General features: G+C 64.3%; 40 protein-coding genes and 5 pseudogenes (1 of these 45 running past the window's edge). 21 read left to right on the forward strand and 24 right to left on the reverse strand.

Features of this window, described 5'->3' with window-relative positions; genetic code table 11:
* Positions 1-98: 98 nt before the first annotated feature.
* The 5 genes and pseudogenes from MAAFP003_RS00010 to MAAFP003_RS00025 all read right to left on the reverse strand — a co-directional run bounded on the left by MAAFP003_RS00010 (position 99) and on the right by MAAFP003_RS00025 (position 6,738).
* The gene (locus MAAFP003_RS00010) at positions 99-995 is read right to left on the reverse strand and encodes a Wadjet anti-phage system protein JetD domain-containing protein (protein ID WP_279304288.1); all 897 of its coding nucleotides are present in this window, start codon (positions 993-995) and stop codon (positions 99-101) included.
* A 9-nt stretch (positions 996-1,004) separates the two neighbouring features.
* Complete coding sequence (locus MAAFP003_RS29000) at positions 1,005-1,169, reverse strand: hypothetical protein (protein WP_165796259.1); 165 nt, start codon at positions 1,167-1,169, stop codon at positions 1,005-1,007.
* A 19-nt stretch (positions 1,170-1,188) separates the two neighbouring features.
* Positions 1,189-4,567: pseudogene (locus tag MAAFP003_RS00015) on the reverse strand (ATP-binding protein).
* Positions 4,557-5,294 (reverse strand): annotated as a pseudogene (locus MAAFP003_RS29995) (DUF4194 domain-containing protein). Before MAAFP003_RS29995 ends, MAAFP003_RS00015 begins: the two co-directional pseudogenes overlap by 11 nt.
* Positions 5,291-6,738, reverse strand: a pseudogene (locus MAAFP003_RS00025) (DUF3375 family protein). The pseudogenes MAAFP003_RS29995 and MAAFP003_RS00025 overlap by 4 nt, the downstream one beginning before the upstream one ends.
* Before the next feature lie 805 nt (positions 6,739-7,543).
* On the opposite strand from MAAFP003_RS00025, the gene MAAFP003_RS00030 reads away from it, so the two are divergent.
* Both MAAFP003_RS00030 and MAAFP003_RS30060 read left to right on the forward strand, forming a co-directional pair.
* A complete protein-coding gene (locus tag MAAFP003_RS00030; RefSeq protein WP_232232262.1) occupies positions 7,544-8,098 on the forward strand; it encodes a Fic family protein in 555 nt (184 codons plus the stop codon).
* A gap of 287 nt (positions 8,099-8,385) precedes the next feature.
* Positions 8,386-8,517: pseudogene (locus tag MAAFP003_RS30060) on the forward strand (DUF3732 domain-containing protein); the annotation flags it as partial.
* A 249-nt stretch (positions 8,518-8,766) separates the two neighbouring features.
* On the opposite strand, the gene MAAFP003_RS00040 reads toward MAAFP003_RS30060, so the two are convergent.
* The 8 genes from MAAFP003_RS00040 to MAAFP003_RS00075 form a co-directional block, all read right to left on the reverse strand.
* Positions 8,767-9,768: a DUF4917 family protein gene (locus MAAFP003_RS00040; protein ID WP_036473937.1), complete on the reverse strand. Its 1,002-nt coding sequence runs from the start codon at positions 9,766-9,768 to the stop codon at positions 8,767-8,769.
* 48 nt (positions 9,769-9,816) lie between these two features.
* Entirely contained in the window at positions 9,817-10,275 is a 459-nt protein-coding gene (locus MAAFP003_RS00045; RefSeq protein ID WP_198049007.1) for a type II CBASS E2 protein, read from the reverse strand.
* On the reverse strand, positions 10,247-11,401 hold the full coding sequence (locus MAAFP003_RS00050) for a nucleotidyltransferase domain-containing protein (protein WP_036473938.1): 1,155 nt from the start codon (positions 11,399-11,401) through the stop codon (positions 10,247-10,249). The genes MAAFP003_RS00045 and MAAFP003_RS00050 overlap by 29 nt, the downstream gene beginning before the upstream one ends.
* Positions 11,402-11,409: 8 nt before the next feature.
* A complete protein-coding gene (locus tag MAAFP003_RS00055) occupies positions 11,410-12,843 on the reverse strand; it encodes an SAVED domain-containing protein (RefSeq protein ID WP_096283329.1) in 1,434 nt (477 codons plus the stop codon).
* 95 nt (positions 12,844-12,938) lie between these two features.
* A complete protein-coding gene (locus tag MAAFP003_RS00060) occupies positions 12,939-13,973 on the reverse strand; it encodes an ImmA/IrrE family metallo-endopeptidase (RefSeq protein ID WP_036473950.1) in 1,035 nt (344 codons plus the stop codon).
* On the reverse strand, positions 13,973-14,764 hold the full coding sequence (locus MAAFP003_RS00065) for a hypothetical protein (protein WP_036473952.1): 792 nt from the start codon (positions 14,762-14,764) through the stop codon (positions 13,973-13,975). Before MAAFP003_RS00065 ends, MAAFP003_RS00060 begins: the two co-directional genes overlap by 1 nt.
* A 241-nt stretch (positions 14,765-15,005) precedes the next feature.
* Positions 15,006-15,926: a hypothetical protein gene (locus MAAFP003_RS00070; protein ID WP_036473954.1), complete on the reverse strand. Its 921-nt coding sequence runs from the start codon at positions 15,924-15,926 to the stop codon at positions 15,006-15,008.
* Between the two features lie 128 nt (positions 15,927-16,054).
* The gene (locus MAAFP003_RS00075; RefSeq protein ID WP_036473957.1) at positions 16,055-16,801 is read right to left on the reverse strand and encodes a hypothetical protein; all 747 of its coding nucleotides are present in this window, start codon (positions 16,799-16,801) and stop codon (positions 16,055-16,057) included.
* A gap of 470 nt (positions 16,802-17,271) precedes the next feature.
* Between MAAFP003_RS00075 and MAAFP003_RS00080 the strand changes: the two are divergent.
* Both MAAFP003_RS00080 and MAAFP003_RS00085 read left to right on the forward strand, forming a co-directional pair.
* Positions 17,272-17,679 (forward strand): annotated as a pseudogene (locus tag MAAFP003_RS00080) (arsenate reductase ArsC); the annotation flags it as partial.
* Between the two features lie 160 nt (positions 17,680-17,839).
* Positions 17,840-19,108 carry a glycosyltransferase gene (locus MAAFP003_RS00085; protein ID WP_096283333.1) on the forward strand — a complete coding sequence of 423 codons (1,269 nt, stop codon included), beginning with the start codon at positions 17,840-17,842 and terminating at the stop codon, positions 19,106-19,108.
* 23 nt (positions 19,109-19,131) lie between these two features.
* On the opposite strand, the gene MAAFP003_RS00090 is transcribed toward MAAFP003_RS00085, so the two are convergent.
* Complete coding sequence (locus MAAFP003_RS00090; protein ID WP_243393717.1) at positions 19,132-19,878, reverse strand: fatty acid desaturase; 747 nt, start codon at positions 19,876-19,878, stop codon at positions 19,132-19,134.
* Positions 19,879-20,414: 536 nt separating this feature from the next.
* Positions 20,415-21,185, reverse strand: coding sequence for a 1-aminocyclopropane-1-carboxylate synthase (locus MAAFP003_RS29350; RefSeq protein ID WP_207768428.1), 771 nt, complete (start codon positions 21,183-21,185; stop codon positions 20,415-20,417).
* A gap of 516 nt (positions 21,186-21,701) precedes the next feature.
* Here MAAFP003_RS29350 and MAAFP003_RS00100 point away from each other — a divergent pair.
* Positions 21,702-31,961, forward strand: coding sequence for a non-ribosomal peptide synthetase (locus tag MAAFP003_RS00100; protein WP_096283337.1), 10,260 nt, complete (start codon positions 21,702-21,704; stop codon positions 31,959-31,961).
* Between the two features lie 49 nt (positions 31,962-32,010).
* Positions 32,011-32,865 (forward strand): acyl-CoA thioesterase, encoded by an 855-nt coding sequence (locus tag MAAFP003_RS00105; protein ID WP_096283339.1) that lies wholly within the window; start codon positions 32,011-32,013, stop codon positions 32,863-32,865.
* A gap of 8 nt (positions 32,866-32,873) precedes the next feature.
* Here the strand turns inward: MAAFP003_RS00105 and MAAFP003_RS00110 are convergent, their stop codons facing one another.
* The 4 genes from MAAFP003_RS00110 to MAAFP003_RS00125 all read right to left on the reverse strand — a co-directional run bounded on the left by MAAFP003_RS00110 (position 32,874) and on the right by MAAFP003_RS00125 (position 37,889).
* Positions 32,874-34,145, reverse strand: a complete 1,272-nt coding sequence (locus MAAFP003_RS00110) for a ComEC/Rec2 family competence protein (protein WP_096283341.1) — start codon at positions 34,143-34,145, stop codon at positions 32,874-32,876.
* A gap of 11 nt (positions 34,146-34,156) precedes the next feature.
* On the reverse strand, positions 34,157-36,088 hold the full coding sequence (locus MAAFP003_RS00115; RefSeq protein ID WP_096283343.1) for a S8 family peptidase: 1,932 nt from the start codon (positions 36,086-36,088) through the stop codon (positions 34,157-34,159).
* The gene (locus tag MAAFP003_RS00120) at positions 36,085-37,248 is read right to left on the reverse strand and encodes a patatin-like phospholipase family protein (RefSeq protein ID WP_096283345.1); all 1,164 of its coding nucleotides are present in this window, start codon (positions 37,246-37,248) and stop codon (positions 36,085-36,087) included. The genes MAAFP003_RS00115 and MAAFP003_RS00120 overlap by 4 nt, the downstream gene beginning before the upstream one ends.
* A gap of 254 nt (positions 37,249-37,502) precedes the next feature.
* On the reverse strand, positions 37,503-37,889 hold the full coding sequence (locus tag MAAFP003_RS00125; protein ID WP_096283347.1) for a hypothetical protein: 387 nt from the start codon (positions 37,887-37,889) through the stop codon (positions 37,503-37,505).
* Positions 37,890-38,054: 165 nt separating this feature from the next.
* Between MAAFP003_RS00125 and MAAFP003_RS00130 the strand changes: the two genes are divergently transcribed.
* The 5 genes from MAAFP003_RS00130 (at position 38,055) to gyrB (ending at position 44,336) form a co-directional block, all read left to right on the forward strand.
* A complete protein-coding gene (locus MAAFP003_RS00130; protein WP_423790844.1) occupies positions 38,055-39,047 on the forward strand; it encodes a glycoside hydrolase family 6 protein in 993 nt (330 codons plus the stop codon).
* Positions 39,048-39,151: 104 nt separating this feature from the next.
* Positions 39,152-40,030, forward strand: coding sequence for a formylglycine-generating enzyme family protein (locus MAAFP003_RS00135; protein WP_096283351.1), 879 nt, complete (start codon positions 39,152-39,154; stop codon positions 40,028-40,030).
* Between the two features lie 233 nt (positions 40,031-40,263).
* The gene (locus MAAFP003_RS00140; protein WP_096283353.1) at positions 40,264-40,968 is read left to right on the forward strand and encodes a GntR family transcriptional regulator; all 705 of its coding nucleotides are present in this window, start codon (positions 40,264-40,266) and stop codon (positions 40,966-40,968) included.
* Between the two features lie 56 nt (positions 40,969-41,024).
* Positions 41,025-42,377: an arylsulfatase gene (locus tag MAAFP003_RS00145; protein ID WP_096283355.1), complete on the forward strand. Its 1,353-nt coding sequence runs from the start codon at positions 41,025-41,027 to the stop codon at positions 42,375-42,377.
* A gap of 12 nt (positions 42,378-42,389) precedes the next feature.
* A complete protein-coding gene (gyrB, locus tag MAAFP003_RS00150; protein WP_096283357.1) occupies positions 42,390-44,336 on the forward strand; it encodes a DNA topoisomerase (ATP-hydrolyzing) subunit B in 1,947 nt (648 codons plus the stop codon).
* Positions 44,337-44,348: 12 nt separating this feature from the next.
* Here the strand turns inward: gyrB and MAAFP003_RS00155 are convergent, their stop codons facing one another.
* Positions 44,349-44,693: a DUF202 domain-containing protein gene (locus MAAFP003_RS00155; protein ID WP_096283359.1), complete on the reverse strand. Its 345-nt coding sequence runs from the start codon at positions 44,691-44,693 to the stop codon at positions 44,349-44,351.
* The gene (locus tag MAAFP003_RS00160) at positions 44,690-45,091 is read right to left on the reverse strand and encodes a YidH family protein (RefSeq protein WP_423790839.1); all 402 of its coding nucleotides are present in this window, start codon (positions 45,089-45,091) and stop codon (positions 44,690-44,692) included. The genes MAAFP003_RS00155 and MAAFP003_RS00160 overlap by 4 nt, the downstream gene beginning before the upstream one ends.
* 236 nt (positions 45,092-45,327) lie before the next feature.
* Here MAAFP003_RS00160 and MAAFP003_RS00165 point away from each other — a divergent pair, with 236 nt between their 5' ends.
* Genes MAAFP003_RS00165 through MAAFP003_RS00180 form a run of 5 tightly spaced genes read left to right on the forward strand, consistent with a single transcriptional unit; the run spans position 45,328 to position 50,396 of the window.
* Positions 45,328-46,803: an ABC transporter substrate-binding protein gene (locus MAAFP003_RS00165; RefSeq protein ID WP_341477044.1), complete on the forward strand. Its 1,476-nt coding sequence runs from the start codon at positions 45,328-45,330 to the stop codon at positions 46,801-46,803.
* A gap of 32 nt (positions 46,804-46,835) precedes the next feature.
* Entirely contained in the window at positions 46,836-47,726 is an 891-nt protein-coding gene (locus MAAFP003_RS00170; protein ID WP_096283363.1) for an ABC transporter permease, read from the forward strand.
* A complete protein-coding gene (locus tag MAAFP003_RS00175) occupies positions 47,723-48,526 on the forward strand; it encodes an ABC transporter ATP-binding protein (protein WP_096283365.1) in 804 nt (267 codons plus the stop codon). Before MAAFP003_RS00170 ends, MAAFP003_RS00175 begins: the two co-directional genes overlap by 4 nt.
* Complete coding sequence (locus tag MAAFP003_RS28880) at positions 48,523-48,882, forward strand: hypothetical protein (protein ID WP_133160805.1); 360 nt, start codon at positions 48,523-48,525, stop codon at positions 48,880-48,882. Before MAAFP003_RS00175 ends, MAAFP003_RS28880 begins: the two co-directional genes overlap by 4 nt.
* Entirely contained in the window at positions 48,879-50,396 is a 1,518-nt protein-coding gene (locus tag MAAFP003_RS00180; protein ID WP_096283367.1) for a SulP family inorganic anion transporter, read from the forward strand. Before MAAFP003_RS28880 ends, MAAFP003_RS00180 begins: the two co-directional genes overlap by 4 nt.
* Positions 50,397-50,478: 82 nt before the next feature.
* On the opposite strand, the gene MAAFP003_RS00185 is transcribed toward MAAFP003_RS00180, so the two are convergent.
* Positions 50,479-51,507 (reverse strand): zinc-binding alcohol dehydrogenase family protein, encoded by a 1,029-nt coding sequence (locus tag MAAFP003_RS00185; protein WP_207768429.1) that lies wholly within the window; start codon positions 51,505-51,507, stop codon positions 50,479-50,481.
* Between the two features lie 82 nt (positions 51,508-51,589).
* Between MAAFP003_RS00185 and MAAFP003_RS00190 the strand changes: the two genes are divergently transcribed.
* The 5 genes from MAAFP003_RS00190 (at position 51,590) to MAAFP003_RS00210 (ending at position 56,471) form a co-directional block, all read left to right on the forward strand.
* Complete coding sequence (locus MAAFP003_RS00190) at positions 51,590-52,261, forward strand: TetR/AcrR family transcriptional regulator (protein ID WP_096283369.1); 672 nt, start codon at positions 51,590-51,592, stop codon at positions 52,259-52,261.
* Positions 52,262-52,308: 47 nt separating this feature from the next.
* Positions 52,309-53,928 (forward strand): CocE/NonD family hydrolase, encoded by a 1,620-nt coding sequence (locus MAAFP003_RS00195; RefSeq protein WP_423790845.1) that lies wholly within the window; start codon positions 52,309-52,311, stop codon positions 53,926-53,928.
* 121 nt (positions 53,929-54,049) lie between these two features.
* On the forward strand, positions 54,050-54,904 hold the full coding sequence (locus MAAFP003_RS00200; RefSeq protein ID WP_096283373.1) for a transglutaminase-like domain-containing protein: 855 nt from the start codon (positions 54,050-54,052) through the stop codon (positions 54,902-54,904).
* 104 nt (positions 54,905-55,008) lie between these two features.
* Positions 55,009-56,088, forward strand: coding sequence for a calcium/proton exchanger (cax, locus tag MAAFP003_RS00205; protein WP_096283375.1), 1,080 nt, complete (start codon positions 55,009-55,011; stop codon positions 56,086-56,088).
* A 62-nt stretch (positions 56,089-56,150) separates the two neighbouring features.
* Positions 56,151-56,471 carry a DUF1330 domain-containing protein gene (locus tag MAAFP003_RS00210; protein ID WP_096283377.1) on the forward strand — a complete coding sequence of 107 codons (321 nt, stop codon included), beginning with the start codon at positions 56,151-56,153 and terminating at the stop codon, positions 56,469-56,471.
* Here the strand turns inward: MAAFP003_RS00210 and MAAFP003_RS00215 are convergent.
* Together MAAFP003_RS00215 and MAAFP003_RS00220 are read right to left on the reverse strand one after the other, a co-directional pair.
* Positions 56,449-56,850 (reverse strand): protease inhibitor I42 family protein, encoded by a 402-nt coding sequence (locus MAAFP003_RS00215; protein WP_133160806.1) that lies wholly within the window; start codon positions 56,848-56,850, stop codon positions 56,449-56,451. The genes MAAFP003_RS00210 and MAAFP003_RS00215 overlap by 23 nt on opposite strands.
* A 26-nt stretch (positions 56,851-56,876) precedes the next feature.
* Positions 56,877-57,671, reverse strand: the 3' portion of a protein-coding gene (locus MAAFP003_RS00220) for a mycofactocin-coupled SDR family oxidoreductase (protein WP_096283381.1). The gene runs 33 nt beyond the window's last position; the window shows 795 of its 828 coding nt (coding positions 34-828); its start codon lies off the right edge, out of view; its stop codon occupies positions 56,877-56,879.

Below are 57,671 nucleotides of genomic sequence, written 5' to 3' on the forward strand. Positions count from 1 at the left end.
ACAGCAACACCCACCGCGAGCCAACGTCGGTGACACCGTTACAGATAACAGTGTCCCCTACGAGAAAACCCCATCTAAAACCCACGTGGGTGACAGTCCTACACACCCCACAACCCGTTACAGATAAGCTGGGTGGCGGTAGTGTGCCAGGCACTGCGATGGGCGTCGAGGACCGTCTCGTCCATCAGGATGCTGGACACCGGCAGCCCGGCCCGGCGCACCGACGCGAGTATCGAGATCCCAGCGCGGTCTATGTCGCCCCAATACACAAGTCGCTCGGCAGTGTGAATCCAGTTTAGCTGGGCCAAGATTGGTGCGGCCTTACCGAGACCGCCGATCACCGCAACCCCGCCGAGATCGAGGTCGAGGGTCTGACCGGGAGCTTCGTTTTCTACAATGGCGATGATCGCCGGCGCCAACACGGTGTCGTTGAGGATGGGGATGGTCGCGTGAAAGCGCCGCAACCCCGCGGCTTGGGCGCGTAGCTTCGGGCAGGCCAACGTCACTTGCAGGCGTGTCTGCTTGGCGTCAAGCCCCAGGCGGGCGATGAGTCGCGTCAGTGGATCAGCCCCCTCGGAGTCGGTATCGGTGCCGAGCATCGCGCACAGCAGGGTCGCGTTCTGCTCGATCCATTTGCTGTGCACGCCGGGTATGCGGATCTGGCGAAGCACGGTCGCATCGCCGGGCCCGACCGCAACGAGGTGGGTGACCACGGTGAGCGCGGTCGCCCACTCGGCGTCATCGAGGCCAGCGATGGTCTTGCCAGACTTAAAAGGGATGTCGCTCAGCATATTCCACGCGATTTCCGGAGTGGCCAGGGCCTGCGCGAATCGGCCGGCCGCCAGCTCATACGAGGCAACGATCTCAGGGTCGGCGATCGCGAGCGCGGAGTCAAGGTCATCGATCACCCATGTGATGGGAAGCTCGTGGGTGCCCAGCCGGCGAGCGCGGCGCGCGGCAGTGATGAGCCGGCCGGGTATGCGATGCTCATCGATGGCTGAGCGCTAGGTGCCGGCCCAGGCAGTGGCGGCGATGACGTGGTCGTCGAACGACGTGCCCTGGGGGGCCTTCAGGGTCAGCTTGAGCGGCCACGGCCCGTCTTGCCCGAGTGCCCAGTGCAGCCATAAGTCGGCGCAACGCCGGCGCAGTTCACGGATCGCGGTCTCCACCGACAACATCATCTCGGCATCACCGCACCGTGGCGGCTGCCGGTGCGCCGGCCAGCTCGTGGCTGATCTCGGCGAATTCCCGCACGGTCACGGTGCGGGTGGAGGCGATCGGTTCGATGCCGGGGGTGTCGCGCTTGGACACCATGACCACGCTGTCGATGTAGGGCTGGATGGTGGTGGTGTTTTCCACGGTCGCCACGATCAACAATTGGAACCCAGACTTACGGAACGCCGAGAGCGCCTGATCGGCGAACACCGGGTCTGATTTCGAGAACGCCTCGTCGAGCATCAGCTGTGAAAACACCGGCCTGTTGTCGCTCGTGGAAGGATCGGCCAGGTTGAAACTCAACGCCCCAGCCAGGCAAAACGCCATCAGCTTTTCCTGCTCACCACCGGAATTGGCGCCGGCATTGCTGTAGGTGCGGATCAGTTCACCTGTCGTGGAGTCAGTTTCAGCGCAGTACAGGGTGAAGCGGTTCCGTACATCGAGGGCGTCGCGCGTCCACTGACGGGCCTCAGCGCTGTCGGAGGCCAGCAGGTTCCGCAGATCCAGAATGTCGCGGTACTGATCGTGGGTGGCCTTCTCATCGCGCATCGACACCGCCAGCGAGCGCCCCGAGATCCGCCGGGCCCGTTCGTGCAGATCTGTAACGGCAGTCAGCTTCTTGGGGTCGGCGTGCAGCGACAGCCGTGTGCCGCGGTTGAATTCCACCGATCCCAAACCACGGTTCACCCGGGCGATCTGCTCCTCGATGTGTTGGGCTTCTTCCTCGGCTTTCTGGTAGAGGTGCAGCGCAGCCATGGGCGCTTGTTCGGTTATCAGCCGCAGCATCCGATCATGGGCCTGGGGCAGTTCGCGGTCATCGATGCGCCGGCACAAAGCCACGTAGTCGTGGATCTTCTCGTTGAGGTCGTCGCTGTTGTTGGGGATTGCATCTTCGAACTGTGCATCGAAGTTGCTAATGATCCGCTTGAGCTCGGCGGTCAATCGGTTGACCGAATCTTGCAGCGTGCCTTGGTCTTTTTCGATGGTCCGGACGAGCTCGGCCTTGTAGGGGGCGGGTGCCAGGATCTCCAGGGGGATCGACAGTTGCGCCCGATAGGTCTCGAGCGCGGCCCGCGCGCTCGCGCCGACGACACCGGGTTTGAGTATCTCCTGCAGATCCAGCAGCTTGGTGCGTCGATCGTCGCTCACTGTTTCCCGCTCGGTGAGGATGCTGATCCGCCCGGTCAGCGCGCTGCTCTGCGTGAGCAGCTCTTCGGCCTGGTCTTCCAGCTTGGCCAGATCGGGGTTCGCGGCCTCGAGGGCCTCGAGCTGCTCTCGAAGCCGGCGAACCTCGGCGTCGGCGCCCCCGGCGTCGATGTCGCTGAACATAGTGAAGCTCACGTGCAGCTTGTTCCACCGGTCTCTGCTGACCGACAGCGACTCAATCGTGTCGTGCAGCTCGGTCATTGCAGCGTCGCTGGCCTCGAAGTCCGCGGTGGCTTCCTCGAGTTCGATTCGGAGTGCGGCGATCTTGGCGGCGATGTCTCCCTGGTAGATGTACTGGGAGGCTGACAGTGTGGCGCGGTCGTCTTTGACCGAGCGGGTCTCGTTCTCCTTATAGAGTCCCTCTTGGGTGACCGCACGGCGATGGTGGGCGAATTCATCAGTCCCGCTCACGCGGACAAAGTCGCCGACCTTGGCAACCAATCGCATTGCTGTACCGGCGCTTTCATGCCCCGGGTCGGTCAGCCCGAGGCATTCAGCCAACGTGCCCGCCTGCGGCGCGACAGAGGCGACGCCGCCAGCGGGGACATGCTCGAGGCGAACTAGGCCCCGCATGTGGTGGTCGTTGACGTAGCGCAGCACCTCACCGGTGGTAGCGGTCGGGCACCAGCAACACCAGCCCTGTGGAACGCAGAACTTTTTCAACCGCCGCGCGCCACGGCGCGTATTCGGTCTTGAGGTCGAGCAGCTCGCACACATACCGCAGCTGCTTGGCCGGGGCGCCGAGCGCCGCCGCGATCTCTCCGCGGATGCGGTCTTCGTTGGCCGGTACCGATGTTCCGAGCCGCTCAACGCGGGCGAGTTCCTCGCGGGCGGCCGTCATCTGGTCGCGCGCCGCCACACGTCGCGGGCCCTCGTCGTTGGCCAACCGTTCCCGCAGTGCCTTGAGCTCCTCGGCGATCCGCACGATTTCGGTCTGTGCCATGGCGCGCATGGTGTCGAAGTCGTCGGCGGACTGCACTTGGGGCGCGGTCCAACCCAGGTCGAAGATCTGGGTGTCGTAATCGTGGCGGCGCCGCGAGGTCGTGTCGGCGCGGTCTTCGGCTACTGCGAGTTCGTGGCGTAGCGTTGACAATCCAGACCCGGCCGCAGCGATGCGGGCAGTGAGTTCGTCACGGGTGCGGATCAGCACACGGTGTTTAGAATTCAACTCATCGCGCTCAGCGCCGATCCGCTCGATGTCGGCGTCGAGCACGCTGACCTCGGGTCCGATCGCGGCCAGGCGCAGTTCGTCGACCCAGTCGTGCACCATCTGCTTGTCGACGATGCCGATGCTGGCCAGCTGCGCGGACTCGGTCACATAGCGGTCGTGGATGAGCTCGATGTCGCCAAGGACCCGACGCTTGGATTGCGCCACCCCCAACGCTTTACGGGCATCGACCAGGGGGGTGATCGCCTCGACCGCATCACGGATGCCGGTGACGCTTTCCGGGGTGTCGAGCATGTAGTCGCGGACGAACTGCTCTAGCCCCCCAACGCTTTTCAGCGATTTCGCCTTACCGAGTAGCTGTAGGGCGGCCGTCGAGCCGTGGATGCCGATCTTGGAGTACAGCTGGTCAAGATACCAGCGTTCGTTATCGCGCTTGCCGCGCCACCCGGCTGATTCGAACACGCTGCGGGCGTAGTTCTTGTCGCGCCAGGTGTTACACAGTTCGAGGATGTCGGCGTCGGCGTTGATCAGGTGATAGGAGCTCGAGGCGTCGGTGTCGGCGCCGGCGGCCAACCATTTCAGGACCAGCCCGGTGATGACGGTGTCGTCGCTGCCCGTGTAGGTGATCGCCACCGCTGACCAGGCCGGACCGCTGCCACGCAGATACATCGGCTTGGCGCGTTCGCCGGCCTCCTGGCGCTCACCCCACAGTCCACGAATGTATTTGTCGACGGTGCGCTTACCGAGGTTGGATCCAGCCGCGGTGCTGTCGCTTGAGGCGTTGAAGTTCCGCCGCGACGCCGACAGGAATGCCAGCGAGACCGCGTCCAGCAGTGAGGATTTCCCGCTTCCCGAGGCGCCGGTGATCAACGTGCCGTTGCGGCTGAGGTGCACGTCGTGATAGCCGTCGAATACACCCCAGTTGATGACCTGCAGCCGAGACAGCCACACCTGCCGCGCCGGCGAGCTAATCGTCATTATCGCGGTCCTCGTCGTCGATCAGCGTGTCCTCATCGTCGGCTGCGGTCTCGGCGCCGTCGGGATCGGCCGCGGGTAAGTAGCTGCTCGAATTCCTTGCTGAGTTCGTCGACCATCTGTCCGGTCATGATCGCCAGGATCACCGGGCTGATGGCGTAGGTGTCGTCGTCGGGGGTGCGCAGCAGGATCTGCGTTTTGACCAGCTTGGTGATGGCCTCGTCGATGCGGTTGCGCAGCATGGCTTCGTCGCGGTCGACCCTATGCCTGACATTACCGAAATGGTCGTGGATGTCAGCCTTGCTGATCAGCACATGCTCGTCGTGTGAGGTGCGCATGATCTTGGCCAGATGCAAGGCCACGATCGAGGCGTAGGTGCCATCGGTTCGCGGCGTAACACCCTGCGGCTGTGCTGATTTGGGCTGTCCAGCATGGCCGGTTCGGCGTAGGCGACTTCGAGGTCGTCGTGGATCCGTAGCCGCAGGTCAAGCTCGCATAACCGCGAGGCCAGCACTTTGCGGTGCTCCATCAGCCACGCCCACCGCTCAGGGGACTCCTGCTTGGTCATGTAGCGGCGGGTCAGCAGGTTTTGCAACGCCCAGCATGCCTGGTTGGACAATTCGCTGACGTCGCCGTCGAAGCGCGGCATCCGCACGGCATCGGCAACCGAGGCATCGACGTCGACGTCGGGCAGGTCGTCGAAGTTGAAATTGTCCAGGTGTGTGCTCACAGCCCTCCTGCGCTGGGTACTCGGTCACGAAACATCAACGCCGGCACCTCAATTTCCCGGTCGACGCCGTCGCGGGAACGGAACCGCACCCGCGACGCTGCCGCCGAGGCCGCGGCATCGGGGTCTTGGCGCACTGCCAACGCCCACAGCACCACCACATCACCGAGGTATGGGGCATCGACCATGCCGATCATCTCCGGCAACGACACCGGTCCCGCCTGCACGGCGGTGTTTACCAGTTCTGTCAGTTGCGGAATGTCGACCTGGCTGGCCAGACCGGTGAACCCGCTCAGGTCAGCCGTGGACTCGGCTTGCAGCGCGGGTCGCGGCGGTGAGGGATCCTGAATGTCGAAAGCGATCGCACCCACACTGGTCAACGCCGACCGCCCAATCGGCAACTCAGCCCGCGTAGGGGAGTCGACCACCGACTGTCGCAGCAACGCATGCCCAACACCGATGGCGTCGTTGATCTGGCGGGCCAGGCCGCGTGCCTGCTCGGCGGTGCCGGCCGCGAAGAACCGTTTGATCCGCCGCGCGCAGCGTTGCTCGATCCGGAGTACCTCACCGATCTGCTCGGCGACCCGTGGGAAGAACTGCACCATGACCTCGCGCAGGCTGCGTCGAGGTCGGGTAGGGATTCAACGACGGTGGTGATGTCTGAGCGAAGTCGGGCCCGCCGGTCTGGGTCTTGCACCATCCGGGTGAAGGCGGTGTAGGAAGCCCGCTCCCGAGAGTCGAGCAGTGCCTCGTAGTCGGTGAACAGTCGCCGCGACCGGTCCCGAAACGCGGTGTCGGAATCCTCGGGACCTTCGATCAGCGCCGTGGTGATCTCGTTTTGCATCCCGCCGTAACGCAGGATATCGGTAATGACCTGCTCCATCTGATAGGCAATCGCCCGTCCTTCATCGGCGAGGTCGACCAGATTTGGCTCGGGTCGGCGCCCCTCGGCGAGATCCTCGAGCTGGCGGTAGAGCGCCTCGATCTGCTCCTCGAGGTCGATGCGGATCCGTTCGGGATCGCCGTCGAGCTGCGAGGCGATCCGCTTGAGACCACTGGCGATACTGACCATCGACCCACCGGTTGCCACGTTGTCCGCGCGCCGCAGCCGCCGTAGAAACGCCAGCACGCTTCGGGCATCCTCAGTCAGGGAGCACACGTTCTGCGAGGCCTGACCAGTGCCATCGGAGAGTCGGTTCAACCACCCCGAACTGGCCCACCCTTTGATCAGCCCCAAGCCAGTCTGATCCGGCAGTCCCACCTCATTTAAATCCTGCTCGATACGCGAGACAAGTTCTGCCTCAGTGATTTTCGCGCTCCCATCCAGGTGCCGTTCCATCAACGTCACGTAGGCAGCCAAATTCTTGGCGGCGAACAGCCGTACCGCCGGCGCATCCTGCAGCGACTCATTCGACGCGAACAGCTCACCGACCTCGAGGCCACTCATTGGGCGCCTCCCCGTCTCGGTCCGTGTGCGTCCTTCATTATCCCGGTCCGGCCGACAGCCAGTATCGAAATGCGGATCGCGCGGCAGGATGAACCCGTAACAGCACACGAGTTCCGTAACGACGACAGCGGCTAGGCGACATCGCTGTCGACCCATCGCGCTGGGTACCTGCTCAACGTTGCAGCCAGCCCACAGTCCGCCGAGGCCAAGGTGCACCACTTCCGCTGCTCGCACATCGCCCCTTGTGACGGTAAGTCCGCGACCGGCCCGTATAGGAAGGTCCGTGCCGTCGAGTTGGCCGAGCTCGAGCGGTGGGCGGCCGAACACGTGCATCCCTTGCCGTCGGCATGCCGGTCCTGCCACCGCGTTCGGCCCGACACACCATGCAGGTTCGGGATCAACCACACTGCCGCTGGGTTACACGCGACGTTGCGCGCGCAGCAACGCTATTCAATGCCGGGTGTTGTCGGCGACCGCCAAATCGGGGACGCGGGTCGCAAACGGCCTGGTTAGAGGCCACGGTTGGCCGGTAGGATGAGCCAAGGCTTAGAGGAGGTGCAGTCGTGGAACGCCGGACACCAAAGAAGGTGGTGGTGTCGAAGGCTGCGGTCAAGAAGTCAGGGGTGCGCGCCACGAAGGCCTCCGCCAAATTGGAGGGCCGTGTGGTTCCCGCTGGCTACAGACGGTCGGCCACCGTAAGGGCCTACATCGCGAAACAGCAGCCGCCTAAGCGCTGATGCCGCTGACGCCGGGCTACGGTGAGACCCCACTTCCACATGACGAACTGACTGCGCTACTCCCTGAGGTGGTCGACCTGCTGGGCACGCCCATCACCCGCGCTGCCGTGTATGACCTCGAACAAGGGCTTCAGGATCGGGTGTTCGATGAACTAATGCCGGGTGCACTCGACGGCTCGTTGCCGCTCGACGAGCTCCTCAGTGACTACTTTGTCCGCGACCTCCACGCGCGGATGTACGGTCCGGTGTGGAACTGGGCCGGACGGTGGCGGCGATTGGAGCTGAACATCGGCGTACCGCCGGAGCAGATTGCCGTTGAACTACGAAGCGCGCTTGACACCATCGCTTACCGATGGGAGTACACCGACGACTGGACGCCTCGGCAACTGGGTATCGTGGTGCACGCCGAGACTGTGCGCATCCATCCATTTACGGATGGAAATGGGCGTACCACAAGGTTTCTCGCTGACTTGGTGTTCGCGACAGCTCAAGATCCCACCGAACTGCAATACGACTGGGAGCTTGACAAGACGCGGTACATCCAGCTGCTTCGGGCTTACGACGGACACCGAGACGTGGCCGATCTTGCGGCTTTCGTTGGTGTGGAGCCGATCGAGCCCTAAACCCCTGCGAGATTCACGGATCAGAGTTTGCCTGCGACCGGCGCGCCCGCGATCCACGTAGCGACCAGGGAATAAATTCAAGACGCCCCGAGAACCCGGCAACGTCGATCGCGTGCCTCGTAGGAAATGAAGCGCTTCGTGAGACAAACCGCACGCAGCCGCAGTGAGACAGAAACGAAAACCTCAGGTCAGACAAGTCGGCAGATGCGGCCGAACGCGAGAACCTACAACCAACGCAGGCCTCTTATCCATCGGATGCCGATAAGAACGAAGGGACTGTCGACGACGCGGACCGCGCCGCCGTACTGGCGATGTTCACTGTCATGCGCGACGTGGTCGAGACGTTTGCGCCGCGGTTGCAGATTATCGTGACCGATCACGCTGACCTCGTTGACAAGGGTGGTTCCAGAACGCGGTAGAACATCGGTGGCCAGCGCCCCTTCATCGACCTGACGGGAGTTAAAGGATGAGCTGGCATTTGCAGCGAAGATTGACACGCACGCACTGATTATCGAACAACAACGTCAGCTCGGCTAAACATCTGATCGCAGTCGTGGGTCAGGCGTGCCTACACGACGACGGGTTGTCGAACTCGCCGGTAAGGATCTCGGAGGGCTGACGCATTCGGGAGTTATCGGTAAAAAAACTGCTGCGACAGATGCTTCGAATTAATTGCCGGGAACTCGCATTCCGGCGTCTCCGAGTGGGTGGGTCGTTGAGTCGAAGAAGAAGAGATCTTGGTCCGGCAAGTTTGCGCGGTAGGTAGCCTTTGTTGCCACCACTGACGCGGGGTCGGCGACGGGGTAGACCGAGACGGCGACCGCGCGTCGACCTCCGTTGCGCACAGCTTGCACGATGTGGCCGTCCTGAGGACCGAAGCTTGCGCCGAATATGATCACGGGATCGTCGTTCTGGGTCAGTTGCTGATATCCGAAGGACAGATAGTCGGATCGGCGTATCGCACGTTGCTTCTGCTCGGACCGTCCTTCGCTGACGATTAATGGAAGCCGATTCGGGCTGGAGGACAAAGCATTTCCAAGTCGTGAGAGGAGTCCACCTTGTCGCTGGTTGGTCCATTTCCCAGTTTCTCCGGTCCGCGTGTCTTGCCACAGGTGGATACCGCCGTGGAGGAACACCAGACCAGTCGCAGAAGTCGACCTGAGCTCCGTGTCTGCGGGGTCGAACGGGTTATTCCAGAAAAAGTCGACAATCTCAGCCGCCGATAGATCGTTCATTAGAGCCCAGTAGGTGAGGAGATCGTAGTTGAGTGTGAAAACCCAGCGATGCTGATCGAGTACCGAGGCAATCCGCCGGATTTGGTCTGTTGGCAGTCTGCGCCACGGAATGTGGACCCGCTGAATGGCATTGACGAGTTCAGCGCGTACGTGAGAGTAGAGCTCATGTATGTGGCCGCTGTCTTGGCTGAGCGCTTCCGAGACGCGCTCAGCGTGCCAGAGGCTCTCCATGACTTCCTCGAAGTTCACCGTTTGGAGGTCTGAAAAGAGCTGTGTAGCAGACGTGTTGAGGCCCGCATGGTTGAGCAGCTCCGAATAGGCGAACCTGCCCCATATATTGATGCTCAGCCCGTTGCCGATGAGGAGAGTGGGCCAAGTGGCTCCCGCGAGCGCAGACCAATCGTGAAGTTGATCGTCATCGGAATTCGGCGTCATGACTGCCGCATGCCTTTCAGCTCGAAGCGGGGCGCTAGCGAGTGTTGGCTAGCGAGTACTCAAGTGATCTGGGCTGTGCCGACGCCGATTCGGCTCGCCGTGCCCTCCGCCTTCCCACTCTCCGGTAACCAACCATATTTCGTAGTAGAACAGCCACTCGCTAGTCCACGGCACTGTGGTGTGCGCGATGTACATGTTGGGCGCCCACTCTCCCGGAAGGTGCAGGCACAACTTTTCGCCTGGGAACGTATGCGGCAGTTCATCAGCGTCGCGGTGGAGCTCGAGCTTCGGTGTGACGACTCGTACGTCGGGTGATGCGCCGAGGCGGTAGTCGATCTTGATGCGGTAGTGACGAGACACTTGCGTTGGCTGGAGGTCAGCAGTGATGGTCAGGCGAGTACCGTGTCCGAGACTGACCGTAGCGTCGGGAAGTGCGCTGTGGATGGCGAATGCCTGTTGGCTGATCGTCAGGCGGCCGTTAGGCGCGGCCACGGCCGTAAAATCCATGTGGGGGAGTGGGTCGACCCGACCCGATGACGAGTGCGCCTGTCCCCGAGGCGATTCCGAGTCTTCTCTGCCCTCTGAGGTCAACGGTGGTTCGCGCCCAGTTGGCCGCGGACTTCGCGAGTACCCCTCGGTCGAACGTACCGCTGAGGCGGTCGACGAGGACGTCCAGACCCGAATCCCGTGCATTGGCAGCGGTTTCGATGTCGTGTTGGATCCTGCGAAGCCAGCTGTTGAAGGCCTGCCGTCGATGCGCGGTGTCGGGTTCGTTCCACTTGTCCACGAAGTTTTCCTTGGGCTGTGCCGGATTGAGGACCAGCCAACGGCCGTTGGACGTCTTGATGAAGTTCGGCATGTCGTCGATAACCTCGAGGAGGGCGTCGCCGAGGTCGTCTTGGCCTTGGTAAGCGTGTGCGGCGAGGGTGGTGATCAGGACCGACGGGGGCCGGTTGTCGACGTCGTTGGCGAAGTCGAGGTAGCAGTGCCATTTCAGTACCTGGACTAGTCGCTGCAGTGTGGAGCGCACCGCCCAGTTGGGGACATCGGCGACGTTCTCCGCGCGGGCGCTGGCGGCGATCTTGCGTCGCATCTCCTCGGACCGGCCGCGGAACCAGATGGCGTAGTCCTTGGGATTGGCGTGCTGCCATGGCCTCAACTTGGTGTCGGTGAGCAGGATGCCGTTCGGCGATGTGCGGAAATCGGTGTCGATGACAGCGGGCAGCACGTCGAGGTGAAACCCCTGACTGGAATAGGAGAGTGTCCAGCACCGGCGCTTCTCGAAGAAGGCATCGGGTGCGTCGTCGGACCCGAACTTGTAGTCGTTGTAGTCATCGAGCATGCCGCCGACGCGCTCCTTCAAGTCGGCTTGAGTCGTGTCGTCCTTGGTGATCCCGTCGCGGAAGACCAGGTCGATGTCGTACTCGGTCCGCTGCGGCGGGAAGATTGCGGTGCCGAGCAGGAAGCCGCCCTGCGGGTAGACGCTGCAACGGGCGCCGCCGTTGTCGGCGAGGAAATTTCCGACGTCCTGGTAGCGGGCCACGACGATCTTCTGGAGATCGGGTGGGATGTCGAGCAGGTCCACTGCTCCGGCGAGCAGGGCGGACAGTGGATTCATCGTCATGGTGCTCATAGCGCCCCTCAGCGGCTTGTCTCGGCTGTCGATGTCGTGAATTGGTAGGTGGTGCTGCCAGTGACGCGGTCGTAGATGTGCAGCGGGGGGTGGGCGGCACGCATGAGGTGGCGTCCCATGCTGACGGCCGCGGCGGCAGGTACGGCGGAGAACGTCGGGATCGCCTGGACACCGGGGTGCTGGGCCTCGACAGCGGCCAGGACCTCGCGCCAGGTTCGGCTGAAGGCGTCGAGGGACCCCGCGCTCCCGATGAGCCCGGGGATGGGCAGGCTGTCCGCCGGCCGCAGTTCGTAGATCGTGTAGCTATCGTCGATCTCGTCCGGGAGCCGGTTCCGGTCGACGGACCCGGACACCGACACCAGCAGTGCCACCTTTGTTCGGTTGCTGCCGACCCGGACCCTGGTGAAGTGGAATCCGACGTCGCGCGCGCTGGCAGTCCATCCCCAACCTTCGTCGCCGTCGCGCCGCTTGGGATAGAGATCGACGGGGACGGTGTCATCGAGAAGCGTCCCCAGCAGGATCAGCACCGGGATGCGGGCGAGCGGAAAGACCGACAGGTGGGTGACCCTGCCCTTGGCGACCAGGGTGCGCAGGCGGTCGAGGCGCTCGTCGAGGTGAGCGTGCGCCGAGGCCCAGTAGACGGAGGTGCCGTCGCGTTCACCGGGCAGCGGGCGCAGATCGACCTCGTACTCGTCGGCGCCGCGAAGGGCCCAGTCGGGGAACCGGTTGCGGGTGAAGAGGGCCTCTCGGATGCGGGCATCGGTCAGATCGACCGCCTGATCGTGGATGTTGCCGATGACTCGGAGCACCGTGGTCGATCTATCGTGGCCCATCGCGGTCAGGCCCCGCACCCGGGACTCGTGCTTGCGCTTCATCGCACGCAGGGTGTCCGCGTCGTACACGGCCCACAGCGACTTGTCGTCGATGACCTTGTGCTGGTCGTAGCACAGCAGTAGAAGGTTGTCGGCTTCGCCGCGCAGTTCCACCGCTAGGCTTTCTGAGCCTCGGGGGGACCCGTCGGCGGTGGACCAGCCGACGATGTGCGCGAGCTGGCCGATCATCACGTCCTGCCCGGTGGTCTCGTCGTCGAGCAGGTAGCGGTTGCAGATGGTGCAGCGCCCACCCGCCGCGACCCAAACCCGCCGGGCAACGCGCTCGGACACCGTTCGAGTCTGCCCGCCGGGGCCGACGACCGTGTTGGAGGCAAGAGCGTCATCGACGCTTAGTGCGGTCCCTGGCGACGCCACCGTCAGGCCTTCTCGCGTGGTCTTGGGATTCCTGGCGGCTTCGGCGGCGCGGACATACTGACCGTCGACGGCGCTGCGGTAGCGCGCGCCGGGTCCGCCGCTAGTGCCGGGTGATTCCCGTACGGAGGTCCTCGGATGGCGGGCTGCGGCCGCCTTGCTGATGTAGCGACCGGTGATCGCGCTGCGATAGGGCATGACGTCTCCTCGATGGAACGAAGGGCCTCGTGACCCTTTCGGGGGGATCTGACGTCACATCTCCCGAATCGTTCGGGGTAGAGCCTTTCGCCAGATCACACGCAGTCCCGGCACAGTTCGCTGCCGGGGTCGAACCGAGACGGGTGCAGGGTCAGAAAGCATTTGGGGCACGTTTTGTCCTTCTTGGCGCGCGCGACGTGGCATCCGCAGTGACCCTGCGTGCACCGCGGTTCGGCACACCGACTGCAGTGGTCAGCGACGGTGAACGAGTCGTCACAGGTCTCGCACGTCCACGATCGCGCGCCGCCGGCGCCGCCGGTGTCGGGCCGGGGTAGTGCCAGTGGTTTCCAACCGGCTTTGTCGGAGGCGAGCACGGCGACGAGGTAGTTCGCGTCGAACCACCGTGCCTGACCATAGACGGTGTCGCTCCTCCCGCCGTTGCGGTAGCTGACGTGCGTCTCGTCGCGGGTGGCTCCGGCTCGGAGGTTTCTCAGTGCCGCTTCGATCAGCGGGGTGTGTGACTGGTCGGAGTTCTTCGCCGGCGGAATGAAACTCTTCGGTGCGGCGAAGCGCACCACGCCCACGCTGTCGAGCAGCACGACGACTCCGGCGCCCTGGAGATGCCGGGCAGCCCACACGCAGCACGCTTCCCTCGATGCCGATGAGTGCAGGCTGTACAAATCGACCACGTCCTGTGCGGTCGGTCCACGTGGGCCTATTCGGGTGCGCAGTTCGTCATCGGGGAGCAGGACACCGGCGGCGAACGCGTCGCAGGCCTCCTCTTCGAACAGGTCCGGATTGCTGTATCCGAACACCGTGTTCCCGAGGGCGATGTCGGTCTGCTGCAGGTGGTGGCCGAGTTCGTGGAGCGCGGTAAACCCGCGGCGGGCGTACGACAGAGAGTTGGTCACGACGAGCGTAGCCGGGTTCGGCTGGTAGCTGCCGGCAACGGAACATCCCGAACCGTCCGACGACTCGTCGATCTCGATGACTGTGACATCGTGCCAAAGCTCCAATTCACCGAGCGGATCCGTGCGCAAGCGGGCGACGGTGCCGGGGCGGATACGCTCGGCGACGGCCTCCATTTGCTTGGCCTGTGCCTGCGCTTCTGTGGTGTACATGCCGCGCATCACGGGGCACCGTAAGGTTCTGCCAGCATGCGGAACTGTGCCAAGCGGGCCCGCCAGTCGGGTTCCTGGGCGCCGGTCTGACGTGCTGCCCGAGCGAACATCTCATAGCTGGCCGCCAGGCGGGCGTCCTCTTCGCGGCCGCCGGCGCGTTGTGTGTGCGCGCGCCAGACCTGGCGCCACCGAGGATGGTCTACTTCCTCGACGAACCGGGCGGGCAGCGGTTGGACGGCCCCGGCGACTACGGCCTCGTCGATACCGGTGACCCTGGCAACAGCCGACGCGATCTGCGGGGACACCGGCCGTTTGCCCCGAAGTAGGCTCATGACTGCCGGCTGGTCCAGACCCAACGGCGACAGCGCAGACACGAGCACCTCGAGATCGACGTTCGTTCCGAGTATCGACGCCAGCGTGGGGACGGGCTGGCTATCGCCGTCGCCCGCAACCGGCAATGCCGGGCTGGACCGCAACGCGATGAGGTCGTCGGAGATCGTGGCTCTGACTTGGATCGACGTCTCGAACGGGTGTGACGGGGCGCGGCCGCGGCGGACACCGTCGGGGAGGCTCGTCGAATCGGGATCCGATGCCCAGGCCGACGTTCCATCCGTTAGCTCGTCAATGATCTCGTCGAGGACCCGCATCGGCAGGGTGGTGCTCAGTCCCGCCCAGAGGGTGGCGTCGGTGCCGAATGCCGTTGACCTGTCATCGAGCACGAAGCAATCAGCGTCTTCGGCCGACGGGTCCACGGTCAGCGGAATGACATCTAACTCTGTTCCTTCGATCTGGCGAATCACGACTAGCCTGCGTATGTCATCCCATGATGCTCGCCAGATCTGTCCGGGGTGTATCGGGTGATCGCGGGTGTCGCCGAAGCGCGCCCGACGTCGCGCAGAAGACAGTTGTGGGGCTGCTGCGCGACGAGCCAGTTCGAGTAAATCTTGCGCCGTCGCACGCTTGCTCACGTGGTTGCTCCGTTTCGCATCTGCTGGGGGTGGGCGGTCCCCTGTGGTCGAGTCTGACGACTCATGTCCGGGGTCATCCGGCATCGGATACGCCGCATAGAGCAATCACCTCCCGGACGATGTCTTCGGCATCGCCACTGGTACCTGCTAGTTCGCGAATCCTGGCCTTCAGTCTGGCGGTGAAGGCGGCGCTTTGCGTACGGCCCTTTCCCAGTTTGAGCCGAACGGCAGCGCTGTCGTGCAGCATCGGCACGATCTCGCGCTCAGTGGCCGTGAGCCGGCCGGCGATCTCGGCTGCGGCGCTCGCGACGTCCAACGCAACCTCATCGGCGATGAGGGTCTCCTCGGGGTCGAGCGTTGTAGCCGCGACATCGATCGGGTGGTCGTCATCGTCGATCGACGCAACGGTGGGGTCCAGCGCCGCGGCGAACCGATTGGCGAACACGGCTACTAACTGCGCGATCTCCAAGCTCCCGCCAGCCGTAGCCAGTACCGCATCGATGATCGCGACCAAGGAGTCGCGGTCCGCGAGAGGCGCGCGCCGCGTGGCGCTGGACCACTTCGGTACCCGGACCTCGCGCACGCTCCACGCCGTGGCGGTGAGGTCGGCGATGCTGCCCACCCACGGTGCAGCGTTGCTGCCCGCGATTCGCCATCGGCCGGCACCGTCTTGGCCGGCGGCAACGCGTTCAAAATCCGACGCTGTGTTTAGCACCTTCTCGAGAGTGCGACGGATATGCCCTATGCCGGTTTCCCTTGCGCGATCGATCAACCAATTCCTTATCGAAGTTCGCAGTAGCTTTGCAAGCGAGTCGTCGTTCGTCGCCTGGCCGAGCAGTGATGCAGTGAGGGGCCTCACGCGATCGACGAGGAAGTCCTGCACGACGTCCTCGAACTCCAAGTGCGCCAACGGGAGGAACCGGCGCAGTTCCTCCCGTAAGAGCTTTTCGACGATGGCCAGGCATTTTTCACCGAGGTGCCCGGCCTCCTGCAACTCTTTAAACGCTGAAATGACGCGTCCGCCCTCCCCGTCGATCGACCCAGATCAGTTGTAGCACCAGGAGGCGGCCAGCTCCGGGGTGCCGATCGGGTGCGTCGGTGGCGAGTCACTAGCTCTGAGCATCACCCACGGCCAGCCCACCGACGTAGGAGGTTGTATTTCCGGCGGTTCTGATTTAGGCAATGGCTAAACTGTTGCCGCACAAATCGATGCGAAGCTAGTGATGCCAAGCGGCCATTCGTCGTGACGACCGACGCTCTCTTTCGCACGCCCAACAATTCCGACCAGACAGCGATCTCAGCGAGCGTGGACTCGGCAACGGGAAGTTCGATGGTCGACACCGTGCAGACTAGGACGGGGTCGATCGCCAGGGGCACCGATCCGATGGCTTCGTGGAGGTTGACGTACCGGACGGCGCGAGCGCCGAGGGCCTGCAGCTGTGCCAGCTCGACGTCATTGAACATGGTGCAGAATTCGTCGGTGACCTTAAAGTGCAAGTCGTCTGGATGGGGGAGCGCGATCTCGACCCGGTGCAGTACCTCGTCTCGGAGAGATCGGCACAGTCCTGGTCTGTCGAGTCTGCGCAGAAGGTTTTCGATCGTGGCCTCGTAGGTGCCCAGGTGCACGGCTAACGACAGTTTGGTCGCGATAATCCTGTCGGGGTCGAGAATGCTAATACGCCCCGCCGTTTGCATCGCCATGGCGGTGACATCGGCGGTGTAGGCCTCCAGATCGGGCCAGTTCTCGTATCTGCCGCTGTGATACCAGACTAACCGACAGACTGAATCGGTCTGCAGTGCAATATCTTCGGTGTGGCGCAGTGTCGAGGATAGGTCGGTGACGTCGACGGCGGTGCCGCAGGCGCACACCGAGAAGCCGGTGCACTGCAGCTCGAATAGGTCGGCCTCGACCTCGACGCGGCCGCCGCAGCCGGCACACGTGAACCAGTAGCTGTAGCCGAATCCGGTCGGCGGAGGTCGACGGCGTCACTACCGGACATCGCGAGGGATCTTCCCCGGCAGCGCACTCAGCCGCCTTAGATGCTGTCCGCCGCCGTTAGTGGCCGCGGCTGCCGCTAGGTGACACCAATCACGCGGTTCGCACAGAACTAGGCTGAACTGGGCTTTTGCAACGAAGATTAACAAGCTCTTGCGACACGCCGAAGTCCTGTCAAAGTAGGCAGGCGTGTCCTGTCAATCTTCGCCGCATCTCGACAGCACGGTAGTTCGGGACCGAATCGCCGACGGGGCTACCCCCGCAGATCGCGGAGTAGGATGTCATTGGTCCGGGAGCCGCGAGCGCTGGGCTGATTTTCCAGGAGCGCCGAGCTTTGAGTGTCAAACCAAGCGTCTTGTTCGTCTGTGTGCACAACACCGGCCGCTCTCAAATGGCCTCCGGATTACTCACCCACCTCGCCGGCGATCGCATCGAGGTTCGCTCCGCCGGAACCGAACGCGCCCACACGATCAACCCCGGCGCCATCGCGGCGATGGCTGAACTAGGCATCGACATCGCCGGCGCAACCCCCCAACTCGTCACTCCCGAACTCGTGCGGACCAGCGACATCGTGATCACGATGGGCTGCGGTGACCTCGGTCCCCACCTTCCCGGAATCGCTTACCGCGACTGGAAACTCGACGACCCAGCGGGTCAGCCTGCCGAAATCGTTCGCGCCATCCGCGACGCTATCGCTCAACACGTCCAAGCACTGATCGACGAACTGTTCCCCAGTGCCGACAATCCATGAAGACCGCCCGTCACGAATGTAACTGCTGGCCAACAGATCTGGAACGGTGACGCGGCTGGCGACGCGGTGGGCACAAACGCCAACGCCGCCCGTGCTGGTGGATTCGCTAGCATCATCCTCATCGCCGACACACGGCAGCGGTGAGGGGGAGGGATCGGCCTTGAAGTTTGCCCTGGCATGTTACGGAACGCGTGGCGACATCGAGCCGTCTGCTGCCGTGGGCCGCGAGTTGCTGCGCAGGGGCCACGACGTTCTCATGGCCGTACCGCCGGAGCTGGTCGGTTTCGTTGAATCGGTGGGGATTACCGCGGTCCCGTACGGTCCCGAGGTGCGGGAATTCTACGATGACGAGTTCCTGCGCAACATGTGGCGAGACGTCTTCCGCACCCCGGTCAAGGCAATCCGCGGTGGCTGGGACCCGATAATCCGATACTGGAACGTCGTCGGCAACACGCTGCTGTCGCTGGCTGACGGTGCGGACCTGCTGTCTACTGGCCTGAACTTCGAGCAGGCCGCCGCTAATGTGGCTGAGCATTACGGCATCCCGCTGGCCGCGCTGCATCACTTCCCCATGCGGGCCAACGGTCAACTCGTCCCGTCCTTGCCCGCGCCGTTGTTCCGCATGGTGATGAAGACCATGGAGTGGCTGTTCTGGTGCTCGACCAAGAAAGTGGAGGGCGAGCAGCGTTCCCGCCTGGGCTTACCGAGGCCAACACGTCGGTATGAGCAGCGAATCGCTGAACGAAAACCATTGGAAATTCAGGCCTACGATGGCCTGTTGTTCACCGGATTGGCCGCCGAATGGGCGACGTGGGGCGACCGGCGCCCATTCGTGGGCGCCCTGACGATGGAGCTGACGACCGAAGCCGACGAAGACGTCGCATCGTGGATCACAACCGGAACGCCACCCGTATGCTTCGCATTTGGTAGCATCCCGGTCGAATCGCCCGCCGCCACTGTCGAATTGATCAGTGCGGCGTGCGCTGAGTTGGGTGAGCGAGCGCTGATCTGTTTTGGGGGAACCGATTTCGCCGGTGTCCTTCACCCCGCTCACGTCAAGTTGATCAGCGTGGCGAACTACGCGGCAATCTTCCCCGTGTGTCGCGCGGTCGTTCACCACGGGGGATCTGGCACGACGGCCGCAAGCGTGCGCGCGGGAGTTCCTACGCTGATCTTGTGGAGCTCGGCGGATCAGCCGTACTGGGGCGCTCAGATCAAACGGCTCAAAGTGGGCACCGCTCGGCGCTTTTCGGCGACCAGAGCCAGCTCCTTGGTCGCGGACCTGCGCCTCATTCTGACCCCGGCTTACGCCGCCCGCGCCCGAGAGCTTGCCGACCGGATGACGACGCCCCCCGAAAGCGCCGCTATGGCCGCCGACCTTTTCGAGGATGCCGTCCGCCGAAAAGCCTCAAACCAGTTGCAACCCTAGATGATCGACCGCCTGTTGCCTGGCTAGCCACCGATCGCGCGGCGCGCTCGGTACTCCGGTAGCGTTAAGTCTCGCCCCCAGGCGGTGGTGATCGGAACGTTTCGGTCCAGATAGCCCGCTTCCGCCGCCCTCCAGGCCTTGACATACAGGTAGAACGGAATCGCCGCATGGATGTGATGGACGAGGTGATAGTTCTGATACAGCAGCAACAGACACATCACCCGCTCCCAACCGATCCGAACGCGGGTGGCGCGGAAGCGGTTTGTCTTTGTCGTGACGAGATCGTGGTGAGGCAGCCAGTCGAACCACCACGCAAGAATGCCCATGCCGATCCGCTGGGGGATGAAATAGACCAGCACCAGCTCCCGCCCATAGCCAAGAATGACCAGGGTGGTGATGAGGGTAAGCGACACAGCGACATTCACGGCGTATCCGAGCGTCTCCTTGCGCGGGCGCTGCCGCAGGCGTGCCAGATAAAACCAGCAATACCAGGCATCGATCGTCAACCAGCGCAACGGCAGCTGCCAACGCGGGCCGGCGATACTCCACGCGTCCGGGTCGTCCTGGGCACTTTCGTTGGTGTTGCGGTGGTGGGCCAGATGGATGTGCTTCAGCACCGGATATGTTCCGAACAACGAAACGAACGGCATCGACAAGCGACCGAAGAGCTGGTTGACCCAGTTTGGCCGCCCGACGACGTGGTGAATCGATTCGTGCAGCACGGTGAACATGGAAAACGTTACGAGACCCTGAACGACGACGGTGACCATCAACCACCACGGACTCACCCCACGGAGAACCGCGGTCGTCGCCACACACCAGGCAACCAAGGACCCAAGCCAGAGCAACACGGTCGGCGTCGCAATGGTGGGCCGCGTGAATCTGGGCGGCGGGAAGCCTCGCGGGATCGTGGCCGATGTGTCCTTGTCGTTCAACGGTTTTGGGGCGGTAGGCATTTCGGCTGTTGTCACGACGACCGCCAGCCGGAAACAGCACGCCGAGGCCCTGAGTCGAAAACCATGTGGCACCACCTTTTTCGACCGTGCTTGCAATAGTCGGTCAGTACCTACTTGTGCGGAAAACAACTCGGGCTCGGGCTGATCGGCTCGAACGGAAAATGGGTCACCCCATCTCCCCGCGTGATAATGCACTCGCTCACGCGGGAGGTGCGTTTTCAATCTTGGGTCGCAGACCTCGCGTCTCCCTCCTGCCCTGGGAGGTGCGATGTCGCCGGATAATTCGCGGTTTAGTCGTCTAAAGGCGCTACTCGAGTCGAAGCTGTCGACATGACCAGGTTCTCGGCAGATCAGGCATGTTCAGCGACCTCCGATGCGGTGAGTTCAGGTTTCCACGTATGTGCGTACGTTTTTCCGCTTTTCAACACGGTTGTGAGTTCACCGTCCAGATCGGCTGATACCGATTTGACGCTGGACAGCCGGACGTGATCCATGACTTGCACCAGCGCGTTCACCCGGTAATGCGGTTCCAGCTGTGGACTTATCTTGGGGCTTAACGCGATTCGTATCATCTCGTGATACCGCATACCCAGCACGAAAGCCCGTTTGGACTCAGCGTTCACCATGAACGGCTCATCGCCCTTGTCGAGGTTTCTGAGCATGAGAAGCGGTATATCGCTAACCCATAGCGGATCGGCGGGTTTGTCGCGATCCGTATGGGTGCCGATCGGATTTTTCGGATGTGTCCACGCGATCGTCCGGCCGGCGGCTATCAGGTCGAGTCGCAATGCTTGCCGCCACACTTCGCCATTGGCGGCGATTGCTTCGAAGAAGTTGTCTCGGTTCTGATACGCCACCCCGACGACCAAATAACGGTCAGAATGTATGGCGTGAAATGCACGTAACTCCGCTATCGCGCGGAAGAATTCCTCTTCGTCTAGAAGCAGATCGCTTGTGGCATAGTAGAACTGCTGCTTTGCCAGCATCGTCTCGGTGAATGGGCAGTGCGCTTTGCGGCCATCGCCCTCGACAAGGAAGTCGAGATATTTTTGTATTACCGGGACCCAGTCATCCGTGTGTTGGCTGAGTTCGGTGAATACATAGTCCGATCGTCGGTTCATTGACGCCCCTCCCAGCGGCACGACCCTACGCCGCGTACTACGGCGCCTGCGCTAACGTTGATCGCCCGAGACCAGCTGCGTCGCATACCGTGAATCCCCCGAATTCAATCCGAGCTTAGTCCGGGGCCGCGCCGTATGTTGGCGAATGAGCCGATACGCGGCGACGCGGTGGCTCCCGGTAAGGTGCCAAGCTCTCGGGCGATGCGGTGTCGTCGCCCACCCGGTCCCAATAAATTCGCTACTTCCGCTTCGACCAGCGGATCTGCAGGTCGGCGATCAGAAACGGGTATCCTGCGCCTAAGTCGGGTTCAAGGAACGGTCATCGGCTTTCGCCCGGGTTTGAACCCGTGTCGGATGGTGTATCTGAATGCCAGTCGCGTGGGTGCCGCGACCACTTACGACAGAATGACCGGACATTCGGCCGAAGCTCTGCGCGACAGGCCGGCGGCGAGGCAGGATTTTGATCATCGGTCACTCGGGGTTTGGGGGCGAGTGGGTTAAGTCTTGGGGGAGTCGATGGGACGTGATGGCCTCGCGCTGCCGCTGACCCGTGGACAACTAGACATCTGGCTCTCGCAGGAGTCGGGTGATGCCGGCACGGACTGGCAACTTGGTCTGTTGGTGAAGATCGACGGTGTGATAGACCGCGATCTGCTTGAGCGAGCGATCCGCCAGACGGTGGCGGAGGCCGAACCGAGCCGTGTCTCATTCTTCGAGATCGACGGCCGGGTGGCCCAAAAGCCGATCGAGGACCCGCATGTCGAGCTCGAATTCCATGATCTCCTCGGCGCCCCCGATCCGGTGGCGGAAGTTCGGCGGAGGGCTTCGGCCATCCAGCGCACGCCGATGGCGCTGAACGGACAACTACTCAAATTCGTCCTGTTCCAGACGCAGAGCGATGAATTCTATTTGTTCGGTTGCTGTCACCACATTGTTCTGGACGGTTTGGGCATGGCGCTGATGTCGCGTCGGGTGGCAACCGTCTACTCGGCGATGGCCACCGGAAAGCCTATTCCCCCAGCCTATTTCGGTTCGGCGCAGGATCTGGTTGATCTCGAGTCGGGATACGAAGCATCCAGCGACTATCTGGAAGACAAGGCTTACTGGGACAGGAACATTCCCCCGGAGGGCGGGCAGGACTACCAGATCGGTCAAATTGACGCCGACCGCGATCCGTGTTCGCCGTCGGCGTCGGTTCAGTTCGATGCGACCGCCGTCGGCCGGATGCAAGAGCTGGCCAAAAAGCTGCGCATCCGCCGCTATTCGGTCATCACGGCGGCGTCCGCGCTCGTGGTGCACGCGTGGTCGGGCAGCGCTTCGGAGGTGGCGCTGGATTTTCCGGTCAGCCGGCGGGTGCGTCCCGAGTCGAAGACGCTGCCCGGGATGCTCGCCGGTGTGGTGCCGTTGGTCTTGCAGACGTCACCACAGACAACGGTCGCCGATTTTTGTCAGCACGTTGACGTCCAGATCCGGGAATTGTTGAAGCATCAGCGTTTTCCGGTGCACCAGCTCGACGGTGAGGGCGGCCTTCACAGCCTCAGACAGCCGGCGAACAGGGTGGGCATCAATTTCATCCCGTCCCGATTGACCCTGGAGCTCGACGGCGCTCCGGCAACCGCGACCTATACCGCCAACGGGCCCGCCGAGCACTTCGGCCTCTTCTTCATTGGGGCAAGCGACTTTCTGTCGCTCAGCACGGCGGGCCTCGGGCAGCCGTATTCGAGTTTCGACGTCGCCTACCTCGCAGCGCGTCTGGAGCAGGTGCTGATCGAGATGGCCGCCGATCCGCAGCGGCCGATCTCCGCGCTGGACATCCTCGACCGGGATGACAAGGACCGGCTCGACGAGTGGGCGCATCGCGCGGCGCTCACCCAGCCGGTGACCGCGACGGGGTCGATCCCGTTGGTGTTCGCCGAGCACGTGGCACGTAGCCCCGAGGCCGTAGCGGTGACCTACGACGGCCGCTCCATGACGTATCGGGAACTCGACGAAGCCGCGAACCGGATGGCGCATCTCCTGGCCGGTCAAGGAATTGGCCCGGGACAGTGTGTGGCCCTGCTGTTTCCCCGGTGTGCCGACGCGATCGTGGCGATGTTGGCGGTGCTCAAGAGCGGCGCGGCGTATCTGCCGGTCGACCCGGGGCATGCGTCGGCGCGGGTTGAGTTCATGCTTTCCGATGCCGCTCCGAGCGCGCTGATCACCACGGCCGAGCTGCGTTCGCGACTGCACGATTCCGACCTACTGGTCATCGACGCGCACGATCCCGCCACCGGGGCCCAGCCCGGCACCCCGCTTCCGACGCCCGCGCCCGAAAACGTCGCGTACGTGATCTACACCTCCGGCACCAGCGGGACACCCAAAGGTGTGGCCATCACGCATCACAACGTCACGTGGCTGATCGAGGCGCTCGACGAGCGCCTGCCGCCGGGTGGGGTGTGGGCGCAGTGCTACTCCTCGGCCTTCGACCTGTCGGTGTGGGATATCTGGGGTGCGCTACTGCGGGGCAGGCGCTTGCTGGTGGTGCCCGAGTCGGTGGCAGGGTCCCCGGACGATCTGCACGCGTTGCTGGTCGCGGAGCGGGTCAGCGTGTTGGCTCAGATTCCGTCGTCAGTGGCGCTGCTGTCACCGGAGGGCCTGGAGTCGACGGCGTTGGTGGTGGGCGGAGAAGCCTGCCCGACCGACGTGGTAGATCGGTGGGCGGCACCCGGGCGGGTGATGATCAATGCCTACGGTCCGACCGAGGCGACGGTGTGTGCGTCCATGAGTACGCCGCTGACGCCGGGTCAGGGTCTGGTGCCGATCGGGTCGCCGATACCGGGGGCGGCGATGTTCGTGCTGGACAAGTGGTTGCAGCCGGTGCCGGCCGGGGTGGTCGGCGATCTTTACCTGGCCGGGCGCGGCGTCGGCCTCGGATATGTGCGGCGCGCCGGGCTGACCGCGTCGCGGTTTGTGGCGTGTCCGTTCGGGCCGCCGGGGACGCGCATGTATCGCACCGGCGACCTGGTGTCCTGGGGCGCCGACGGGCAGCTGCGGCACCTGGGCCGCGCCGACGAGCAGGTCAAGATCCGCGGCTACCGCATCGAACTCGGTGAAATCCAGGTCGCCCTGGCCGCGCTCGACGGTGTGGACCAGGCGGCGGTGATCGCTCGCGAGGACCGCCCCGGCAACAAGCGGCTGGTGGGTTACATCACCGGCACCGCTGACCCGACCGAGATTCGCACCACGCTGGCCGATCGGCTCCCGGCCTACATGGTGCCCGCCGCGGTTGTGGTGTTGCCCGCAATTCCGTTGACGCTCAACGGAAAACTCGACAAGCGCGCCTTGCCCGCACCCGAATTCACCGTCGGTGAGTACCGTGCCCCGGCCGACGCGATCGAGGGAATCTTGGCCGACATCTACGCCCAAGTCCTCGGAGTCGAGCGCGTCGGGGTCGACGACTCGTTCTTCGACCTCGGCGGCGACAGCATCATGTCGATGCAGGTGGTGGCCCGCGCACGCGCGGCCGGCGTGATGTGCCGTCCGCGTGACATTTTCGTCGAACAGACGGTAAGGCGACTTGCCCGGGTCGCGACGCTCGCCGACGGCGAGGCCCGCGTCATCGACGAGGGCGTCGGCCCGGTGATGGCCACCCCGATCATCCGCGCACTACAGAGCATCAACGGCCCGATCGACGAATTCAACCAGACCGTCGTGGTTTCCGCTCCGCCCGGGGTGACGGACGCCGACGTGGTGGTGATGTTGCAAGCGCTGCTCGATCGGCATGCCACCTTGCGGCTGCGCATCGACGATGACGGCGCCGGCAACTGGTCGCTCGAGGCACCCGAAGCCGGGGCGGTCGATGCCAGGGCGTGCCTGCATACCGTCGATGTGCTGTCGGAAGAGGCGGTGGTGCGGGCACGCTCGTGGTTGAACCCGTCGGCGGGATTGATGCTGAGCGCGGTCTGGGCGACTGCCACCGGCCAGCTGGCATTGCTCATTCATCACCTGGCCGTGGACGGGGTTTCGTGGCGAATTCTGTTGGAGGACTTCAATATTGCCTGGGCGCAGCATCATGCTGGCCAGCCCGTAACATTGCCGTCCGGCGGGACCTCGTTTGCGCGGTGGTCGGCGCTGCTGGCCGGGCATGCGCACCGGGCCGAGGTAGCGGCGCAGGCGCAGGCGTGGCGACAGGCGACGGCGATACCGGCCGCGCTGCCGGCGGTGCGGCCTGCGGATACCTATCAGACCGCCGGCCAATTGTCGGACTCGCTGGACGTCGAGACAACCCGCCTGCTGCTGGGCGAGGTGCCGGCGGCGCTTCGCACCGGGATCGGCGACATATTGCTGATCGCCTTCGGGCTGGCGTTCGCGGAGTTTCTCGGCAGCGGCGCGGATGCGCCGATCGGTATCGACGTCGAGGGCCACGGGCGTCACGAGGAGCTGTCGCCCGAGGTGGACCTGTCTCGCACGGTGGGCTGGTTCACCGCCGAATATCCGGTCGCGTTGACGGTCGGCGGCCTGCCGTGGGGGCAGGTGACCGCGGGCACGGCCGCTCTTGGCGCGCTGGTCAAGGACGCCAAGGAGCAGCTGCGGGCCCTGCCCGACCCGCTGACCTACGGGCTGCTGCGCTACCTGAACTCCGAGGTTGATCTCGGCGGGTGCGCGCCGGCTATCGGGTTCAACTACCTGGGCCGCCTCGGTGCCGGTGCCGGTGCCGACCTGCCCGGCGACCTGTGGCGGATCGACGGGGACAGTCTCTCGGTTGCGGCGGTGGCCGCGGCAGTGCCCCTGCCGCTTGCGCACACCGTGGAACTCAATGCCGGCACCGTAGACACCGAGGCTGGGCCGCACGTACAGGCGAACTGGACGTGGGCGCCCTCGGTGCTGGATGACGAGCAGGTCCGTCGGCTGAGCAGGTTGTGGTTCGAGGCCTTGGCCGGTATCTGCGCGTACGTCAAAGCCGGTGGGGGCGGGCTGACTCCGTCCGACGTCACCCCCGCTCGTCTCACCCAGCAGCAGCTCGACGAACTCTGCTCCCGCGGCGACGTCCAGGACGTGCTGCCCCTGACCCCCGTGCAGCAGGGCCTGCTATTCCACACCAGCTTCGCGGCGGATCTGGACGACCTGTACACCGTGCAGCTCGGCGTCACGGTCACCGGCAACCTCGATGCGGGCCGCCTGCGCGAGGCCGTACAGATGGTCGTTCACCGGCATCCGAATCTGTTGGCCCGATTTCGCGAAGACTTCGGTGAGCCGGTGCAGATTATCCCGGCCAACCCGGTTATGGGCTGGCAGGAAATTGAACTGGACCCCATTGACGGCCACGCCGATGAGCAGATTGAGCGACTGTGCGCGGCGGAACGAGCCGCGGTCTGCGACCTGGGGGACAAGCCGACGTTCCGGACGGCGTTGATCCGCACCGCGGCAGACCACTACCGGTTGGTGCTCACCATTCACCACATCGTGGCCGATGGGTGGTCGCTGCCCGTCCTGATGCGAGAGGTGTTCGGCAGCTACTACGGCGCACGGCTGCCCGCGGCTCCGTCGTACCGCAGCTTTGTCACTTGGCTGTATGAACAGGACCGCGCTGTTGCACAACGGGTTTGGCGCGATGCGATGGCCGATTTCGAGATCCCGACACTGGTGGGTGCGCCCGGCCGAGCAGGACTCCGCGAGGTCGCCTCCTTCGAAGTGTCCGCCGAGACCACAGCGGCTCTGACCGAGCTGGCCCGTACGTGCCACACCACTGTGAACACGGTGCTGCAGGGCGCCTGGGCGCAGCTGCTGATGTGGCTGACCGGTCAGCACGATGTGGCGTTCGGCACCGCGGTCTCGGGTCGGCCGAGCGAGCTGAACAGCTCGGAATCCATTGTCGGACTGATGATCAACACGGTGCCGGTGCGCGCGACCAGTACCGCAAGGACCACTGTCGCCGATCTGCTGGACCAGCTGCAACGCCTCCACAACGACACCCTCGAGTACGAGCACCTGGCGCTACCCGACATCCACCGCGCCACCGGACACGATCAGCTGTTCGACACGCTCATCGTGTACGAGAACTATCCGATCGACGCCGCCGCCCTGATGGGCGCCCATGACCTGTCGGTCACCGAGTTCGACAGCCGCGAATTCAATCACTATCCGCTGTCGGTGGTGGCGACGCCGGGCCCGCTACTGAGTCTTCGCGTCGAATTCGACACGGACGTGTTCGACCGTGCGGCCATCGACACGCTGATCGACCGGCTGCAGAAGGTGCTGACGGCGATGACCGCCGATCCCGCACGGCCGCTGTCGTCGATCGATCTGCTCGACCGGGTTGAGCACGACCGCCTCGGCGAGTGGGGCAACCGGGCGATGCTGGCCGAGCCAGAGTTGTCCGCTGTCTCGATTCCTGAACTGTTCGCCGCTCAGACGATCCGTGCCCCGGAGGCGGTGGCGATCAGCTATGGAGAGCGGTCGTGGACTTATCGCGAGGTAGATGAATCTTCTAATCGATTGGCGTACTTGCTAATTCAGCATGGCGCGGGCCCGGGTACCCGGGTGGCCGTGTTGCTTCAGCGGACACCCGACGCGGTGGTGGCGATCCTGGCCGTGCTCAAGGCCGGGGCGGCATATGTGCCCATCGATCCGGCGGTGCCCGCGTCGCGGATCGAGTTCGTGCTGGCTGACTCGGCGCCGGCCGCGGCGATCACCACCACCGACGTGCGGACTCGGTTGGACGGAACGGACCTACCAATCATTGTCATCGACGACCCCGCGGTGCATGCCCAGCCCGATACCGCGCCACCTGCACCGGCGGCCGAGGACATCGCCTATGTCATCTACACCTCGGGTACCACCGGAGCGCCCAAAGGTGTTGCCGTGCAGCACTGCAACGTGACGCGGCTACTGGGATCACTGGACGCCGAGTTGGCGCTGGGCCAGGTGTGGACGCAGTGCCATTCATTGGCGTTCGACTATTCGGTGTGGGAGATCTTCGGTTGCCTGTTGTCTGGCGGGCGGTTGGTGATGGCGGCCGACTCGGTGGTCCGCTCGCCAGAAGAGTTGCACGCCTTGCTGGTTCGTGAACAGGTCAGCGTGTTGAGCCAGACACCATCGGCGTTTTACGCGCTACAGACGGCCGAAGTGCTCTCCCCGGAGTCGGGAGAGCAACTGAAGTTGCAGACGGTCGTGTTCGGTGGCGAGGCGCTTGACCCGAACCGTCTGAAGACCTGGGTGAACCAGCATCGTGGACTGCCGCGCCTGATCAATATGTATGGCATCACCGAAACGACGGTGCATGCCTCGTTGCGCGAGATCTCCGACGATGACGTCGACAGCAACGCCAGCCCCATCGGAGTGCCGTTGGCGCACCTTGCGTTCTTTGTGCTCGACGCATGGTTGCGTCCGGTGCCCGCCGGGGTGGTCGGCGAGCTGTATGTGGCCGGTGCTGGGCTGGCCGCCGGGTATGTGCGCAGGCCTGGGCTGAGCGCGGGGCGGTTTGTGGCATGTCCGTTCGGACAACCCGGAGCGCGCATGTATCGCACCGGGGACCTGGTGTGCTGGGGTGCCGACGGTCAGCTGCGCTATGTCGGGCGTGCCGACGAGCAGGTCAAGATCCGCGGGTATCGCATCGAGCTCGGTGAGATCCAGGCGGCATTGCAAGAGCTGGACGGCGTCGATCAGGTGGCGGTGATCGCACGCGAGGACCGTCCCGGCGACAAGCGGCTGGTGGGCTACATCACCGGAACCGCCGACCCGGCCGAGCTCCGCACCCAATTGGGTGATCGGTTGCCGACCTACCTGGTGCCGGCCGCGATCGTGGTGCTCAAGGCGCTGCCATTGACGGTCAACGGCAAACTCGACATCCGCGCCCTGCCGGCACCCGAATACTCCGATGTCGACCATTACCGGGCTCCATCCGGCGCGGTCGAGGAAGTCTTGGCCGCGATCTACGCCCAGGTGTTGGGGGTGGACCGGATCGGTGTCGATGACTCGTTCTTCGACCTGGGCGGCGACAGCATCCTGTCGATGCAAGTCGTGGCCCGTGCCCGCATGGCGGGCCTAATGTGCCGTCCGCGTGACGTTTTCGTCGAACAGACGGTGGCCCGGCTCGCGCAGGTCGCCACGGTGATCGCCGACGACGAGGGCGACGTGGTCGACGACGGCACCGGTCCGGTGATCGCCACCCCGATCATGCGCTGGTTGCAAAACCTCGAGGGCCCGGTCGAGCAGTTCAACCAGACGATCGTGGTGCAAGCGCCGGCGGATGCCACGCAGGCCGACGCGGTGGTGATCCTGCAGGCGTTGCTGGACCGGCATGCCGCGCTGCGGTTGCGCCTCGACGACAGCACCGGCGGTTGGTCGTTGTGGGTGCCCGAAGCCGGGGCGGTGGATGCCGCCGGCTGCATGGACACCGTCGACGAGCTGTCGGCCGGCGCGCTGGTGGCGGCCCGGTCGCGCCTGGACCCGCACACCGGGGCGGTGGTGCGTACGGTGTGGGCCGAGTCGACCAAGCAGTTGGCGTTGATCGTCCACCACCTCGCCGTCGATGGTGTGTCGTGGCGAATCCTATTGGAAGACTTGAACATTGCGTGGCCCCAGCATCACAGTGGCCAGCCGGTGACGCTGCCGGCACCCGGGACGTCGTTTGCCCGATGGTCGTACCTTTTGGCCGAGCATGCGCAGAGCGCGGACGTCATGGCTGCGGCCGAGGCGTGGGACCAGGTGGCAGGGATCCCGGCCGCGCTGCCGCCGGTACAGCCAGCGGACACCTACGTCAGCGCCGGCCGGTTGTCGGTGTCGCTGGATGTCGAGACGACCCGCCTATTGATGGGTGAGGTCCCGGTGGCGTTTCATGCCGGAGTCCAAGACACTCTGTTGATTGCGTTTGGCCTGGCGTGGCGGCAGTTCTTGGGGACTGGGGCCCCGATCGGCATCGATGTGGAAGGCCACGGGCGACAAGAGGAGCTGGCCCCGCATGTCGACCTGTCGCGCACGGTGGGCTGGTTCACCACGAAATTCCCCGTGGCCCTCACGGTCGGCGACCTGTCCTGGGGCCAGGTGGTCGCCGGGGACGACCCCCTGGGCGCCGTCATCAAGGACGCCAAAGAGCAGCTTCGGGCGCTGCCCGACGGCCTGACCTACGGACTGCTGCGCTACCTGACCGCTGATGTCGATCCGGATTGGTCTGACCACGCGATTGGGTTCAACTACCTGGGTCGTCTGGGTGGTGCCGCCGAGCTCTCCGGTGGGTTGTGGCGGCTCAGCGAGAGCAGTTTCGCCCTGGCCGGCGCCGTGGGTGCAGTGGAGATGCCGCTTGCGCACACCGTGGAGCTCAACGCCGTCACCATGGAGACCGAAGCCGGCCCGTACCTGCAGGCGAACTGGACCTGGGCGCGCTCCGCGCTGGATGACCAGCAGGTCAGCCGGCTCAGCGAGCTTTGGTTCGACGCGCTGACCGGAATTTGCGCGCACGTACGCGGCGGAGGGGGCGGCGCGACGCCGTCCGACTTCCCGCTGGCTCGGCTGGCCCAGCGCGACATCGACGAGCTGGCGAGGCAGTACCGGATCGGCGACGTGCTGCCGTTGACCCCGTTGCAGCAGGGCCTGCTGTTTCTCACCGGCAGCACACAGAGCAGTGACGACCTGTACGCGGTGCAGCTCGATATCACCGTGAGCGGTGCCCTCGACCCGCAGCGCTTGCGCGACGCGGTGCGGGCGGTGGTCACGCGCCACCCGAACGTGGTGGCGCGCTTCGTCGAGGACTTCGGCGAACCGGTGCAGGTGCTCCCCGCCGATCCCGTGCTGGCCTGGCAGTACGTCGAGCTGAACTCCGTCGATGCGGACATCGAGGAACAGGTCCAACAGGTCTGTGCTGCCGAACGCGTCGCGGTGTGCGACCTCGCCGGCCAACCGCCGTTTCGCGCTGCCGTCATCCGCACCGCAGCCGATCGGTATCGGTTCGTGCTCACCAACCACCACATCGTTCTCGACGGGTGGTCGAAGCCGATCCTGCTGCGGGAAATCTTTGCCTCCTATCACGGCGTGCGGTTGCCGGCGGCGCCGTCCTATCGCGGCTTCGTCAGGTGGCTGTCCGAACGGGATCGAGCCGCCGCTGCGGCAGCCTGGCGCGAGGTCTTCGACGGGTTCGACACTCCCAGCCTGGTGGGACCGCCGGGTCGGCCCGCGCTCGGTCCGCGCGGTACGGCGTCATTCCAGGTGTCCGCGGAGACCACCAAGGCGTTGGGTGAGCTGGCGCGCTCGTGCCACACGACCGTCAGCACTGTCCTGCAGGCCGCGTGGGCGCAGCTGCTGATGAAGCTGACCGGCCAAACCGATGTGGCATTCGGCACGGCGGTGTCGGGACGGCCGAGCGATCTGGCCGGCGCCGAGTCCATGGTGGGCCTGCTGATCAACACCGTCGGAGTGCGGGCGACCATCGGCGCGGAGACCACCATCGCCGACCTGCTTGCACAGCTGCAAAGCGCTTACACGAAAACGCTTGAGCATCAACACTTACCGCTGAACGAGATCCACCATGTAGCGGGGCACCAGCAATTATTCGACACCATGTTCGTGTACGAGAACTACCCAATCGACACTGCCGGGTTGATGGCCGTCGATGGGTTGCAGATAAGTGGCTTTACCAACCGCGAATTCAACCACTACCCACTGTCAGTGCAAGCAGTGCCAGGCCACGAAATCGGTCTACGCGTCGAATTCGATACGCACGTGTTCACCGCGACCGCGATCGAAAAGCTGGTCGAGCGATTCCGGCGCGTACTGGTAGCCATGACGGGAGACGTGGAGGAGTAATCCTGACCGCCGGGCGCTGCACCGGTGCGGCGGATGACAAGATCCCCGAGTGAGTTACGACTGGCCCACCCTTGCCGATGTCATCGACACGCTCAACGTTGCCCGCGCTGACGACCACCACTTCGTCGCCACCCAGCTGGACAACCCGGACCATCACATCGTGGGGGGCCACATCGCCGCCCAGGCGCTGATGGCGGCGAGCCTCACTACGCCGGGCCGCGCGGCACACAGCGTGCATGTCTACTACGTGCGAGCCGGTGATGCCCGCAACCCGGTCGACCTGCACGTCGACGTGGCACGGGACGGCGGCACGCTGTCCACTCGCAAGATCACGGCCCGCCAGGACGGCCAGATCCTGCTCGAAGCGCTCGCGTCCTTCAATGTGCCGTTCGAGTCACTCGACTACCAGCAGCCGATGCCCGACGTCGCCGACCCCGAATCGCTGGCGCCGATGCAGCAGCAGTTGGCGGCCCATGCGGACGAACTGGACGGACTTTGGGTCGCACCTCGACCCTTCGAGCTGCGCTACGTCGACCCCCCGCCGCGCCTTGCCATCGACTCGGCCGAGCCGTCGCCACGCCTGCGAATGTGGTGGCGCGCCAACGGATCTGTGCCCGACGACGAGGTGCTGCACAGCTGCCTGCTGACCTACCTTTCCGGAACCACGATGGTCGAGCCGGCACTCGTCATGCGGCGGGCCACGCCGGTCAGCACCTTCAACGCTCTCATCGACCACGCACTGTGGTTTCACCGGCCGGTCGACCTTACTGACTGGGTCCTCTCGGATCAGGTATCGACCAGCGGTGTCGCGGGCCGGGGGCTGACGACGTCGACAATGTACAACCGCCGGGGCCAATTGGTCTGCGTCGCAACCCAAGAGCTGTACTTCGGCCGAGCCGCCTGACCGGTCGCTTACGGCGTGCCCAGCAGATCGATGCGGTGTCGGGGTACGTCGCCCGCGAGTGGCACGACCCTGGCCGCCATGTCCGGGTACTTCTCGAAGAACGCCACCAGACCCTGCTTGGCAGGTGACCAGTCAGGCAGGGGATTGCGGGTTCGCCGCGCCCGTTGCTGCTTGATCTCCCAGTCCGCCTGTCGGAGCTCGTCGATGTCGGCGATCTCGTAGGTCAGGTAGATCTCGTAGTCCTCGCCCGGCCGCGCCGTGCGCAGCATGTCCAGCGTTTCGCGCTCGGGGTTTCCGTGTTGCCCGTTTCCGGAGAACACGTAGCGGTCGGCGGTGATGCTCTTGAAATAGTCTTGCGTGTAGTTGTTTTCGCTACCGTGATGTTGCCCCTTCAAGACATCGACGTGCAAGCTGTCACCCAGTCCGACGAGTTTCATTCCCTCGAGGATCTTGTCGCCGCGGGCATCGCCGGTGAACAGGATCGTCTTCCCGCCGAATTCGGCGAGCACCACGATGCTGGACAGATTGGGCACCGACTTGTCGACGTAGGCCGCCAGTGCGGCCGCCGGCGGCTTCGGGTGTTTTTGCTGCTCCTCCAACCACTTTCGGTGTGCTTCTTGTAGCGCCTCGACTTCGGGCAGCATCGGTCCGATGACGTTCAGCGTCAGGCCGTCGCCCATGTCGATCGCCTTGCCGCCAACTTTGGCGACGATCAACCCGCCTGCTCCATCGTTTACCTCTATCTGCAGCACCTCGGCATTGCCGGCCAGGTCGATGCCCTGCTCGATTCCTGCGAGCACCATCAGCGCGTCGTTGAACGTGTCGGCGTCGACCTTCGCGTCGTCGGGCACCAGGTCGACCGGGATATCCCCGGTTAGCGATGCCGTTCCATACCCGTTCGAGGTGGCCTTCTTCAGCTCGGCGGCGTCATTGCCGATGATCTTGTCAAAGGTGTTGTGTATCAGCCGCCGTGGTTTGACGAACCTGTTGACCGGCAGCGCCCTGAGCTCCTCCGTCAGTCGCACCAGCCCGTTGGCGTGGTCGTCGTCCACATGGCTGAGCATCACCCAGTCCAGTGTCATCGGCTCGCCCGCGGGCACACCTTTTTCGTCGCGCAGCTGCTTCAGACGCGGCTCGAGGTAGTTGGTGTAGACACCGCTAGGGCCTCCGTCGATCAGCGCCAGCTTCTGCTTCTTGTTCGCCTTTGGCCCGTACCGAAGCATTAGGCAGTCGCCTTTCTTGGCGGGGAGGATTTCGAGACTGAAAACGTTGTTGGCCATGTGAATTCACCTCATTGACTCTGTAATGCACGAAGGACGTCGAGTAAGCCGTGACCCTGAAAGGTGCGCTCCCGTCCGAGATCGGTCGCGGTGTCGCAGAGAATCTTCTTGATCTTGTCTGGACGTCCGACGAGTTCTGGATAGCGCGCCATCAGTAGCGCCGCGGCGCCGCTGACGTGCGGTGCGGCCATGCTGGTGCCGTCCAGATAGCCCCAATCATTGTCCAGCACTGGGGAATAGATGCGCTCACCGGGAGCGACGAGGTCGGGTTTCGGTCGTCCGTCACCGGTGGGCCCGCGGCTGGAGAAGTAGCTCACGCCGTAGGTGAACGGTTTGTAGTGGTGGGTGGATCCGACCGTGATGACACGCTCTGCATTGCCGGGGTCGGTGATGCTGAAAGCGAGGTAGTTGTTGAACGGCTGGTCGTTGACCACGATGTTCTGGTAACCGAAGTTACCGGCCGCCGCGACGACGACCACACCGCTGTCGATGAGTCGTTCGGCTTCCAGGCAGACCGGGGTCGCCCCGCATGCGTAATTGCGCACGTCGTGCTCGATCGACAGGCTCATGTTCACACCCTGGATCTGCAGGTCGCCCGCCAATTCATTGGTGTGCCGGACAAACTGCAACGCTGCGATCACCGCCAACTCGGTGTCCTGTTTGTCGGATCCGATGATGCGCAAGTCGTAGAGACCGATCCCCGGGCACATGCCGGTGACGAGATTTCCGCCGGTTTCGTCGACCGCGGCCGCGATGATGCCGGCGACATGAGTGCCGTGTTCGCTGGTCGGCGGTGGTGGCGGTGTGTCGTCATCGCCGAGGTTCAGGAACTGCGCGATGAGGTCATACCGCATCGGCTGACCTTCGCAGGCGGCCTTGGCGATCTGTTTCAGCTTGCGGTCCGCATTCGACGGCAGCGGGCTGTCCTTCCGCGCAGTCTCGATCGCCTCAAGATTGCATTTACGAACGACGTCGTCGACATTGCTGAGATTGACGACCTCGCGATAGTAGGTGAAATCGTATGTCTTGCGGACCGGATGCTCACCGAACGCGTTGTGATGCGTGTCGATCCCGGAATCGACTACCGCCCAGTTGATTGCGCTGCAGTCGAGTTCGAACAGCCGGCGGGCCGCGTCGGCCTTCACTGCCGGCACCGACTTCATGATCGCCGTGGATGCCGGGCGGTTGCGCGAAATCTGCCAGACCTTCGCCTCCTCGGCCGGGGACATCTCCGTGGAGATCAGGCCGACCACGAGCTCGCGCAAGTCATCGTTGCTGGTGTCGACCAACAGGCCCTGCTTTCTCTTCTGGACTTTCGTCAACGCGGCCTGCGCCATCGGCTCACGGTCCGTCTCCTCGGGCGGCCGCTGCACCATCGAGACCAGGGCGCATAACGCGACGAAGCGCTCAAACGCCGTGCGCCGACTGCGAATCCCCACCGCGGGATCCTTGAACAATTCGTCGAGGTTCTGGGGACCCTTGTTCCATGCGTCGACCAACACCCGCACATCGGCGACCGTCTGGGCAATCTTGTCGGATCCGCCTGCGCCGTCGGACTTATCGGAATTCATCCACGCGTTGATCTCGTTGCGGGTCTTCGGATCGAGCCACCACTTCGTCATCGGGATCAGGACCCGGATCACTTCGTCGAAGTACAACCGGGCGGCTACATAGTTCTGCACCGGCGCGACCCTCGGGTCGTCGTCGTGGGCGACACCGCGACGGATCCCTTGCAGGCGTTTGAAGATTTCGGCGGCCAGGGCATTGGACGAGCTGCCCTTGTATGACGTGATCAACAGGTCGACGGGCTTGCTCAGGTCTTGCACGTACGCGGTCCACACGTCACCCAAGATCGGTGAGCCCTGCAGGTGTCGGCGGCTCGAGCCGGCGCCGACCAGGATGTAATCGACCAACTTTCGGGAGATCGAGTTTTCCCCGTTCATGTCAACGCCTCGTTCGGATAGGGCAGTTCGGTCTTCGCGGGATCGGTGAGTTCACTGGACAGGTGAGTTCGCAGCCCGGCATCGCAGATGACATAGCCCCAGTTGATAAGCCGTTCCTGATGGGTGTCGGAGAGCGGCGCCAGCCGAGTTGTCACCTCGGCGAGTTCGCGGGTGCGATCGGGATTGGCCGGCAGCACCGCCCCGCCGTATTTCGCGACCTGACTACGGATGCCGATGTACATGCCTTGTCGCAGACCGGATTTGAACGAGCCGATCACCTGGCGTTTGCGCATCGCAAGGGCTTGGTTGTGGATGAGGTCGAGTACTCGAGCTGTCTGCCGCAGCGGATCCGTCGGAGGATCTTCGTCGGCGGCGACTTCGCCGCCGGCGTCGCTGACGATGATCGACGTGTATCGCTTCCACGCGGTTTCCAGACCGAGGTTGTCGTATACGCCGCCGTCGGTCAGCTTGATCTCGTCCCGGAAGCCGGGCTCGGTCAGTGTGTTGCCTTGTTCGTCGATCCAGGTCTGGCCCTTGAGGTGCAGCGTGCACGGCGACAGCACAGGCGGAAAGGCCGACGACGCGGCGACCGCGACCGCCAGCGGTATGTCAGGATTCATGATCCGGCCGACGCGATAGTCGGCGAGATAGGGCTTGCTGAACCGCAACAGCACCCCGGACTCCAGGTTGGTCGAATTGAAGATGAACCGCGGGTTATCGGGTAGCTGTTGCAGGCTGGTGTCACCGAAGAGGTGCTTGCGATAGGCTGCCGCGACGCGGCCGGCGGCGGAATCACCGAACGGCAGCATTCCTTCGAGGACCGCCTTGACGTCGACCGCGGTTTCACTCATCTTGCGCACGGGCCTGACGAACTGTTCGTCGAAGTTACTGGCGACCTGCTGGGTGTCCCAGGCCAGCTGCTGCCAGTTCTTCGCCAGAACGCCGGCGGTGATCGAGCCGCCCGAGACGCTGGAGATGCGGTCGAGCTTCGGCAGCAGGCCGACCTCGTTGAGCCGCCAGAGCACGCCGACGTGGAAGACCATCGCGCGGTAGCCGCCGCCGGACAGGCAAAGCGCCAGGCCCTTCTCCGGTTGCCGATCTCGGTCGTCCGCCAATTGCCGGACCGGGGTGATCAATTCGTCCAATGTCGTGCTGCTCATTTCGACTTCCCGTTTCCTCGACTGATAACGAGCTGTCGCGGAACACAGAATCGCGCGACACAAGAAGATCCGCGGCGGCTTCACTTCCAGAAGTGAAGTGACGCAATTGGTGTGGTTCGTCGTGGCACTGATGACGCTAGGGCGGATGGCCGCGCTCGCGCACGAGTAGTCGGCTACTCGACTTGTATCACCGCGTACGTCGCGGGCTATCGAGAAGTAGTGAACCCGAACCAGCTTCTACCGATTGTCGGCAATCAGCCCAGCGCGTCACGCCGCTCGGCGAGCGGGCGGATCCCCGCAAGGGCCCCGCCCAGCGCAAACAGCGCCGGCAGTGCGGTAGCGACCCGGAACCATCCGACGTTCTTGCCCTCCCCGCGCGCGGTCCATGCCGACGCCGCATCCAGGGCATCACATACCGCACCCATCCAAAGCGCGGTGCGCCTCGCCGGCCCCGCCACCGTTGCGACCCCGATGACCATGTCGCGCGCGCCGAACAAACGAGTCACGTACCGAGAATCGGCGTTGTCTCCAGCACCGGAGACCTGCCCGTGCCGGGCGAAGGCGCCCGGCCAAAAATAGCCGGTCAATCCGCCGCCGGTACGAGCGATTCCGATGATCAGTGCAAGCGCACGGGTTGACATCCCTACTCCTCGCCGGGGACTTTTGAGTGATCGGGTGACGCAGTCCCCATTGTTGTCAGATCCAGCCGCCGGGCAACGCGTGGGTAGGCGCATGCGCACTGAGCCGACGGCAACCGGCCCCCGGGATTCGCCCTCCACGTCGTGGCACGCTAATTTTCCTGGGTGATCTCCTCAGCTGCTGGCGCTCTTGCGCGGTGGATTGCCCCCGTCCTGACCGTTGCGACCGTCGCCTGGCTAGGCGTTTCGTCGCAGGCCGTTCCGGCGCCGACGATACGCTTGGCATCCGACGGAAACCCGCTGGCCGGTGCGCCGTTCTACGTCAACCCCACGTCGGCGGCCATGCGCGCGGCGCAGGCGGCGAACCCGCCCAGTCCCCAGCTGACCGCCGTGGCCAACACGCCGCAGGCGTACTGGATCGTCCCGGGGGGCTCGGCGGGCACGGTGGGGAAGTACGTCGGCGACGCGAATGCGGCCGGCGCCATCCCCGTTTTGTCGATCTACGGGATTCCGCACCGCGACTGCGGCAGCTTCGCCGCGGGCGGTCTCGGGTCGGGCGCCGACTACCGCGGCTGGATCGACGGCATCGCTTCCGGCATCGGCGCCTCGCGGGTGGCCATCGTCGTCGAACCCGATGCGCTCGCGATGGCCGACTGCCTGTCGGGTGACGCACGCCAGGAACGTTTCGACTTGATCCGCTACGCCGTCGACACGCTCACCCGCGACCCGAATGCGGCCGTCTATGTTGATGCGGGTCACCTGCGTTGGCACAGCGCCGAGGACATGGCCGCCCGACTCAACCAGGCCGGTGTCGGTCACGCGCGAGGCTTCAGCGTCAACACGGCGAACTTCTTCACCACGGATGACGAAATCGGTTACGGCGAGGCGATTTCGGGGCTCACGAATGGTTCGCACTACGTGATCGACACGTCACGCAACGGCGCCGGTCCGGCGCCCGACTCCGAGCTCAACTGGTGCAACCCCAGTGGTCGGGCGCTGGGCACCCAGCCCACCGCCTCGACCGCCGGCGCGCATGCCGACGCTTACTTGTGGATCAAGCGTCCCGGCGAATCCGACGGATCATGCGGCAAGGGCGATCCGCCGGCGGGCACCTTCGTGAACCAGTACGCCATCGATATGGCCAGCAAGGCAGGCCTGTAGCCGAGCGCCCAACGGCGCAGACCGCCTCGGCTTCACCCCCGCCAGCGGACATCGAGAGGCCGCGGTATCCGTCGGACGGGTGGCGGAACGCATAGCCTGGCGTGATGCTCACCGAGTTGATCGACCTTCCCGGCGGGGACTTCCTGATGGGGTCCAACGATTTCTACCCGGAGGAGTCGCCCGCGCACACAGTGACAGTCGGGCCTTTTTCGATCGAGCGTCATCCGGTGACCAATGCACAGTTCGACGAATTCGCTGCGGCAACAGGCTATGTCACTGTCGCCGAGCGTGCCTTGGACCCGGCTGCCTTCCCGGGGGTGCCGCCCGAGGAGTTGGTCGCGGGTGCGCTCGTCTTCACACCAACCTCGGGACCGGTCGATCTGCGTGCCTGGCGGCAATGGTGGACATGGGTGCCCGGCGCCTGCTGGCGGCACCCTTTCGGGCCGGGATCGACGATCGGCGATCGGCTCCAGCACCCCGTGGTGCAGGTGGCTTACCCCGACGCCGCCGCGTATGCGAGCTGGGCGGGACGTCGGCTTCCCAGCGAAGCGCAGTGGGAGTACGCAGCGCGGGCCAGCGCCGTGTCGACCTACGCATGGGGCGACGAGGTCGCTCCCGGCGATCAACTCATGGCGAATACCTGGCAGGGCAGATTCCCCTACCTCAACCACGGCGCCCGAGGCTGGGCGGGTACCTCCCCGGTGGGGACGTTCGCGCCCAACGCTTTTGGGCTGGTCGACATGATCGGCAACGTCTGGGAATGGACCACCACTCGCTACAGCGCGGGCCACGATCCGAAAAACGCCTCACCGAGCTGCTGTCCGACGTCCGCGACCGGTGATCCGTCGGTCATGCAGACGCTCAAGGGTGGTTCTCATCTTTGCGCGCCCGAGTACTGCCACCGCTACCGCCCGGCAGCGCGCTCGTCGCAATCGCAGGACAGCGCGACCACGCACATCGGATTCCGTTGTATCGCCGGCTGACAGCACGGTCCAGTCGGTGGCGAAACAATGTTGCAAACGCCGCCTCATATGACCTGGCCTAGGGCTTAACACGGTGACAACTGGCGTAACATTCCGCTAACCGCCGCCCGAGTGTTTGGTGGCACAGTGAGCTCATGCCACGGCGCCCGCACGTTCCTCCCAAGGACTTTCCCCGTCCTGTCACCCGGGAGTACGCCGGAACGCGCGCCGATGCTGCACGGTGGGTTCGCGACGTGTTGCGCAGTCAGATCCTCGAAGGCGTCTACGGCGGATTGGCTGCTGCGCGACCGCCATTGCCGTCGGAGTCCGAACTCGCCGCCGAACTCGGGGTCAGCCGCAACGCCATCCGTGAAGCTCTGGAACTGCTGCGCGGCGAAGGGCTGATCACCCGGGTGCAGGGCTCGGGCACATTCGTTACCGGCGCAAAACTGCGCCAGCACCTCGACCGCCTGGAGGGCCTGGCCGAATCGCTGGCCGGGCACCGGCTTCCGGTGGACAACGAAGTGCTCTCGGTGCGCGAAGCCACCGCCACCCCGTTTGTGGCAGCCAAACTTCAGTTGCCGGAGAACGCTCCGATTCTGTTCATCGAACGGCTCCGTTCCGTCGGCGGTCTGCCGTTGTCACTGGATACCACCTCACTTCGAGTCGGAGCCATTCCGATGGATGCCAACCTCGACAAGCAAGATGTTTTTGCGCTCATCGAGCAGGAACTGGGGGTGCGTCTGGGTTGGGCCGAGATCACCGTCGAATCCGTTGCGGCCGACCCAAATACCGCCAAGCTCCTGCAGATCCGCACCGGGGCGCCCCTGCTGCTGCTGCATCGCCTGACCCATCTGCGCGACGGCACGCCGTTCGACTTGGAAACCGTGCGCTATCGGGGTGACAGATGCTCGCTGGTCACCACCGCCGCGCGAGAGGATGCACCGCCGCCACCGTAGTCAGCGCCAGTTCCTCACCACGACAACGCTTTACCCGATTGAGAGGTAGCACAGCCATGCCCAAACAACCCAACATCGTATATTTCCACGTCGACAATCTCGGTCTGGGCGAACTCGGCTGCTACGGCGGTGGGATGTTGCGCGGCGCCGATACCGCCCGCATCGACGCCTTCGCCGCCGAAGCACTGAAACTGTCGCACTTCGTCGTCGAACCCCAGTGCACACCCACGCGATCGGCGCTGATGACGGGCCGCTACCCGATCCGTTCGGGCAATCACACCATCGCCCTGGGCGGCAACGACGGCGGGATCGTGGCCTGGGAGCGCACCATGGGTGACATCCTGTCTGAGGCCGGCTATGCCACTGCCTGTTACGGCAAATGGCACATCGGTGCCGAGGACGGCCGCTGGCCCACCGACCACGGATTCGACGAATGGTACGGACCGGCGCGCACCTACGACGAGTGCCTGTGGCCGGATGATCCTTGGTACGACGGCGATCGCGATGGCTACTCTTACATGTACGACGGCACCAAGCAGGACGGTGTGCGCACCACCGATCAGCAGTTGACGGTCAAACTCAAGGGCGAGGTCGACGCCGAATATGACCGCCGGGCAAAGACTTTCATGAAGCGCAGCGTCGAGGCCGGCAAGCCGTTCTACCTGTACCACAACCACTCGCTGATGCACTTCCCGATGGTGGTGCGCGAGGAGTTCAAGGGCAAGAGCAGCAACGGCGAGTGGGGCGACTCGCTGCTGATGCTCGACCACGACTTCGGCAGCATCCTCGATACGCTGACGGAATTGGGCATCGCCGACAACACGATCGTTGTTTTCGCCGGAGACAACGGCCCGGAAGATCATCTGCTGGGCCGGGGTACCGCGGGCTTCTTCGACGGTTCGTACTTCAGCTCCGCCGAAGGCGGCATCCGCACTCCGTGCCTGATCCGCTGGCCGGACAACGTCGCGGTCCGGGAAAGCAACGAGATGGTGCACGTCACCGACATGTTCCCGACGCTGCTGCGCTGGGCTGGATGTGAAATTCCGGACGACCGCATCATCGACGGTATTGATCAACGCGAATTCTTCGGCGGCGCTGAGGAATCCGGCCGAGAAGGTTGCATGGTGTGGCTCAACGAAGAGCTCCACGCGGTCAAATGGTCTCAGTTCAAGATCAGCTTCAAACGCCAACAGCATTTTCACGATCCCGAGATCCCGCTCGGCTTCGCCCGCATTATCAATCTTCTCGAAGACCCGAAGGAACGCGAGGCGGTCAACCAAACCTTCGTCCGGTGGTGGGTCATGCAGCACGCCCGCCGTCTCATCCGTAACTTCGAGGAGAGCGCGCAGACCGAGCAGCTGATCCCTGCGGGCGCACCGATCGACTTCGTACCGGCCCGCAACGACTAGGCGAGTCGACGGATGACCGGCAAGGGCACCCCGAAAGACTATGGTGCGGAATCGATCACGATTCTGGAAGGCCTTGATGTCGTTCGCAAGAGGCCGGGAATGTACATCGGTTCCACCGGCGAACGAGGCCTGCACCACCTGATCTGGGAGGTCGTCGACAACGGCGTCGACGAAGCCATGGCGGGCCATGCCCGGCGCGTCGAGGTCACGCTGCGACCCGACGGCGGTGTCGAGGTGACCGATGACGGGCGTGGGATTCCGGTCGAGATGCACGCGACCGGAATCCCAACCGTCGACGTGGTGATGACCCAGTTGCACGCGGGCGGCAAGTTCGACTCGGACTCTTACAGCGTTTCCGGTGGACTACACGGTGTCGGGGTCTCCGTCGTCAACGCTCTATCCACTCGGCTCGAGGTCGAGATCTGCCGCGACGGTTACCGATGGTCGCAACATTACGACCATTCCGTTCCCGGCACCTTGACCCGTGGAGTGGTGACAGCGCAGACCGGTACCACAGTGCGGTTCTGGGCCGACCCCGAGATTTTCGAGACCACGCTCTACAGTGCCGAAACGGTGGCCCGACGATTACAAGAAATGGCCTTCCTCAATAAGGGGCTAATGCTGACATTGACGGACCAACGGTCCAGCGCGATCGAGACCGACTCAGCACACACGCGTAGATTTCACTATCCGGGCGGCCTGGTCGACTACATCACCCATATCAACCGCACCAAAGTCCCGATTCAGCAGAGCATCATCGAATTCTCCGGAGGAGAACCGGGGCGTCAAGTCGAGATCGCGATGCAGTGGAACGGCGGCTATTCCGAGTCGGTGCACACCTTTGCCAATACGATCAACACCCACGAGGGCGGCACGCATGAGGAGGGTTTCCGCAGTGCGCTGACGTCGGTGGTCAACAAGTACGCCAAAGACAAGAAGCTGCTGAAGGAAAAAGACGCCAACCTCACCGGGGATGACATCCGCGAGGGCCTGGCCGCGGTGATCTCGGTGAAGGTCAGCGAGCCGCAGTTCGAGGGTCAGACCAAAACCCGCCTGGGGAACGCCGAAGTTCGTTCCTACGTGCAGAAGTTGTGCCACGAGAGGCTGACCTACTGGTTCGAAGCCAACCCCTCTGAGGCGAAAACCGTTGTGAACAAGGCGGTTTCGTCGGCGCAAGCGCGTATTGCGGCGCGTAAGGCGCGCGAGTTGGTGCGCCGCAAGAGTGCTACTGATCTCGGTGGGCTGCCCGGCAAGTTGGCGGACTGCCGCTCGACCGATCCGCGTAGGTCGGAACTGTATGTGGTGGAGGGTGATTCGGCCGGCGGCTCGGCGAAGTCCGGGCGCGACTCGATGTTTCAGGCGATCCTGCCGTTGCGCGGCAAGATCATCAACGTCGAAAAGGCGCGCATCGACCGGGTGTTGAAGAACACCGAAGTCCAGGCGATCATCACCGCGTTGGGCACCGGCATCCACGACGAGTTCGACATCACCAAACTGCGCTACCACAAGATCGTGCTGATGGCCGATGCCGATGTTGATGGACAACACATTTCCACACTGTTGCTCACCTTGCTGTTTCGGTTCATGCGGCCGCTGATCGAGCACGGGCATGTGTTCTTGGCGCAGCCGCCGTTGTACAAGCTGAAGTGGCAGCGCAGCGAGCCGGAGTTCGCTTACTCCGACCGTGAGCGCGACGGCCTGCTCGAGGCCGGGCAGAAGGCCGGCAAGAAGATCAACAAGGACGACGGCATCCAGCGCTATAAGGGTCTGGGCGAGATGGACGCCAAGGAGTTGTGGGAAACCACGATGGATCCGACCGTGCGGGTGCTGCGCCAGATCACCCTCGATGACGCCGCTGCGGCCGACGAGCTGTTCTCCATCCTGATGGGCGAGGACGTCGATGCGCGTCGCAGCTTTATCACCCGTAACGCCAAGGACGTTCGCTTCCTAGACGTCTGAACGGTCGCCGAATCACACCCCGAGTGCCAGATAGGCAACCACGACTACCGTCAACGCCACGACCAAGACGGCGACAATAGGTACCGCGGCGCGAGCGCATAGTTGCGGAGGCAGTGGGCGGACCGTGAGAGTGCGGCGCCGGCGGATACCCACGGCGAACACCGTGAGCGCGAGTAACGCTGCCGCACTGCCGATACCGAGTCGGACGGTGCTCCCGTTCGGGTCGGTCACGGTGCGATCCTTGAGAACAATGAACACCCCGGAGGCGACGACGGACAGTGACGTACGCGTCCAGGACAGTGCCGTGCGTTCGGGCTGCATCCCGCGGTCCGGCGACGTGGCTGCCGAGTGGATCATCGGCTGACGCCGGACGCGGCCAATGCCAGGGCTACTGTCACCAAGCCGACCGTAATCAGGGCCACCGCCAAGTAGATCGGAGTGGACGGCCGGGGCAAGGGTTGATCAAGGCGCATCGCGTGGTCGACTTGGCTCCAACGATGCAGGCCAGCAGCCGAAGTCAGCATCGCCACGGTGCCGAGCACACCGCCGAGGATATGCCGCAGCCCCGGGACGGCCAATTCCGGCAGGAACTGCACGACACCGACCGCCGCGGCAAGCAAGCCCAGCGCGGTGCGCTGCCATGCCAGAAATGTCCGCTCGTTCGCCAGTGTGAATCGATAGTCCGGTTCGGCAGCGGTGGCGGTGGATGCTGCACCGTTGGCGTCCAATGTGGTTGACGAGCTTGTAGATTCCACAATCATCTAGTCTTTCGGTGGCCGTGGTTCGGCGCCAGAGCGGCGGTGGTGGCGTAACTCAAGTGTCATGTGCGCCGTTCTCGGCGCCGAAGACTGCCACGCGATGCCATGGCGAACCGCGCCCGGATGCCGAACCGCGGCACCGTGACCTTCGCGGCTCGAAAACGCCAGATGGCGTAACGGTGGCGCAACGTCCAGTGATCGAGCGGTAATAGATTGCCCCGACGCTGGACTGCGTGGACGACGTAAGACAGACCGACCGTCCCGGCCGACGCACCGGGCGAGCCCCCTGGTCGCGTGCGCGGGCGGTCGCCGCCGCGCTCGTCGTGCCCGCAGTGCAGATGCTCAGCGGATGCGGCCTACTCAGCGAGGGCGCCGAGGTGGTCAACGTGGGCTACCAGTCCAAGACCATCAACACCGTCAATGTCGGAACTTTGATGCGCGATCGCGGTGAGTTCGAAAAGGCGCTGGGCCAACTCGGCAAGTCCACCGGCAAGAAGTACCGCGTTGTATGGCAGGACTTCGCCTCCGGTGCACCTCTCACCGCGCAGATGATCGCGACGCATGTGGACATCGGCTCGATGGGCGACTACCCGCTACTTGCCAACGGATCGAAGACCAAAAGGTACAGCGATTCCGAAACCGAACTGATCGCTACCACCGGCTATAGCCTGCGCGGTTCCCTCAACCAGGTCGTGGTGCCCACCGGTTCCGCCGCCCACACACTCGCCGACCTCGTCGGCAAGCGGGTGTCGACCAGCCTTGGATCGGCGGGGGACGGCATGTTCTCAACCGCGTTGCAACACAACGGTATCGACACGCATGCCATCCACATTGTGAACCAGGATCCGTCGATCGGGGCCTCGGCGATCGACGGCGGGCAAGTCGACGCATTGGCGCAGTTCGTGCCGTGGCCGCAGCTGGTGATTTTCCGCAACCAGGGCCGGCTGCTTTACGACGGCGGCGACAACGAGGTGCCGACCTTCCACGGCGTCGTCGTCCGCAGACAGTTCGCCGACGCCAACCACGACGTGATGGCCGCGTTCATGCAGGCGATGAAGACGACCACCGACTACATCGTCGCGAATCCGCTCTCGGCCGCGTTACGGGTGAGCCAGCTCACCGGCATCGAACCCGAGGTTGTCTATCTCTATAACGGACCCAACGGCCTGGTGTCTTTTGACATGACGCTCAAGCAACAACTCGTGCTGGCTGCCGACAACGTCAAGAAATTCCTGGTCGCCCGGGGGTCGGTGAGCAAGGACTTCGACGTCGCGTCGTTCATCAATGACGAATACTTGCGGGAGCTGTTCGGCCCCGACTACGAGCGCCGGCGCGCCGACGTCGCGAACGCCAGCCGGCTGACCGGATACGACGGCGTGTGCCGTCAGCCCGTCGGCGATCCGGCCGAGGCGTCGGAGCTGTGGCCGCAAGGCGCCGCCACCACTACCGTAGCGGCCACGCCGACGTGCCTGCTGCGCCAGGTTGCGGCCACCGCCGCGGTGCGGGCCGCTTACGTGCCCGACGCTATCAGCCACACCAGATTGCTCGCGAATCACGCTGTCTGGCTTGATGATCCGACCGCGCCGGCGATGCAGCGTTACAAACCATTTGCGACCGACGCCGGCGCCGAGTTCTACCGCGCGCGTCACCCGGCGGCCACGCCGCTCACTTATCCGGCAGCTGTAGCGCAGTCTCGGTCGCTGGGATAGCCGACAACAGACCCCGTAGAGGAAGGAACCCCGTGACAACCACACTGAACCCCCATCAACTGGCCGTCAAACCCACACCAGCCTTGCCGGCCTCAGCACCGCGGCTCAGCTCGCGGCGGCGGATCACCTGGCGCATTCCGGCGGGCATACGGCGCCGCGCTGCGGCATTGTTCCTGCCGCTGATTCCGATCACCGCGTTCGTCGCGCTGTGGCAGATGCTCACTGCTCACAACGTTGTCGCTTGGCTGCGATTTAATCGGATGCCCGCCCCGATGCGGGTCGTCGACGCCCTGGCTGCGCGGATCAGCTCCGGGGGTTATTACGACGACTTGCTGGCAAGCCTGCAGCGGATTCTGCTCGGGTTCGGGCTTGCCGCAGCGGCCGGCATCGCCCTGGGAGTCTTGATCGGTCGCTCACCGACAGCAAGGATGACGCTGCGGCCCTTCATTGAGATCGTGCGGCCCATCCCGGCGATAGCCCTGGTCCCGCTGACCATCCTGCTGTTTCCTTCCAGCGAACAGGGCATCGTCTTCATCACCTTCTTCGCCGCTTTCTTTCCCGTCGTGGTCAGCACCATCCATGCCATGGAATCGCTACCGAAGGTGTGGGAAGAGGCCGCCAAAACAATGGGGGCGGGCCGACTGTCACTCTTATGGCACGTGATCCTCCCTGGTGCACTGCCCGGCATCTTCGCCGGCCTGTCCGTCGCGATGGGCGTGGCGTGGATCTGTGTGGTGAGCGCCGAGATGATTTCCGGACAGTTCGGTATCGGCTACTACACCTGGCAGTCCTACGGCCTGCTGGACTACCCGGGGGTGGTCGTCGGCATGATCTCGATCGGCGCGTTGGGCCTGATGACGGCGTGGGCAGTAGAACGTGTGGGCCGGCGAGTTAACCACTGGTTACCAAGGGCCGGCCAGTGAGCACCGGTGCGGTTCGGCTGGCCGGCTTGAAGCTGGGATTCAACGGAGTCGTCGCCGCCAACGTCACCCTGGACATCGATCCAGGCGAGGTCGTCGTCTTCCTCGGTCCGTCGGGATGCGGAAAGTCGACAATCCTGCGAGCGCTGGCCGGACTCCTGACTCCGCTGAGCGGGCACGCCGCCGTCGACGGCGCACCTGTCGCGGGCGATGCAGCCCAGTGCGCCATGGTCTTTCAGGAAGACGCACTGTTCCCGTGGCGCACCGCGCTGAAGAACGTCATGTACCCGATTCGGCTGCGCGGGCTCCGGGGCAAGGCGGCGAAAGCCGCGGCGCAAGGCCGCCTCGATCAGGTAGGCCTCGGATCCTACGGGGACCATCTGCCGAGCCATCTGTCCGGCGGCATGCGCCAGCGAGTTCAACTCGCCCGCACCCTGGCGTGCGAGCCAAAGGTGATGCTGATGGACGAACCATTCGGTGCTCTGGATGCTCAGACTCGACTGGAAATGCAACGACTACTGATGACGGTGTGGGAGCAACAGAAGATGACCATCCTGTTCGTCACTCACGACGTCGACGAGGCACTGTTGCTCGCTGATCGCATCGTATTGCTGAGCCACCGGCCCGCTAAGGTCGCAGGCATCATCACGATCGACGAACCACGTTCTCCGGCAGCGCAATTCACCGAAGGCTACCAACGGCGGCGTTACGACATCCTGCAATTTCTGGGGCACGACCCGGATGACCGACAAGACGCGCCGCGCCCCGCGTGCCACTCCGCCGTAGGCGGTGAAGGACAGTGACGACAGAAAGCGACCTGAGAACACCGCGAGATCTCAGCGCCAACGCGCACCGCGGCCGCTACCACGTGCCCTACGTATCGGTGCGCGAACATATCCCGTACTCTGCCGCCGAGAGCCTCCGGCCAGCGAGCCACCAATTCCCGACGGCCTCTGGGCATTACGCCGACATCGCACAAGCACGTCTATTCGCCGACCTGTTGCGGGCAGAGCATGCCGAGCTGGGAGCCGCCGCGGGACTCGGCGCACGTGGGCGCGCTGCCCCGTGTCCTCCCGACCAGATGGTGTTGTTGCAAGCAAGGATGCGAGAAGTCCGCCAACTTCTCGAGGCCCTGGAACAGCGGTTTCCGTGGTCATGAGTCTGAAGACCCCGGGCACCCGCGCGGCTGCGACGGGTCCCGACAACTCCGTGCTGGGCGCGCTGCGCAGCCCCGCACGGTTGCGCACCGAAGCACTCGCCGGATTGGTGGTGGCGCTCGCCTTGATTCCTGAGGCGATCGCCTTTTCGGTGATCGCGGGGGTCGACCCGCGGGTCGGCCTGTTCTCTTCGGTCACCATGGCAATCACCATCGCGGTGGCCGGTGGCCGACCGGCTTTGATCTCCGCGGCCACCGCGGCCGTGGCCCTCGTCGTCGCCCCGATCAGCCACGAGCACGGAGTCAGCTATTTGATCGCGACGATCATGCTGGCCGGCGTCATCCAGGTGCTCCTCGGCCTGGCCGGGGTCGCGAGACTCATGCGGTTCATCCCGCGCAGCGTGATGATCGGCTTCGTCAACGCGCTGGCGATCCTGGTGTTCGTGTCGCAGCTGCCGCACTTGCTGGGGGTCCCGTGGCTGGTGTACCCGCTCGCCGCCGCGGGCATCGCGATCATGGTCGTAGTGCCCAGGCTCACCACATCCCTGCCAGCGCCGTTGGTGGTCGTGCTGGTGCTGACGGCGACGGTGGTTGCGTTCGGCTGGCACGTTCCCGACGTGGGATCTCAAGGGGCACTGCCGCGTTCGCTGCCGTTGCCTTCGATTCCGCACGTGCCGTTGACGTGGACGTCCCTGCAGATCATCACTCCCTACGCCATCGGCGTGGCCTTCGTCGGTCTGCTGGAATCTTTGATGACCGCCAAGCTCGTCGACGACATCACCGAAACCGCGTCCAACAAGACCCGCGAATCTTGGGGCCAGGGAGTGGCCAACATCCTCACCGGCATGTTCGGCGGCATGGGCGGCTGCGCCGTCGTCGGCCAAACCATGATGAACGTCAAGGTCGCCGGCGGTCGGACGCGGTTGTCGACCTTCTTCACCGGGGGGTTTCTGCTGCTACTGATCATGTCCCTCGGTGACCTGGTTGGGCGGATACCCATGGCGGCGCTGGCCGCCGTCATGATCGTGGTCTCGGCGGCCACCTTCGACTGGCACAGTGTGGCGCCACGCACGCTGAAAGTGCTGCCGCGCAGCGAGACCGTAGTCATGATCCTCACCGTCGTCGCGACCGTGGCTACCGGAAATCTGGCAGTCGGGGTGACGCTGGGCGTGCTCGCCGCCACGGTGGCATTCGCCCGCCGCGTCGCCCATCTGACCATTGTGGAATCCGATCACCTACCCACGACCGACGACTCCGAGACCCGCGTGTACCGGGTACGAGGCGAGCTTTTCTTCGCCTCCAGCAACGACCTCGTGCATCAATTCGACTATGTGAATGATCCCAAGGACGTCCTCATCGACATGTCCGACACCGACATCTGGGACGCCTCCGCGGTGGCCACTCTCGACGCCATTCGCAACAGATACCAGGTCCGTGGCAAGACCGTACGGATCAGCGGTCTGGACGGCGCCAGTCTCGAGCGCCTCAACCGGTTATCCGGCCGACTCGGCGTCTGACCGCGATCGCCGTCCCGTTTATGGTGCGTCGTAAGACATTCCGGGCATGGCATGTCCAGGCAGGCCTGTAGCCGGGTCCGGCTTACAGGGTCACGACGAGTTTGGCGGCCGACACACCGGCCATGAGGCGTTGGAACGCGTCGGGAATGCGCGCCAGTCCCTCGCCCACGATGGTCGCGGGGGGAGCAGCCCGGTAGCTGCCGTTAGCGAGTGCTGCGGGTAGGAATTCGACGTAGATTCCGGGCCCAACTTCGTTGTCCTTCAACGAGCCACCCCAGATGCCGCTCACCGACACGTCACCGTGCTGGGTGGTCGGGCTCGGCATGACGCTCGCGACGCGCTTGCTACCGCTGGTTCGGCTCGCGATCGCGATCCCTGCCTCGACCGATTGGTGCCCGATGGCCAGCGTGCCGGCCAGCTCGCGGTCACCGATCCATTCGACGATCTCGTCGACGGCGCCCGGACTGTTGTAGTCGAACGCGGCCGATGCGCCGAGGGATCGCACGTAGTCGAAGTTGCGCGGCGAGGCGGTGGCGATCACTTCGTAGCCCCCGGCGCGGGCGAGCTGAATTGCGTTGCTGCCCAAACTTGTTGACCCGCCCCACACGAGCACGGCTTCGCCCTTGTCGAACGGCTCGACACTCGGCATCGTCAGCCCGAGGTGGTCCTGTTGAAATAGACCGGTCGCCGCGGTCGAGAGCCCCATCGGCAGCACGGCGGCCTGCTGGAACGACAGGTCGTCTGGAATGGGCGAGACCATGTGCGGCTTCAGCACGACGTAGTGCTGAAAAGCGCCTTCCGCCGGGCGATTCTGCGATTGTTCGATACCCATCGCGCCTCCGACGACCCGGTCTGCGTGAGCAAACCGGGAAACCCCTTGCCCGACCTCGACGACTTCGCCCGCGACGTCGGATCCGACGACGGCCGGGTAGGTCAGCCACGGCAGGATCTGCTGCAGCAGCGGGCCGGTGATGACGTCGATAGGGTTTACCGCGACGGCGCGCACGCGGACCACGATTTCGCCGGGGCCCGGTGAGGTGTATTCGGCGGGGCCGACCTCGAAGGGACCGTCGGGTGTGCGCAGCCATAACGCCGTATTGTGTTGATTCACAGTCGAATTCCTTTTCCTCAAGGGGCGTGCCCACCGCGCGACCAACCAGAGCCGAAAGTAGTCGTTGACAACTACGTAGTCAATGACTACTTTTGGTGAGGTGGCCGAGCAGAAGCCGTTCCACCACGGCAACTTGCGTGCCGTCCTGCTCGACCAAGCGCAGGCGGTGCTGCGGGAGGGCGGCCTGGACGCGCTGTCCCTGCGGGAGCTGGCGCGTGAGGCCGGCGTCAGCCATGCCGCCCCGCGCAAGCACTTCGCCGATCGTGATGCGTTGCTCGACGCACTTGCCGAACGCGGCTTCGATCAGCTGGCCGAGCGAATCGGTGATGCGGCCGCACGAGAACCCGCCGACTTCCGACGCGCCCTGCATGCCGTGGCATCGGCGTATCTCGAATTCGCGGTAGCCGAGCCCGCGCTCTTGGACTTGATGTTCGCGGCCAAGGTGAACAACCCGTCTGATGCGGTCCGCAACGCATTCGTGAATCACATGGCGGCACTGTTGCGCATCATTTCCCGCGGTGTCGACGCCGGTGTGTATGCAGCGAGCGACGTGGAACGCCTGACGCTGGTGCTGTCGGCGAGTGTGCAGGGCATTGGCGGCCTGGTCACCTCGGGCCGGATCACGGAATCGCAGAGCGAGGCCCTTGTCGGCGATGCGATTGCGCTGTTTCTCGCGGGCGCATCGACCGACGGCTGGAGGACGTTCGCCGACGACCATCCCTGGCAGTTCTGGGCGGACCGGGAAACACGATGACGGACAAGCTGATTCGCGAGGTACCGGCGGTTGAACGCTCGGCAGGTATGCGACTAGTCGATCGCGCGATGAACCGCATGCTCGGCCTGCCCCCGGCGACGACCGACTACTCGGTGCGCAAAAGTGTCCCCGTGCCGATGCGCGACGGCGTCGTCCTTCGCGCCGATCACTACCTGCCGCGCACCGCGACACCGGCCGGCACGCTACTGCTGCGCAGCCCCTATGGCCGCGGCGCGCCGGTGTCGTGGGTATACGCCCAGCTATATGCTCAACGTGGCTATCACGTCGTATTGCAAAGTGTGCGCGGTACATTCGGTTCCGACGGCGAATTCGCACCGGCCACACACGAAGTCGAAGACGGGGCCGACACCGTGGCCTGGCTGCGCGACCAGCCCTGGTTCACCGGCACTTTCGCCACCCTTGGCCAGTCGTATCTCGGCTTCACCCAGTGGGCGCTGCTCGTCGACCCACCTCCCGAACTCGTCACCGCGGTCATCATCGTCGGGCCCCACGAGTCCAAGTCGCTCATCGCACGCAACGGCGGACTCGCCTTGAACAATGTGTTGTGGTGGTGTGCTCAGGTCGCCAATCAAGAGATCGGCGGCCCCGCGCGAAGAACGCTGCGGCAGTTCACTTCCGAGCGTGGCGTGCGGGCGGCGGCGAACCGGTTGCCGCTGGGCCGCAGCGGGCGGGACCTGCTGCGGCAAGGAGCATCGTGGTACGAAGACGCGCTGGAGCACAGCGGTGTCAACGACGAGTACTGGCGGCGCGCGGACGTCGAGGCGGCTCCGGACCGCACGAGAATTCCGGTGCTGCTGATCGGCGGGTGGCAGGACCTCTTCCTCGGTCAGACGCTCGAGCAGTACCGGCGGCTGAAGGCCAACGGATCAAATCCGGCGCTGCACATCGGTGCGTGGACACACCTCGAGATGTTGGGTAGGTCGGCCGGACTGATCACCCGCGAGACATTGCCCTGGCTGGCAAGGCATCTCGCCGGCACGAGTGCGGCGGCTCGGAGTCCGGTGCGTATCTTCGTCACGGGCGGCCCTGGCTGGCGCGACCTACCCGACTGGCCACCGGCCAGCCGAACCCGAACGCTCTATCTCAATTCGGGTGCCGCGCTGTCGGAGGCTGCGGCCACCGACGAGTCGGCGTCGCGATTCACCTACCACCCCGCCGATCCCACTCCCACGATCGGCGGGCCGTTGCTGTCCGCTTCCAACGTCGGGTATCGGGACGACACCGCGTTGAGCCTGCGAGACGATGTGATCACCTTCACGACAGCGCCGTTGACACATGACTGGGAGGTCATCGGAACGCCATCGGTGCAACTGCAGCATTGCACCGACAATCCTCATGCCGATGTCTTCGTCCGGCTCAGCGAGGTCGATTCGCGCGGTCGCTCGCGCAATGTTTCCGAGGGTTTCCTACGGCGCGTCGACCAAGACCCAACCGTGCGAATCCCGTTGGATGCCATCGCCCACCGCTTCCGAGCCGGGACACGGATCAGGCTGATGATTGCCGGCGGCTCGCACCCGCACTACGCCCGCAACCTCGGCACGGGTGAACCGCCACTGACCGCCTTCGCGATGAAGCCGTCACGCCACACCGTCGCGCACGCGTCCTCGTGTCTGGAGCTGCCCGTCGTGGCGTCCAACCGGCGTTAGCGCCTTGAGTCGCTGGCTGCCGACGAGCGGGCAGAGGCGTTGTCCGGTAGAAAGTGCGTAAACGAAAGCCCTGCCAAGCAGCGCGCGGGATTCGGCTCGCTTTGAGGAGAGGCTTGATCGTATGCCTGCATGGAGACGCCGCGGAGTGACAGACGACAGCAGCACGACCGACGTTCGCCGCAGCGTTGGCGCGGAAATGGAAGTCGAGGTGACCGAGCCCACGGTGCTGGACTTCCAGATCACGGTGAGTCGTCAACCAGGCCTCGAGGTGAGCGAATCGCTGACCATCAAGCACAACGGCAAGACCGTTGAGCCGCGCGAGATCATCGGTGCGCATCAAACCCGAATCCATGTCCTGCCCGCCGACAAGGGAACAGTCACCGCGTCGTACGAGGCGACGGTCGTCGGTCACGCGGACCTCGAACCCGTCACCGACATCGACGCCATCACCTATCTGCGCCCGAGCAGATACGCCGAAGCCGACAAGTTCTTCGGTTTCGCCGCAACCGAATTCCAGCAGTACGGCACCTCGGTGACTCTGCTCGAGAAGGTCTCGTCGTGGGTTGGCACCCGGCTGAATTATGTTCCCGGGTCTAGTGATCCGATCGACGGGGCCGCCGACACCTTGCTCGCGGGTGCCGGCGTGTGCCGCGACTATGCCCATCTGGTGATTGCGCTGCTGCGCGCGGTCAATGTCCCGGCCCGACTGGTCGCGGTGTACGCACCGGGCTGCCAGCCGATGGATTTTCATGCCGTGGCCGAGGCGTTGATCGACGGGGTCTGGCAGGTCGTCGACGCCACCTGCCTGGCACCGCGCCAGTCCATGGTCCGTATTGCCACGGGCCGCGATGCCGCCGACACCGCGTTCCTGGACAACCATGGCGGTGCCATCAACCTGCAAAATATGACCGTCACCGCGGTCGTCGACGGTGAATTGCCGAAGGACTCCGTCGAGCAGCTCGTCAGCCTGGGGTAGGAGTAGTGAAGCGATCGCCGGCCCCTTCGCCCGTCGCGGCTGAAGCCGCCCCGGTGGTCATTGCCGGGTCGGGGCATCGCGTCGACTGACACTAGGGTTGATCCATGCCGGATGCCGCCACGCCCGTCCTGGTCAGATCCGATCGAATCCCGTTGATCCTGTCGGTGGCGTTGGTGCTGTGCGCCGGGTTCGCCCACTTCGGCGGCTGGAACTCGGTGTTGACCTTCCTCATCGCCGCCGCGGCGGTGGGTGTGCTCGCGGCGCTCGTCGGCCACAGCGTGGATCAGCTCGGCGACCGCTTTGGAGCCGGCGCCACCGGGGTGCTGCAATCGGCGCTCGGCAATCTTCCGGAGCTGTTCATCTGCCTGTTCAGTCTGCGGCACGGACTGGTCGACGTGGTCCGCGCGGCTTTGGTCGGATCCATCTTGGCCAACCTGCTGCTGGTGTTGGGTCTCGCGTTCGTGGCCGGCGGACTACGTCATGGCACCCAGCAACTCGGGTCCAACCGGGCCCGCACCGTGACGGTGCTGATGTTGCTGTCGGTGACGGCCTTGTCGATCCCGTCGGTGGCTTACTGGATCCACACCCCGGCCTCCCACCACGAAGACGCGCTGTCGATCGTCGTTTCGGTGCTGCTGCTGGGGCTGTTCGTCCTATCCTTGCCGGCCTCGCTACGCCGGCACGACGACGAGGCCCAGCCCGCCGGAATCCACGAGCACCCGCGCTGGCCCGTCTGGCTCGCGATCGGCATGCTCGCCGGCGCCGGGGTCTTGGCGGCTTTCGTGTCGGAGTGGTTCGTCGACGCGCTGCAACCGGCCATGCACGCCCTCAACATCTCCGAGGTGTTCGCAGGCCTGGTCGTGGTGGCGATCGCCGGCAACGCGGTGGAGAATTTCGTCGGCATCCAGCTTGCCGCCAAAGGGCAATCAGCCTACGCGTTCTCGGTCGTTCTCAATTCGCCACTGCAGATTTCGCTGGTGCTGGGGCCGGCGTTGGTGCTCATCTCGCAGGCCACCGGCATGGCCGGGCTGACCTTGGTCTTCAGCCCGATGTTGGTGGTGGCGTTGCTGCTCGCGGTCATCCTCACCGCGTTCATCTCGTTCGACGGCGAATCGACGTGGCTCGAAGGCGCCACCCTGGTCGTCCTTTACGGGATCATCGCCGCAGCTTTCTGGTGGGGTTGACCCGTATCTGCTCGGCCGGCCGCTCATAGCGGCGAATCGCTGGCGCACGTAACGTCTCTGACATGAGCGTCTATGCCTTGAACCTCTTCGACATCGCCGACGCCGACGAGTACCGCGCCTACTCACGACGGTCACCTGCCGAGGTGGCCAAGCACGGCGGTCGGGTCGTTGCGCTCGGAAAATTTCAGGAGGCGGTTCTCGGCGACATCGAACCGCGTCAGGTGCTGATCCTCGTGGAGTGGGAATCGCGGGAAGCCTTCGACAACTACTGCAGCGACCCGGAACTCGCCGATCTGCATCCGCGTCGCGAGGACGGATCATCGAAATACATCTGGCACCTGTTCGACCGTCTCGACGACCTCAGGCCGCTCCTAAATCGATGATCCTTTTCTGCACAGTCACATCCAGCCCATAGCGCCTTGCGACATTGCTCGCGTTGTCCTCCTGCACGAGCGTCACATGCACGGTGCCCGCGCCGGTGGCTTCATATCTGCTGGTATGGACGCCGGGGGCGGTGGGCGCTTTGTTGTCCCACTGATACCGGGACCCGAGATATTTGAGGATCGCGGTATCGTGCGAGCCTTCTTCGTGCCATTGGCAGTGCGACGTCGGGTAGTCGTCGGTCAAGACGATGTCGAAGATATCGCCCTTGTGAATCGTGACATGTCCGCCGTTGTCGGAATCATGCGCCGCCGCGTCCGGGCTGGAGCAGCCGGCAACCAGCACTAGGCAGGCCAACGGCATTGCCAGCTTCCCAAGCATGTTGACCACGCTAACTGCCCGGCGACTCAAATCTTGAGATAGCCCTTGTCGGCGGGGATCTGTGCGGCGGTGACCAACGAGGACGCGTCGCTGGCCAGCCAGACGACGATGTCGGAGATCAGGTCGGGGGCAGCCAGCGACTCGGTAGGCAGTGCGCCCGGCGAGAAGCTGTGGATGTAGTGCGGGTGGTCTTGAAAGACCTGGTACATCGACAGGTCGTTGCCCATCGGGGTGTCGGTGCCATAAGGGTGCACCGAGTTGACGCGGATGCCGAACTCACCGAGTTCGATCGCCAGCGAGTTGGTGAGGCCGACAACACCGAACTTGGTTGCGCAGTAATGCCCGCAGCCCGGCACTGCCTTGATTCCCGCGGCGGAGCTGATGTTGATGATCGATCCACCATTACCGGCGTCGATCATGGCCGGTACCACGGACTTCATCGTGTTCCACAGCCCGGTGAGGTTGGTATCGAGCGTCTCCTGCCACTGTTGAGCCGAAATCTCCCACACCCGGCCCCAATTCAGCACCCCGGCATTGGCTACGACGATGTCGAGCCGTGCGAATTGTTCGATCGCATTCGACACGACGCGCTGCTGGCCGGCCAGGTCGCGGACGTCGACCTCCTCGGCAAGGATCTTGCGGCCCTCACCCTCGACCAGATTGACCGTCTCGGCGAGGTCTTCGGGTGTCGCATGGGGATAGCCGTTGTGCTCGGCGACCGGCGCGCACGCGTCGATCGCGACGATGTCGGCTCCGGCGCGGGCCAACCGGACGCAGTGTGAGCGGCCCTGGCCGCGGGCCGCTCCGGTCACGAAGGCGAC

The organism is Mycobacterium ahvazicum (genome assembly GCF_900176255.2).
GTDB lineage: Bacteria > Actinomycetota > Actinomycetes > Mycobacteriales > Mycobacteriaceae > Mycobacterium > Mycobacterium ahvazicum.

Excerpts from the sequence above, each read along its gene's own strand:
- MAAFP003_RS00190 (WP_096283369.1), top strand. The coding sequence starts at position 51,590 with ATGACTACTTTTGGTGAGGTGGCCGAGCAGAAGCCGTTCCACCACGGC.
- MAAFP003_RS00125 (WP_096283347.1), bottom strand. The coding sequence starts at position 37,889 with ATGTCAACCCGTGCGCTTGCACTGATCATCGGAATCGCTCGTACCGGC.
- MAAFP003_RS00135 (WP_096283351.1), top strand. The coding sequence starts at position 39,152 with ATGCTCACCGAGTTGATCGACCTTCCCGGCGGGGACTTCCTGATGGGG.
- MAAFP003_RS00155 (WP_096283359.1), bottom strand. The coding sequence starts at position 44,693 with ATGATCCACTCGGCAGCCACGTCGCCGGACCGCGGGATGCAGCCCGAA.
- MAAFP003_RS00090 (WP_243393717.1), bottom strand. The coding sequence starts at position 19,878 with ATGGTCACCGTCGTCGTTCAGGGTCTCGTAACGTTTTCCATGTTCACC.
- MAAFP003_RS29350 (WP_207768428.1), bottom strand. The coding sequence starts at position 21,185 with ATGAACCGACGATCGGACTATGTATTCACCGAACTCAGCCAACACACG.
- MAAFP003_RS00060 (WP_036473950.1), bottom strand. The coding sequence starts at position 13,973 with ATGCGCGGCATGTACACCACAGAAGCGCAGGCACAGGCCAAGCAAATG.
- MAAFP003_RS00055 (WP_096283329.1), bottom strand. The coding sequence starts at position 12,843 with ATGCCCTATCGCAGCGCGATCACCGGTCGCTACATCAGCAAGGCGGCC.
- MAAFP003_RS00210 (WP_096283377.1), top strand. The coding sequence starts at position 56,151 with ATGAGCGTCTATGCCTTGAACCTCTTCGACATCGCCGACGCCGACGAG.
- MAAFP003_RS00050 (WP_036473938.1), bottom strand. The coding sequence starts at position 11,401 with ATGAGCACCATGACGATGAATCCACTGTCCGCCCTGCTCGCCGGAGCA.
- MAAFP003_RS00040 (WP_036473937.1), bottom strand. The coding sequence starts at position 9,768 with ATGACGCCGAATTCCGATGACGATCAACTTCACGATTGGTCTGCGCTC.
- MAAFP003_RS00110 (WP_096283341.1), bottom strand. The coding sequence starts at position 34,145 with ATGGCCAACAACGTTTTCAGTCTCGAAATCCTCCCCGCCAAGAAAGGC.
- cax (WP_096283375.1), top strand. The coding sequence starts at position 55,009 with ATGCCGGATGCCGCCACGCCCGTCCTGGTCAGATCCGATCGAATCCCG.
- MAAFP003_RS00195 (WP_423790845.1), top strand. The coding sequence starts at position 52,309 with ATGCGACTAGTCGATCGCGCGATGAACCGCATGCTCGGCCTGCCCCCG.
- MAAFP003_RS00045 (WP_198049007.1), bottom strand. The coding sequence starts at position 10,275 with ATGGATTTTACGGCCGTGGCCGCGCCTAACGGCCGCCTGACGATCAGC.
- MAAFP003_RS00120 (WP_096283345.1), bottom strand. The coding sequence starts at position 37,248 with ATGAGCAGCACGACATTGGACGAATTGATCACCCCGGTCCGGCAATTG.
- MAAFP003_RS00145 (WP_096283355.1), top strand. The coding sequence starts at position 41,025 with ATGCCCAAACAACCCAACATCGTATATTTCCACGTCGACAATCTCGGT.
- MAAFP003_RS00115 (WP_096283343.1), bottom strand. The coding sequence starts at position 36,088 with ATGAACGGGGAAAACTCGATCTCCCGAAAGTTGGTCGATTACATCCTG.
- MAAFP003_RS00200 (WP_096283373.1), top strand. The coding sequence starts at position 54,050 with ATGCCTGCATGGAGACGCCGCGGAGTGACAGACGACAGCAGCACGACC.
- MAAFP003_RS00100 (WP_096283337.1), top strand. The coding sequence starts at position 21,702 with ATGGGACGTGATGGCCTCGCGCTGCCGCTGACCCGTGGACAACTAGAC.
- MAAFP003_RS00180 (WP_096283367.1), top strand. The coding sequence starts at position 48,879 with ATGAGTCTGAAGACCCCGGGCACCCGCGCGGCTGCGACGGGTCCCGAC.
- MAAFP003_RS00215 (WP_133160806.1), bottom strand. The coding sequence starts at position 56,850 with ATGCTTGGGAAGCTGGCAATGCCGTTGGCCTGCCTAGTGCTGGTTGCC.
- gyrB (WP_096283357.1), top strand. The coding sequence starts at position 42,390 with ATGACCGGCAAGGGCACCCCGAAAGACTATGGTGCGGAATCGATCACG.